At 51.6% G+C, this 52,283-nt stretch carries 41 protein-coding genes and 1 pseudogene (1 of these 42 cut by a window edge); 10 read left to right on the top strand and 32 right to left on the bottom strand.

Features of this window, described 5'->3' with window-relative positions; all coding sequences use genetic code 11:
• Positions 1–2,812: S-layer homology domain-containing protein (locus EYB31_RS29440; RefSeq protein WP_131017058.1), on the bottom strand; the 2,812-nt coding region annotated here is incomplete at its 3' end.
• Positions 2,813–3,591: 779 nt separating this feature from the next.
• Here EYB31_RS29440 and EYB31_RS29435 point away from each other — a divergent pair.
• Positions 3,592–4,296, top strand: coding sequence for a cysteine hydrolase family protein (locus EYB31_RS29435; protein ID WP_131017057.1), 705 nt, complete (start codon positions 3,592–3,594; stop codon positions 4,294–4,296).
• A 65-nt stretch (positions 4,297–4,361) separates the two neighbouring features.
• On the opposite strand, the gene EYB31_RS29430 is transcribed toward EYB31_RS29435, so the two are convergent.
• The 9 genes from EYB31_RS29430 to EYB31_RS29390 form a co-directional block, all read right to left on the bottom strand.
• Positions 4,362–5,630: an alpha-L-fucosidase gene (locus EYB31_RS29430; protein WP_131017056.1), complete on the bottom strand. Its 1,269-nt coding sequence runs from the start codon at positions 5,628–5,630 to the stop codon at positions 4,362–4,364.
• Positions 5,631–5,768: 138 nt separating this feature from the next.
• The gene (locus tag EYB31_RS29425) at positions 5,769–7,232 is read right to left on the bottom strand and encodes a sulfatase family protein (RefSeq protein ID WP_131017070.1); all 1,464 of its coding nucleotides are present in this window, start codon (positions 7,230–7,232) and stop codon (positions 5,769–5,771) included.
• Between the two features lie 44 nt (positions 7,233–7,276).
• Positions 7,277–8,104: a carbohydrate ABC transporter permease gene (locus EYB31_RS29420; RefSeq protein WP_131017055.1), complete on the bottom strand. Its 828-nt coding sequence runs from the start codon at positions 8,102–8,104 to the stop codon at positions 7,277–7,279.
• Positions 8,105–8,118: 14 nt separating this feature from the next.
• Positions 8,119–9,048 (bottom strand): carbohydrate ABC transporter permease, encoded by a 930-nt coding sequence (locus EYB31_RS29415; RefSeq protein WP_165452681.1) that lies wholly within the window; start codon positions 9,046–9,048, stop codon positions 8,119–8,121.
• 11 nt (positions 9,049–9,059) lie between these two features.
• Entirely contained in the window at positions 9,060–10,382 is a 1,323-nt protein-coding gene (locus EYB31_RS29410) for an ABC transporter substrate-binding protein (protein WP_131017053.1), read from the bottom strand.
• A gap of 79 nt (positions 10,383–10,461) precedes the next feature.
• Positions 10,462–12,096 (bottom strand): response regulator transcription factor, encoded by a 1,635-nt coding sequence (locus EYB31_RS29405; protein ID WP_131017052.1) that lies wholly within the window; start codon positions 12,094–12,096, stop codon positions 10,462–10,464.
• A gap of 34 nt (positions 12,097–12,130) precedes the next feature.
• The gene (locus EYB31_RS29400; RefSeq protein WP_131017051.1) at positions 12,131–13,915 is read right to left on the bottom strand and encodes a sensor histidine kinase; all 1,785 of its coding nucleotides are present in this window, start codon (positions 13,913–13,915) and stop codon (positions 12,131–12,133) included.
• Between the two features lie 164 nt (positions 13,916–14,079).
• Positions 14,080–14,364, bottom strand: a complete 285-nt coding sequence (locus EYB31_RS29395) for a YciI family protein (RefSeq protein WP_131017050.1) — start codon at positions 14,362–14,364, stop codon at positions 14,080–14,082.
• 38 nt (positions 14,365–14,402) lie between these two features.
• The gene (locus EYB31_RS29390) at positions 14,403–15,293 is read right to left on the bottom strand and encodes a 2-hydroxy-3-oxopropionate reductase (RefSeq protein ID WP_276322103.1); all 891 of its coding nucleotides are present in this window, start codon (positions 15,291–15,293) and stop codon (positions 14,403–14,405) included.
• A gap of 284 nt (positions 15,294–15,577) precedes the next feature.
• Here EYB31_RS29390 and EYB31_RS29385 point away from each other — a divergent pair, with 284 nt between their 5' ends.
• Together EYB31_RS29385 and EYB31_RS29380 are read left to right on the top strand one after the other, a co-directional pair.
• Positions 15,578–16,270 (top strand): response regulator transcription factor, encoded by a 693-nt coding sequence (locus EYB31_RS29385; RefSeq protein ID WP_131017048.1) that lies wholly within the window; start codon positions 15,578–15,580, stop codon positions 16,268–16,270.
• Positions 16,248–18,449, top strand: a complete 2,202-nt coding sequence (locus EYB31_RS29380; RefSeq protein ID WP_131017047.1) for a sensor histidine kinase — start codon at positions 16,248–16,250, stop codon at positions 18,447–18,449. The genes EYB31_RS29385 and EYB31_RS29380 overlap by 23 nt, the downstream gene beginning before the upstream one ends.
• Before the next feature lie 239 nt (positions 18,450–18,688).
• Here the strand turns inward: EYB31_RS29380 and EYB31_RS29375 are convergent, their stop codons facing one another.
• The 11 genes from EYB31_RS29375 to EYB31_RS29325 form a co-directional block, all read right to left on the bottom strand.
• A complete protein-coding gene (locus EYB31_RS29375; protein WP_131017046.1) occupies positions 18,689–21,163 on the bottom strand; it encodes a WG repeat-containing protein in 2,475 nt (824 codons plus the stop codon).
• A gap of 270 nt (positions 21,164–21,433) precedes the next feature.
• On the bottom strand, positions 21,434–23,188 hold the full coding sequence (locus tag EYB31_RS29370) for an alpha-L-fucosidase (protein ID WP_131017045.1): 1,755 nt from the start codon (positions 23,186–23,188) through the stop codon (positions 21,434–21,436).
• A gap of 12 nt (positions 23,189–23,200) precedes the next feature.
• Positions 23,201–24,904 carry an ABC transporter substrate-binding protein gene (locus EYB31_RS29365; protein ID WP_240762991.1) on the bottom strand — a complete coding sequence of 568 codons (1,704 nt, stop codon included), beginning with the start codon at positions 24,902–24,904 and terminating at the stop codon, positions 23,201–23,203.
• A 34-nt stretch (positions 24,905–24,938) separates the two neighbouring features.
• A complete protein-coding gene (locus EYB31_RS29360; RefSeq protein WP_131017044.1) occupies positions 24,939–25,835 on the bottom strand; it encodes a carbohydrate ABC transporter permease in 897 nt (298 codons plus the stop codon).
• 27 nt (positions 25,836–25,862) lie between these two features.
• On the bottom strand, positions 25,863–26,753 hold the full coding sequence (locus EYB31_RS29355; protein WP_131017068.1) for an ABC transporter permease: 891 nt from the start codon (positions 26,751–26,753) through the stop codon (positions 25,863–25,865).
• A gap of 252 nt (positions 26,754–27,005) precedes the next feature.
• Positions 27,006–29,318, bottom strand: coding sequence for a helix-turn-helix domain-containing protein (locus EYB31_RS29350; RefSeq protein WP_131017043.1), 2,313 nt, complete (start codon positions 29,316–29,318; stop codon positions 27,006–27,008).
• Positions 29,319–29,416: 98 nt separating this feature from the next.
• Positions 29,417–30,181 (bottom strand): sulfite exporter TauE/SafE family protein, encoded by a 765-nt coding sequence (locus EYB31_RS29345; RefSeq protein WP_240762987.1) that lies wholly within the window; start codon positions 30,179–30,181, stop codon positions 29,417–29,419.
• Between the two features lie 292 nt (positions 30,182–30,473).
• Positions 30,474–31,937 carry an MDR family MFS transporter gene (locus tag EYB31_RS29340; protein WP_131017042.1) on the bottom strand — a complete coding sequence of 488 codons (1,464 nt, stop codon included), beginning with the start codon at positions 31,935–31,937 and terminating at the stop codon, positions 30,474–30,476.
• Positions 31,938–32,094: 157 nt separating this feature from the next.
• A complete protein-coding gene (locus EYB31_RS29335; RefSeq protein ID WP_131017041.1) occupies positions 32,095–32,703 on the bottom strand; it encodes a DedA family protein in 609 nt (202 codons plus the stop codon).
• 167 nt (positions 32,704–32,870) lie between these two features.
• The gene (locus EYB31_RS29330; protein WP_131017040.1) at positions 32,871–34,670 is read right to left on the bottom strand and encodes an ATP-binding cassette domain-containing protein; all 1,800 of its coding nucleotides are present in this window, start codon (positions 34,668–34,670) and stop codon (positions 32,871–32,873) included.
• Entirely contained in the window at positions 34,667–35,494 is an 828-nt protein-coding gene (locus EYB31_RS29325; RefSeq protein WP_131017039.1) for an energy-coupling factor ABC transporter ATP-binding protein, read from the bottom strand. Before EYB31_RS29325 ends, EYB31_RS29330 begins: the two co-directional genes overlap by 4 nt.
• 84 nt (positions 35,495–35,578) lie before the next feature.
• Here EYB31_RS29325 and EYB31_RS29320 point away from each other — a divergent pair, with 84 nt between their 5' ends.
• Positions 35,579–36,148, top strand: coding sequence for a biotin transporter BioY (locus EYB31_RS29320; protein WP_131017038.1), 570 nt, complete (start codon positions 35,579–35,581; stop codon positions 36,146–36,148).
• A gap of 152 nt (positions 36,149–36,300) precedes the next feature.
• Here EYB31_RS29320 and fumC read toward each other — a convergent pair whose 3' ends face one another.
• Complete coding sequence (gene fumC, locus EYB31_RS29315) at positions 36,301–37,701, bottom strand: class II fumarate hydratase (protein WP_131017037.1); 1,401 nt, start codon at positions 37,699–37,701, stop codon at positions 36,301–36,303.
• A 166-nt stretch (positions 37,702–37,867) separates the two neighbouring features.
• Here fumC and EYB31_RS29310 point away from each other — a divergent pair, with 166 nt between their 5' ends.
• Together EYB31_RS29310 and EYB31_RS29305 are read left to right on the top strand one after the other, a co-directional pair.
• Complete coding sequence (locus tag EYB31_RS29310) at positions 37,868–38,203, top strand: ArsR/SmtB family transcription factor (RefSeq protein WP_131017036.1); 336 nt, start codon at positions 37,868–37,870, stop codon at positions 38,201–38,203.
• Positions 38,204–38,307: 104 nt separating this feature from the next.
• Positions 38,308–38,841, top strand: coding sequence for an SRPBCC family protein (locus EYB31_RS29305; RefSeq protein WP_131017035.1), 534 nt, complete (start codon positions 38,308–38,310; stop codon positions 38,839–38,841).
• Positions 38,842–39,180: 339 nt separating this feature from the next.
• On the opposite strand, the gene EYB31_RS29300 is transcribed toward EYB31_RS29305, so the two are convergent.
• The 3 genes from EYB31_RS29300 to EYB31_RS29290 are packed head-to-tail and all read right to left on the bottom strand — an operon-like array spanning position 39,181 to position 42,491.
• Positions 39,181–40,044 (bottom strand): transglutaminase family protein, encoded by an 864-nt coding sequence (locus EYB31_RS29300; RefSeq protein WP_131017034.1) that lies wholly within the window; start codon positions 40,042–40,044, stop codon positions 39,181–39,183.
• Positions 40,041–40,988 carry an alpha-E domain-containing protein gene (locus EYB31_RS29295; RefSeq protein ID WP_131017033.1) on the bottom strand — a complete coding sequence of 316 codons (948 nt, stop codon included), beginning with the start codon at positions 40,986–40,988 and terminating at the stop codon, positions 40,041–40,043. Before EYB31_RS29295 ends, EYB31_RS29300 begins: the two co-directional genes overlap by 4 nt.
• Before the next feature lie 42 nt (positions 40,989–41,030).
• On the bottom strand, positions 41,031–42,491 hold the full coding sequence (locus tag EYB31_RS29290) for a circularly permuted type 2 ATP-grasp protein (RefSeq protein ID WP_131017032.1): 1,461 nt from the start codon (positions 42,489–42,491) through the stop codon (positions 41,031–41,033).
• Between the two features lie 331 nt (positions 42,492–42,822).
• Between EYB31_RS29290 and EYB31_RS29285 the strand changes: the two genes are divergently transcribed.
• The gene (locus tag EYB31_RS29285) at positions 42,823–44,181 is read left to right on the top strand and encodes an MFS transporter (protein ID WP_131017031.1); all 1,359 of its coding nucleotides are present in this window, start codon (positions 42,823–42,825) and stop codon (positions 44,179–44,181) included.
• 372 nt (positions 44,182–44,553) lie between these two features.
• Here EYB31_RS29285 and infC read toward each other — a convergent pair whose 3' ends face one another.
• Positions 44,554–45,021 (bottom strand): translation initiation factor IF-3, encoded by a 468-nt coding sequence (gene infC, locus EYB31_RS29280; protein ID WP_131017030.1) that lies wholly within the window; start codon positions 45,019–45,021, stop codon positions 44,554–44,556.
• 99 nt (positions 45,022–45,120) lie between these two features.
• Between infC and EYB31_RS29275 the strand changes: the two genes are divergently transcribed.
• Positions 45,121–45,708, top strand: a complete 588-nt coding sequence (locus EYB31_RS29275; RefSeq protein ID WP_131017029.1) for a GNAT family N-acetyltransferase — start codon at positions 45,121–45,123, stop codon at positions 45,706–45,708.
• Between the two features lie 56 nt (positions 45,709–45,764).
• Here the strand turns inward: EYB31_RS29275 and EYB31_RS29270 are convergent, their stop codons facing one another.
• On the bottom strand, positions 45,765–45,962 hold the full coding sequence (locus EYB31_RS29270; protein WP_131017028.1) for a hypothetical protein: 198 nt from the start codon (positions 45,960–45,962) through the stop codon (positions 45,765–45,767).
• A gap of 241 nt (positions 45,963–46,203) precedes the next feature.
• Between EYB31_RS29270 and EYB31_RS29265 the strand changes: the two genes are divergently transcribed.
• Positions 46,204–46,521 (top strand): hypothetical protein, encoded by a 318-nt coding sequence (locus EYB31_RS29265; protein WP_131017027.1) that lies wholly within the window; start codon positions 46,204–46,206, stop codon positions 46,519–46,521.
• Between the two features lie 189 nt (positions 46,522–46,710).
• Here EYB31_RS29265 and EYB31_RS29260 read toward each other — a convergent pair whose 3' ends face one another.
• Entirely contained in the window at positions 46,711–47,037 is a 327-nt protein-coding gene (locus EYB31_RS29260) for a winged helix-turn-helix transcriptional regulator (RefSeq protein WP_131017026.1), read from the bottom strand.
• A gap of 126 nt (positions 47,038–47,163) precedes the next feature.
• Here EYB31_RS29260 and EYB31_RS29255 point away from each other — a divergent pair, with 126 nt between their 5' ends.
• Positions 47,164–47,802 (top strand): NADPH-dependent F420 reductase, encoded by a 639-nt coding sequence (locus EYB31_RS29255; RefSeq protein WP_131017025.1) that lies wholly within the window; start codon positions 47,164–47,166, stop codon positions 47,800–47,802.
• A 184-nt stretch (positions 47,803–47,986) separates the two neighbouring features.
• Here EYB31_RS29255 and EYB31_RS29250 read toward each other — a convergent pair whose 3' ends face one another.
• The 4 genes and pseudogenes from EYB31_RS29250 to EYB31_RS29235 form a co-directional block, all read right to left on the bottom strand.
• A complete protein-coding gene (locus EYB31_RS29250) occupies positions 47,987–48,739 on the bottom strand; it encodes a glycerophosphodiester phosphodiesterase (RefSeq protein WP_131017024.1) in 753 nt (250 codons plus the stop codon).
• A 108-nt stretch (positions 48,740–48,847) separates the two neighbouring features.
• Positions 48,848–50,042, bottom strand: a pseudogene (locus EYB31_RS29245) (MFS transporter).
• Between the two features lie 111 nt (positions 50,043–50,153).
• Complete coding sequence (locus EYB31_RS29240; RefSeq protein ID WP_240762985.1) at positions 50,154–51,488, bottom strand: MFS transporter; 1,335 nt, start codon at positions 51,486–51,488, stop codon at positions 50,154–50,156.
• On the bottom strand, positions 51,475–52,283 hold the final stretch of the coding sequence (locus tag EYB31_RS29235) for a PEP-utilizing enzyme (protein ID WP_131017023.1). The gene runs 820 nt beyond the window's last position; only the last 809 of its 1,629 coding nucleotides appear in the window; the start codon falls outside the window, past its right edge; its stop codon occupies positions 51,475–51,477. Before EYB31_RS29235 ends, EYB31_RS29240 begins: the two co-directional genes overlap by 14 nt.

Raw genomic sequence — 52,283 nt, 5'->3', positions numbered from 1 at the left:
TTTTCAATGCGATGCTCTTCACAACAGGTCCTTCTTTTTTCGACGTTACATCCAGCGAGCTGCTGATCATGTTTTGTTTGCCGTCCATGAACACTGTTGTAATTTTCGATGTGCCGTCTTTGACGCCGACTACCCAGTTGCCCGCTACGTCAGCTGCTTGGGTATCGCTCGAAGAAACGGACACGATGTTTGACGGTACCGCTACTTCTTCGCCGCTGCTGTTTTTCGCTTTTACTTTTACTTCTTTGGCAAATCCTTTGTAGTTATCGTACACGTTCTTCGCCGCTCCGCCCGCTGCGTCCCCGGCTTTGAAGTAATCGTCGGTGGCCAGCAAGGTGTTGTTGGATTTATCCAAGTACGCTTCGTAGGAAATTTTGTTGTTCACGTTGTTTGGATCCAAAACTTCCATCGTTGTCGACAGGTTGTTCACTTCGACGTATTTCTTATCGGCGATTGTAGCTGTTCCCGCCGCATCTTGTTTGTACAAGGTTGCTTTAAACGTGTAAGATGCCGATTTAGCCAAATCCGTCGTGTAGAATTTGAACGATTTGTCAAAGATGCTGTCTACGCTATCCGACGAGTTTTTCGCCAATGTGAAGTCTTTCGTGAGTGCTGTGCCGATCGCGTTTGGCTGCATCACGTATTTACGAGCCGATGTGGCGTCGTTTTGGTCCACTCTTTGTTTGCTCGCCAGGCTGGTTGCGCCCAAGCTTGCTGCGTCGCCGCTGTTAGCGGTCAAGGAGTAACGAACCAGGAATTGGCCGTTGGTGTCGTATTTCATTTCGCTGCCGAATTGATCATACACCTTCAGCTTCATTTCATTGTCAGTGCCGGCGATCATATATTTTTTCGGTGTTGTGGAGAACTTAATACCGTCGGCTTTGCGTTCGTCATAGACGTTCATATCCAATTTTGTGCTTGCCGATGGGTTGTCCTTCAGTTGCACGGTGATCGACGCGGCGCCTTTGTTATCTGCGCTTTGGATCGCAATCATACCTTTGTGTGCGCCGGAGTTCGAGATCGGCTGGTCAGCGAGCTTGATGCCGCCGCTGGCGAAAATCGTAAATTTGTCTTTGTTGTCATAGATGTCTTGACCGGTCAGCACGTTGCCCGCTTGGTCTTTCACAACCATCGGCACGTACATTTTGCCGTCGACTTCATCGTCGCCTGTCGGTACGTCGCCTTTAGCCAAGTTGTAGTTGTAGGCGCCGAATTCAAGTGTGTTGGGTACGCGAGTTGCGCCGATGGCAATTTTCTTCGTTACGGATTCGCCAGTGCCGTTGGCATAAACGCTGATCGTAATTTCTTTAGCTTTATCCGATACGGAGCGCAGTTTCAAGTCCGCTGCGTCGTCGCCGATTGCGTTGTCCACGTAAGCGCCGCTGTCGCCTTCGTTGCCTTTGGCCAAGTCACCGTCAGGAATGGTAACGGTGACACCTTGGTTGAGTTCGTCTTTGTTTTCGATACGCAAGCCGTATTGGTCATATACTTTCGTATCCAAGTACGCATAACCGTTGGCGTCGATCGACTCGACTTTATTGCCGGAGCTGTTCAACAGGTCGCCGACTTCCACTTTGGACACGATACTCTTGTCGCCCAACGTAAACGATTTGTTCACTTGTTTGTTGCTGTCTTGGTGGATGATCGTCAGAGCAATCACGCTGTTACGGTCCAAACCTTCAGGAAGCGTCAGGTAAAAAGCTTGTTCGCCGCCGATTGGCGTGATCGTGCCGTTGCTTGTGAACACGTCGAATTCGCTGGCCGGCATTTGTGTTTTTACGCCGTATTGGTTGGTGGCTTTGAAGTCAACGCGCAATTTTTTGCCAGGGTTGTTTGGCAGTGTGTCGCTCGAAGTCAAAAACTCGATTTTTTCGATTTTTTCTTTGTTTGTTGCTACTTTAGCGGTTTTGTTTGCTTCGTCGATGTTTTTCAGGCCGCTCAATGTGACAGTCCAGTTCGAGTCGTCAAACTTGCTGTCGAACACCAAGGTAGCTGTCATTTTCTTATCGTCCCATTTCACTTCGTAGCCACCGTTTACCGCCGCGCCGTTCTTTTGAACGTCGAAGTGAACCAAGGAAGTATCTTCCACCGCGCCGTTTAATTTCACGGTCATTTGGTTGGCGTCGGTTGCTTTCAAGGATGCAATCGCGTATTGGCCGTTAAAATGCGGCACGTATTGCTGTTTAGCTTCGTAAGAAGAAAGCACCAGCAGGTCGCGTGTTGCCGCCGTAGTACCGCCGAATTTGCCGTCTTTGCCGTTTTCCAGCAGTTTATCTTGCAAAGCTACAGTTACGTAACCTTTCGCCCAGTCGGACACGGTGTCGTCTTTGACGCCTTCGGCTTTTTTCGCCGCTTCTTCTTGGCCCAAGCCGCGAACTAGGAAGGTAGCCAGTTGTTCTCTGGTCACTTCGCCGGCCGGGTCGTATTTGTCCGCTGCCACGCCGTCCGTCAGGCCTGCTTTGACGATCGCTTCGATGTAAGGCAATGCGTAGCCGTTAGCCGGGTCGGTTGCTTTCACGTCAGCGAAGCTGGATGTTTTTAATGTGTTGTCCACCGGCAGTTCGAACACCAGCGCGGCCACTTTCGCAAATTGCGCACGGTTCATTTTGTCGGTGAGGCCAAACGTGCCTTCTTTCACACCGTCAAAAATGCCGGCGGAAATCATCGTATCGAATTTTGCCTTCGTTGCTGTGTCCAGGTCTTTCAAGTCCGTGAAATCGCCGGTCGATTTCGGTGCCGCTGCAAGGGCCATCGAAGAAAACATCGAAAAGGCAACAGCCAAGGACAAAATCGTGGATAGGCTCTTTTTCATATGTGAAGTACCTCCATGTAGTGGGATTTTTTTGATTTGGGCAAAACAAAAAGCAAGCACGAATTGTACGAGTGATGCAACCTGTCAACCTGTCGGTGGGGCATCGGATCTATCAGCTCGTCTATCACTATCGCGTCTCGCTTGCTACATGAATGAGTATACTATGATTTTATCCGCCGAGTCATCGCAAAGAATCTCCCATGGAAGGAATGTCATTGGCAGCCGACCATTTGTGGTGCTAATCCGCGAAAATCGATTGGTGCCTCGTGCGGTTATTGGTTGCGGCGGGCGCTAGACTGACCCAAATTCACCACGGTTTTTGTACGTGCTGGGCGATATAGCGGTTCGGTGCTTTAAGATACTTCAGGCGCGTTGGATGGGAATGAGCCTTGGGTTCCAACCGCCAATTAAAATCATGGCCCTTGAATTGAAAATTAGAAAAGGTCGGGCCATGATTTTAAACGCGGCCGCTTCGCTTTTCCACCCCAGGCTCATTCCTTGGCTCTACTGTCGAGTTGGCCCCAAGCTTAAAGTATGAACCCAACTGACGCTGCGCGCGGCCGGATCGGCCGGACTTGGCGTCTTAATGTGTGGCCGGTGCTGCCCAGTGTGCCTGCAAGTTTTCGCTACAATTTTATTATAGAAATAACTCAAATAACCTTAGAAATAACCTTAAAGAGAAGCTCGTTATAATTAAAGAAAAGCTCGTGCACTTAACAGGAATTGTTCAGGACACAACGAATGATTACATGAATCTATCTATTTGGGAGGCTTGATCGATGAAGAGAAACAAACCTTGTTTGCTGCTTGCTTTGCTGCTCGCATCATCGCTTGTTTTATTTGCATTTGATTCGCCGGAAACGCCAGCGAGTCAGGTACACTCCGAAGAAACAACGCTAAATGAACCTGCGGAAGAACCAACGATCATCGATGAATGGAACAGCATAGAACCGCCTTCGGCCCCCGAGCTGAAACCTTACATAATAGAAGATACAAAAACGACGGCGCTTTTGATTCTCGACATCCAGAAAAACTCTTGTACCGCGGAGGTGCGTCCACGTTGCGCAGCCTCGATTCCCAAAGTGAAGCAGCTGCTCGAATTGGCCAGGGCAAACGGAATGCCGGTCGTATACAGTTTAACCTCAACGGCTAAACCCGAAGACATCGTGGACGAGCTTGCTCCGACAGCTAGCGATCCCATCGTAAAATCAAGCGTCGATAAATTTTACAACACGGATTTGGACAACATATTAAAGGACAAGGGGATCAAAAACGTGATCGTCACAGGGACCGTAGCTCAGGGAGCCGTGCTGCATACAGCAGTCGCTGCCGCCATCCGGGGTTACAACATTGCCGTACCCGTAGACGGCATGTCCTCCGACAGTTTGTTCGCCGAGCAGTATACGGCTTGGCACATGCTGAACAGCCCGGGGACAAGAAACCGCGCCACACTGACCAAAGCTTCTTTAATAGAAGTTAAATAACATTAACGCGCAAAAACCCCTTTCTCCAACACGATACATTCGAGAGAGGGGTTTTTAATTATTTATCATTCACAAATCGCTTCATCGAACTCCAGCTTGATAACCATCACAGTTCCCGTCGATTCATTGACCGGCAGCCCGCGAACCCGCAAATACGGCCGTTCCGTCCAATACCACGGAATCATGTCGACGGTCGCTTCCAGCTCCCGTCCGTCATTCAGCAGCACGGAGCGTTTTGGCAGTGTATCTAGCGGTTTCAACACGATCGAGTTGCTTTGCGGGTCGCGGTACAAGTGGATGTATACCGTGTTTCCTTTTCTTGTGACCAGCACTTGGTCCCGCTCGACCTTATGCTGGGAGCCTGCGATCATAATTTCGTCCTTGTGCACCATGTAGGATGCGGGAATCGCACCGTCAAACGCTTCTTTCACTTTGCCGTACCAGGCACCGATAGCCTGCAGAGCCTCCACATTTTCGGACGCAATCGTTCCGTCCGGTTTCGGACCGACATTAAGCAAATAATTGCCGCCCATCGCTAATATTTTGTCGATACTTTGCATGATGAACTTGTTCGAATAATAATCTTCGTCGTTCTTGAAACCCCAGCTTTCCCGGCCTAACGCCTGACACGCCTCGGTCGGTTTGCTGAACCCGCTGCCTTCCGGCACATGCCGTTCCGGCGTGCTGTAATCTCCCGGGCCTGGACCGCGGTCGTTGATGAGAATACCCGGCTGCATTGACCGCACCCAATCATTGATACCCGGCTCCCAATATTCCGCGACATTCACGTCCCAGAACAGCTGATAAATTGGGCCGTAGTTCGTGCACAACTCCTCAATCTGATTTTTAACAAAAGCATAATAACGCTCAATATCCGGCTCATCGCCGGCGCGCGGCCCGAACATTTCATGATGTCGGCCTTCGTTTGGGTAATTCGGATGGTGCCAGTCCGGGCACGAATAATACAAGCTAAGCGGGAAGTTGCGCCGGCGGCAAGCCTCGGCCAGCATGCCCAAAATATCTTTGCCGTACGGCGTGTTCATTACATTGTAATCGGTATGCCGGGTATCCCACATGCAGAAACCGTCATGATGTTTGGTCGTGAAACAAATGTACTGCATCCCCGCTTCTTCGGCCAAATCCAGCCACGCATCCGGATCAAATTCCGTAGGGTTAAACTGATGAATCAGCTTCTCATATTCGCTGCGCTTCATTTTGCCCCGCCACAGCAGTTGCTCGTGCCAAGCCGGTACAGCATAGAGGCCCCAATGAACAAACATGCCGAACCGTCTTTCAAAAAACACATCTCGCGCATCTTTAAACCTGGGAATCATATCCGTTTAACACTCCTTTACTCCGTTAATGAAATCCATCATAAGAAGTATAGGCGTATTGTCCCGGCAAGAAAATGTCTAATCCTCTCCGTTCTTTGCACAATCGTAAGGTCATTGCGGCGAATCCATCCCCACTGCCTATTTGGCAAATTCCCCCGGATGCCGCCGCTTCAATTCCTCTACAGCGCCGCCGCGCTCCGATTGCTCCAGCCGCTCCGCATAAGCCTGAAGATGGCCTTTGGCATGAAACGGTCCTCCCTCTTTCATGACGGTCCATAACGGATCGGTCGCATACGGCATCGCGTTCATTCTCGCATCGTGCCATTCGTTCAAATAATAAACCCCGTCCTTACAAACACCGAAATTCGCAGCCGCCACGTCGTTTTGCTCGAACGGATCGTCTTTGAGATTAAACAACATTTCTTTCGGGAACATGTGGTAACCATCGTGATAGGTGCGCATGTACATCCAATCGCCAAACCGTACGCTTCTTTGACAGACGTGAGCGCATTGGGATACAACCACATAATCGCGCCCGCAGTCCGCTCCTTCCGTCAAAGCTGCGGCATAACTTTGCCCGTCCCAGCGTGGCGACGCGTCTTGCTGCAGCAGCTCGGCCAACGTGGGCGCCAAATCGAGATGATAATGCAGCCCCTTGTCCACATGCGGGCGTGTTACTCCCGGCCAGCGCACAATCATCGGGATGTGGCATGTGCCTTGATCGGCTGTGCCGTGCTCTCCGTAGATGCCCAGCTGTCCCATATTTTCGCCGTGATCGGCGGTGATGACGATAACAAGATCGTCCATGACGCCTTGGCGCTGAAACGCTTCGAACAGCCGGCCGATATGTTCGTCCATGTACCGGATGCCGCAGTCGTAACCGTCAATCATTCGCCGCATGCCGTCCATGTCGAGAATTTCGCCGGGATGGCGCGGATATTGCGGGTTTGTGCGGTTATCGTACATATTGATGTCGCGGGCGCTGTGTGGTCCGACTTTCTGCTTATGCCGCTCCAGCACCTCTTCCGTAATCCATTCCGGCAGCGGTTCTTCCGCAAACGGATTCCCGAACTCCTCAGGGGCCCGGTATGGCGTATGGGGGTCCCAATAGTTGACGTACAGAAACCAGTCGTCCTGCGCCGCATTGCGTTCAATCCAGTCGAGCACATGCGGGGTCACCTCTTCGGCCGACTCCATTCCCCCGTTGCCGGTGTTGTGCATTTCCGAAAAACCGGCATAAAACGTCCATTGGGAATGCCTTTCACCAAACGGGCTGAACAGCACCGTTTTAAGTCCCGCCGCACGCAGCAGCGCAGGCAGGCTTTCACGCGCCAGCGCATCCCGAAAACCGCGCGAAGCGCCTTCATGCCGCATATCCCCCGCCGTGCCGCCGTGGCCGACGATGCCGTTGTTGATTCCGAACCGCCCGGACATCAGCGCCGCCCGAGACGGCGAGCAAGGAGCGTCGGAAGTGTAGTAGTTCTCGAAGCGGACCGCTTGCTGCGCGATCCGGTCGATATTCGGCGAAGTATTGCGATGGTATCCGTAACAGCCCAGATGATCGGGGCTTAAAGAATCAAGGTCAAGCAGCAGCATTCTCATCCGTTTGTCTTCCTCCTGAATCACCTTATATTTTTGCAGAAAAATCAGCCTTTGACTGCGCCGTTGGTCAAACCTTGCACAACCTGCTTCTGGAACAGCAAAATCACAAGCACGAGCGGCACGACCGATACGACGATAGCCGCCGAAATCGTAGCCCACGGGAACTCAAACTCTCCGGGGAACATCATAATGCCGACCGGAAGCGTGCGTTTGGCCGCTTCAGACATCATAGTAAACGAGAACAAAAATTCATTCCAGCTGTTGACAAAAACAAGAATCGCCGCGGTCGCCATAGCCGGAGCGGCCAGCGGCAGCATGATATTCAGGAACGCCTGCAGCCGATTATAACCGTCGATCAACGCGGCGTCCTCCAACTCTGCCGGAACCTCCTTGAATAGCGCGGAGAGCAGCCAGACAACCATCGGCAGCGAAAACGCCGCATGGGTCAAGCCCAACCCCACATAAGAGTTCAGCAGCCCGATATCGCGCAGCGCGGTGAAAATCGGCAGCACCATTGTCATCGCCGGAAACATCGAGGTTGCCGCGACAAGCATCAGCACCACGGATTTGCCGCGAAACTTCAGCCGGGCTACCGGGTAAGCGATCATGCAGCCAAACACAAGCGAGATCAGCAGCGTAATCACTGCAACAATCGTGCTGTTCCGATAATAAAGCCCCAAGGGCTGCGTCTTAAACGCCGCGATGTAATGTTTCAGCGTCGGCGTCAGCGTATACCATTTCGGCGGCATGTCGAACAATTGGTCAGCCGGCTTCAGCGAGGATACAAACAGCCAATACAACGGGAAGAAAGACAATACGACGAGAAAAAGGACAGTCAGCGTAAATATCGTTTTTTTCACGGAAGCAGCCATGTTTCTCCCCTCCTTTAGTCCGGATCATACAGAAATTTAAGATAAATCATCGAAATCGCAAAAATCAGCACAAACAGCAGTACGCCCAGCGCGGAGCCGTAACCCCATTCCATATCGACAAAAGCTTTCGTATGAATGTACATCGGCAGCGATTCCGTCGAATTGCCCGGCCCCCCTTGGGTTAACGCATACATCAGGTCAAACGCCTGCAGCGAATGCATCGTACGCAGTACCAAAGCGACAAGGAACACGTTTTTGAGCAAGGGCAGCGTAATCAGAAAAAACGCCTGCACCCGGCTCGCCCCGTCGATATGGGAGGCTTCATAAATGTCGCTGGAGATCGACTGCAGTCCGCCGAGCAAAATGATCGCCATAAACGACGATGTTTTCCAGATGGCGACGATACAGATTGCGGTAAAAGCAAAGCCGGTACTGCCGAGCCATTGGATTTTTTGATCGATCCAGCCGAACTGCAGCAGCATGCCGTTAAACAAGCCGTAATCGGCGTTAAACATCCATCTCCAAGTCAGCGCGTTGGTCACGGCCGGAAGCGCCCAAGGAAACAAAATCGCCGCACGCACGAACCCGCGAAACCGGAACGTTTTGTTGGCGACCATCGCCAGCAGCAGGCCAAAGACAATTTCGAAGACAACCGTAATCAGGGAAAAAGCAAGCGTAAACCACGTGGACTGCCAAAACCGGCTGTCCTTCAGCGCCTCCGCATAATTGTCGAGCCCGATAAAAGGAGTGCCCAGCCAAGGCTGGGTCACCGAGATTTGATGCAGCGACATCCAAAACACACGAGCGATCGGATACAGCGTAAAAGCGAGCAGAAACAGCAGCGGCGGGGCGATCAGCGCCATGGCCAGCGCCTTATCGCTTAAGCGCCTGCTTTTTTTCCGCCCGGGAGCATGCAAGTTTGCAGACACAGTTGGAGTAGACACCGGCATGCCCCCTATTCTTTGATTTTATCGATTTCTTTCTGCGCGTCTTTGATCGCCTGCTCGGGATCCTTCTGGCCGTTCAGCACCAGATTAATTTCCGTTTGCATCGCGCGGCTGAACTGCTCGTAAGCGCGCAGCGCCGGACGGCTCTTGGCGTTTTCCATAAAGGCCTGGATTTTCTGAATGACCGGCTCTTTAGAAATAACTTCAGGATCTGTAAGCGCTTTACGATTTGTCGGAATGGAGCCGGCGTTCAGCAGCAGCGATTTCTGCTCGGCGTCGGACATGAAAAACTTCATCACTTCGGCAGCTTCCTTCTTGTGCTCCGAGCTGCTGTTGATCGCATACACCCAGCCGCCCGTGCTGCCGTGGCTTTCGCCGCCCTCGAATTTAGGCATCGATGTAACGTCGTATTTACCCGCCGCCTTGGTCTCTTTCAGTCCGGCATAAGCGTTAGGCCATGCTCTCATAAAGATTGAGTTTCCGTTGCCAAAAACAATTTGATTGTCGTTCGGATTGGATGTAGCGACGCTGACCGGCGATACTTTGGACTGGTGGACAAGGGAATGCATTTGCTTCATCGCCGTTGTGCCTTGCGGCGTATCGACCTTGATTTTTTTCGAAGCGTCAAATACGTCTCCGCCCGCTCCCCATAAATATTCCAGCCAGTTGATCGTGGCGCCTTCGATTTTGGCCCCTTGGAACACATAACCGGTCAAGTTCGGGTCTTTCTCCTGTTTCAAAATTTCCGAAGCTACCTTCTCCAGCTCGCTCCACGTGGTCGGCACCTTCTGGTTGTATTTGTCCAGCAAATCCTTGCGGTAATAAAGCATGCCGACGTCCATCCAGCCTTGGATGCCGTATTGCTTCCCGTCGATTTTGGCGACGTCAACGGCGGCAGGATAAAACTGCTTTAAATAATCGGCGTTTACGTATTCGTCGATCGGCGCAATCCAACCGGCTGAGGCAAACATTTTCGGCCAGGTCACGTCCATCAGCAGCAGATCCGGCGTTTTGCTTTTGCTGTTAAACCATGTTGTGTAGCGGGTCAGCTGTTCGTTGGGAACGGACGGCAGCTCCACGTATTTTACCTGTATATCCGTATGGGATTTGTTAAACCGTTCGATCGATTTAACGACCTCTCCGCTGGTATCGGTTCCTCTGGCAAATTCGATCGTCACCGGGCCCTTTGATGCGCTTTGCGCAGCCGGAGCCGCGCCGGATGCGGCCGGAGCGGAACCTGTCGCCGCGGGAGCAGTTCCCCCGCCGCCGGAACATGCCGGAAGCACCAGCACCGCGCTTAACACCGCCAAATGAAAACGATTGCTTTTCATCGTAATATCTCCCCTTTTTTTCGTTAGTTACGATTTTCATTCTGCGCTTTTTCAGGAAGATTAGGGATGATGATTTTTGTCATTTGTTTGATGATTTTTGTTGTTCCAGCTTTTCGCGGTATTGGGCCGGACTCAGTCCGGTTTCTTTTTTGAACACCCTGCTGAAATGCTCCGGGTTCGGATACCCGACGCTTTCGGAAATTTCGTAAAGCTTCTTATCGGTTTTCATCAGCTCAATCGCTTTCCTGATCCGCAGCCGGGTCATATAATCGATAAATTTTTCTCCCGACTCCTTCACAAAAAGCTTACTTAAATGGCTTTCGCTCACCCCGACCCACTCGCTGACCAGCGTCAGCGTGATGCCGTCCTGGTAATGCCTGTCGATATACGTTTTCGCTTGGCGCAGCACGCCTCCGGACGACATGGGAGTCTCGTGAATTTTCATATGGGCGGCTTCCAATAGCTGCCTGAAATGCTGCCACAGCTGTTCAAGCGTTGCGCAGTTGTCCAAATACACAAACGGCTGGTTATACGGCCCGGCCAACTGCTCCCACTTGCAGTTCCGGCTCAGCAGCAGGGCCCCAAGCTTCCAGAGCGAATCGGCAAACATGCCGCGCGCCTTCTGCTCGTCCAAGGCAGGCAAACCCAAACCCGACCATTCGCTGAATTTCCGCTTCCACATTTCAGGATCCGGCTCGTGCAAGCTTTCCAAGGTAACGCTCATATGCTCGGCAAACACCGCTTCCGGCATCAGCTTATGGGCTTGCGTATACTCCCAGGAAGTGCGCGAATCGGGATAAAACAGCTTGCCTCCGCCGCAAAAAAAGCGAAGCTGCGCCGCCGTCACCGCCTCCAGATACAGCTCCCTCCACGGCCTGAAGCCGGAGCCGCTCACGCCGACGGTTACGCTTTTGTTGGCATATTGCATCAAACGCCGCTGAACGACCGTAAACAGCTCGCTGAGCTGATTGCGCAAATACAGAAAGCTGCGTGTTTCCGTGCGGTGCATAAGCAGCACATGCTCGGACCCCAGCCGGGCAATTTCCGCTTGCATTCCCTTGGACTGCAGCGCTTGTTCCAGCACGGAGCGAAGCGTATCTTCTCCGGCATCGGAGGCCGAATTGGCGTCCTGCCGGTCAAACGAAATGACGGCGACAAGACGGTCGTTTGTCCGCATCAGATCCGCAAACGGCTCGCCCGGGTCAAGCGCAACGCCGGATTCTGCGCCGGGCTGGCTCAGCAGCGCTTTTAAAAACTGCTCTTTTTTCGCGGTTTCTCCGGCCCAATCCGCGGGTTTGCGTTTGCGCTGCTCCAATTGGGCCGCGGCTTTCTGCAGCATCGGCACGACGTGCTGCTCGTCCATATCCACCTTGACGATGTAATCAAGCGCGCCCAGCAGAAAAGCCTCGCGGACAAAGACGTAGTCCTGGTAGGAGCTAAGCGCGATGACAATCGGCATCGTTTCCGATTCGGAAGTGCGTTCCTTCCATTTTCGGATCAATTCCACACCGTTCAAACGGGGCATCTTCATATCGACAATAACAAGGTCCAGCGGTGCAAGCTTCTCCTTCATCTGCAGCGCTTCCTCGCCATCCGACGCCTCTGCAACGATCTCGAACGGCTGGCCGCTTTCCTTCAACAGCGTGCGCAGCGCAAGTCTGAACAGCGGCTCGTCGTCGACAATGAGCACTCGGTAATATACATGTTGTTCCACGCTCGCCACTCCTTGTCCCGTTTTTTTGATGATGTTATTGCGGCTCGTGCAAATTGGGTAAAATCACTTCGACGCGGGTTCCTCCCCCTTCGCGTTCGAGCAGCGCGATCCCGTAACCGTCCCCGTAATGCAGGCGGATGCGTTCCTGCACATTGCTGATGCCCATGCTGCTGAAACTGCCGCTGCCGCTTGGGGCCAGCAGCTCGGCCATATCCTTGGAATCGATGCCCTCGCCGTCGTCTTCGACGGCAATGATCATTTTATCGTCCCGCAAGCTGCCTTTAAGCCAAATCCTGCCTTCGCCCTCCTTATGCTGCAAACCATGCACAATGGCATTCTCCACGATCGGCTGGATCAGCTGCTTCAGAATAAAGCGGTTGCATATCGCCTCGTCAAAATCGCAGTGAACCTGGAAACTGCCGTATCGAAACTCCATGATATATAAATATTGCTCCAAATAATCCAGTTCTTCCGCTACGGTGTGCATCGTGCCGCCTCTGTTGAAGGTCGAAGAAAGCAGGCGGATAAAAGCGTCGGTCATTTTCTGAATGTTCGGCACCCGGTTGATGACCGCCATCAGCTTGATCGCGTTTAATGTGTTAAGCAGAAAATGCGGATTGATTTGCGATTGCAGCGCCCTCAGCTCGGCCATCGCCTTGGCCCGCTGCTGTTCTTCTTTTTCCTTGATCAAATGGTCCATTTCCTTGACCATCGCATGGAACTTATGCCCCAGCATATATACCTCGGAAGGTCCCGACGGCGTAAAACCCGGCTGCAGCGAGCCCGTCTGCACGCGGTACATAGCGCGGACAAGCCTGCTGATCGGTCCCGTAATCGTGCGGACAAAAAACCACGAAGCCAGCAAAAACAGCGCCGTGCTGGCTGCGCCGATCCACAACGTGGTGGCGAACACTTTTTGCAGCGGAGCGGTTAACGTAGCGTAAGGGATAATATGAATGACCTTAAACTTGGTGACCGGCGCCGTATAATACGTAACAAAGGCCTTTTCGCCGTTCATCGTCTCCGTATATTCGCCCGAAGCGCCCCAGCCTGTTTTGTATAAGTAAGCAGGCTGATCGAGCCAACTCTGGATATAGGTTTCGCGGTTTGCCGCAATCGCCCTGCTTTCGTAGTCGAGGATGAGGAAGTCCCCTTGCTCTTTGGTCGACGATTCGAACAAATGCTGGAACAAGCTGCCTTTAAAAATAAAATAAATGACCTCCAGCCGGGTATGGTCCGCCAGCTCCGGCGGTATAGCAACAGCTGCGGTGTTGATGTATTTTTCCGTGATGTGCGGCATATCGTTTGGCTGCACGCCAAACAGCTTGATTTGGCCTGCTGCGGCAAGGGATTTGTTATACCACAGCGACGTGCGCAGCGCCCGTTCGTTGATCGTCACGAGATTGTTGGTCGTGTACGCTCCGCCTCCGCGGTAAAAAAAGACGGCTCCGATCAGCTCGTCCGTATATGGAAAATAACTGCGTACCAAGCTGTTAAGACGAGCCTTCTGCGCAGCGCCGACGTCCGGCGATACGTTCTCCCGCGCGTGGTCGGCAACGTCCAGCAAATTCTCGTCTTTGATCAGGTTGCCGACCGTATTCATAATTTGGCTGGCTTCGCGGTCGATGCCCACCGACACCTGCTCCAACGTTCTCAGCGTTTGCTGGGTGGACTGCTCTGTTACGATCGATTGGTAACTTTGATACGAAACGATCACCATCGTCAGCAGCGGAATCATAACCATCAACAGGAACGAGCCGTGCATCACGGTGCGGATGCCCCAGCGGTTTAAGTTCATCATCTTTTGCAGCCAGTTCACTGTATCCCCCTCTTTTCTCCAAGCTAGATCTGCCGATGCCGGCTTTGCTGCGCAAAGCTTCCGGGGAAACTTAATACTCCTAACTTTAGACCCGCTTCTTATAATCTACCACATAACGAAAAAACCGGGGAGCATAAGCTCCCCGGCTGCGTACAGACAAACATTTACTTTTTATCCGGAAGCACCGCTTCGGTCACGATATCCCACTCGTGAATTTCGTAGCCACGCGCGCCTTTGACAACGTACGGGTCCTGCTGCACGATGTCCAGTACTTCCGCTTCGGATTCGGCCATATAAATGACCAAACCGCCCGCTCCGTCCACAAAACGGCCGTTAGCGAAAATTTTCCCTTCGCTGCGGCGCTGAGCCAAGTAATCCAAATGCTCGGCGCGGAAATCCACGCTTTTTTGGGCGTCCTTCATCGGTAAAAATGTCGCAAAAAATTTCATATGTACTCCACTCCTCTTTCGTATTTAATGTAGTTTGGTTATTCCGATTTGGAAAAATAACGGTACAATGCGCTGTGATCTTCCTTACCGAAGCCCATCTCTTCCAGCTTCTCAAAAATGTCAAGCAGCTGCGTCGTAAACGGAATGTTCGCTCCCACTTCCTGACCGGCCGCTACGGCATTGCGCAAATCCTTGGCGTGCAGCTCGATGCGGAAGCCGGGCTTGAACTCTTCCTTGGCGATATTCGCCGTCTTCAGCTCCATCACACGGCTGCCGGCAAGTCCGCCGCGGATCGCTTCGAACACCAGCTCGGGCTCGATTCCCGCTTTGCGGCCAAGCGCCATGCCTTCCGACAAGGCGGCGATATTCATCGCAACGATCATCTGATTGATGACCTTCACCGTATTGCCGGAACCGACTTCCCCGACGCGGGTAATCGATGTGCCCATCGCTTCAAGAATCGGCTTCACTTGCTCGAATGCGCTTGCAGGTCCGCCCACCATGATGGCGAGTTTCGCTTCGATCGCTCCGATTTCCCCGCCGCTGACCGGCGCATCCAGCAGATGAGTGCCTTTGGCTTCCAGCCCGGAGGCGATTTTTTGCGAAGAAACGGGGTTAATGGAACTCATATCGACCACGATTTTGCCTGCCGATATCCCTTCAGCCACGCCGTTTGCTCCCAGTACCACTTCTTCAACCTGGGGAGAATCCGGCAGCATCGTAATGATGACGTCCGCTGCTTCGGCCACCTGACGCGGAGATGAAGCGGTTTCTGCGCCAAGCGCGGAAAGCTCGTCCACTGCAGCTTGACTGCGGTTGGAAACGATGAGGGAAAATCCGGCCTTAAGCAAATTTTTGGCCATCGGCTTTCCCATAATGCCTAATCCGATAAATCCGATTTTCATGACGGCTACCTCCGACGAATGAATTCGATGAACGCAACTACATTGTACATCAATACGATGATAAAATTAATAGAAACGCAAAAATTGTCCAGTTGATGCCGGTCTTTTTTACAAAATCGGCCGCTTTGTGCGGCGTTAAATACGCGCCGCCCATGTTTGGGAAGCCCGCTGCATTCTTTTAAACCGCGAATCTTAATAAATTTGTAAGTATTTTATGATGCGAATCGTTAAAAACATCCACTATGATGTAATTATGCTTTCGGCCAAAGCGCTGTAAAATTATGAACCCAGGGTGATCCATCATACAGATGCAAATGTACAATGTGCTGGTTGTCGACGACGAAAAAGAAATCCAGGACGCAATCGAAATTTATTTAAAACATGAAAATATTAACGTCTTCAAGGCAAATGACGGCATGGAAGCGCTGGAGCTGCTGAAAGCGGAGGATATCCATCTGATCGTGCTGGACGTGATGATGCCCCGTCTGGACGGCATCAAAACGACGTATCAAATCAGGCAGGAGCGCAACATCCCGATTCTGATGTTATCCGCCAAAAGTGAAGATACCGACAAAATCGTCGGCTTGAACGTCGGGGCGGACGACTATATGTGCAAGCCGTTTAATCCGCTGGAGCTGGTGGCAAGGGTAAAGTCGCAGCTCAGACGTTACACGATGTTCGGTAATTATAAGCCGTCTGAAAACGAGCTCCGGGTGAGGGGGCTTGTGCTTGATAAGATCACCAAGACCGTTTCCGTCGATCGTGAGGAAGTCCGGCTGACCGCTACCGAATACCGGATTCTCGAGCTGCTGATGGAGAACAAAGGCAGGGTGTTTTCAATTGAGGAGATCTATGAGCTCGTGTGGAAGGAACCGGGATTCAACGCGGAAAACACGGTGGCCGTGCACGTCCGGCGCATCCGTGAAAAAATCGAAATTAATCCGAAGGATCCGCAATATTTGAAGGTGGTGTGGGGAATTGGCTACAAAATCGAAAAATAAAACAAAACAAGCGGCCGTATTTGTCCTGATGAGCTGTTTGTCGCTTGTGACGCTCATTTTAGGCGCGGATATTGTAAGGCATGCCGGCTTCCTCGACAAAAACTATTATTTTACGAGCAGTCCGTTTTACGAGCAGCTCAATATACATATGAATTTGTTTAAATACGTTTACGTGGAGCATCGAAACTATCCCGGTCTGCCGCTTCAGGAGAAATTGTCCACGCCGCATGTCAACGCAATAAGAGACGATTATTTTGACCGCAAACGCAGCAAGCAACATGAAATCCGCAATCTCTACAGCTCCAAGTTAGGCGATCTGCAGCGCCAAGGTTTAAACGAGGAATTCTCCCGGCTGCAAGCGGAGCAGCAGATCGCGGACGCGGATGCCCGTGCGGACAAGCTGATGGAACAAGAAATCAACAACTTCATCCAGTTTCAGACCAACCAATACAATCAAGTGGCAAAAAGCTTGGACAGCCGCAGCAACACCTTCCGGTTCAGCGTCAAAAACTTGCGGACCGACGAATGGTATTCGAATCTGGGCGGGGATCAGGAAATGCAGGAACTTCGCAATCAAGCCTTGTATGCCCTATCGTTGCCGGTCAATGATGCGAGCTCCTATTCCCCTTTTATCCGCGACTTAAGCCGATATTTTCAGCAAAACCGGCTTGAAGGCGAATTTATTATCCCGGCGCAAGTAAGCGGGTTCAGCCAATTTCACATCGACTATCAATATTACTTGGCGATCCGCGAGCGCGTGCTTAAAGAAACCGCGCTGATCGCCGCCGCCATTGCCGTTTCATGCGCCCTGTTGGTGTATATGAAAAAATTCCCGGCCGTCGCGGATGAATGGTTCCGCCGTCTTACAAAGTTAACCCGCCGGATTCCGCTCGACTTGCGTATCGCACTGGCGGTTGTGTCCGCTGCGCTGCTGGTAGAATTAACCCGCACCAACGCCATTGTTCAGCTCCCCTTGCAGCTCGAAACCATCGGCGGCATCGTTGTTGCAGCAGCTCTTGCCATGTTGATCACGCTTATCGTGTGGGACGTGAGAGTGCTCTGCGCCAATCGCGAAGAGCTGGCGGCCCAATGGAAATCCGCTTTTTCGAAAAAGCTGCTGGAGCTGGTAAAAACCAAGCTCGCAAGCAGGCAAATTATCGTTAAAGCCGCGCTGCTCTTCATTTCCACCGCGCTGCTTGGCATTATGATGTTTGGAATCATGGTCGGCATTGCGGAGGGAGCCGGGGGACTCGTGTTATTATGCGGCGTTTATCTCGTTTTGTACCTGCTTATTGCCGGGCCTTACATCGTGAGCCGTATCCGCGCGCTTCGCTCCGTCATAGCGGGCGCGGAAGCACTCGCCGCCGGCAATTTCAACTGCACCGTGCTGGAAACGGGACAAGGCCATTTATTCCGCTTGGCCCGCGATTTGAACAACACGAAGCTGGGCCTGATGAAATCGCTCGAAAGCCAGATCAAAAGCGAAAGGCTGAAATCGGAGCTGATCACCAACGTCTCGCACGATCTGAAAACACCGCTTACGTCGATTGTCAACTATGTCGGCCTGCTTAAAGACAAAGAGCTGCCGCGCGAAACGCTGGACAGCTATATCGAGGTGCTGGAACGGAAGACGGACAGGCTGAAGCTGCTGATTGACGATTTGTTCGAGGCATCCAAGTTGACCAGCGGCGAGGTGGAGCTTGCACTCGACAACGTCAACGTCTCCGCGCTCCTGAATCAAGCGTTGGCCGAATACGACGAACAGTTGAAAGCCTCCTCCTGCACATGCAAGGTGGACATTCCGAATCCGAAAATATACGCCTTGCTTGACGGCAAAAAAACGTGGAGAGTGTTCGAAAACCTGATCGGCAATGCGCTCAAATATGCCATGCCCGGCACGCGCATCCATGTTTCGCTTGATGAAACGGATAAAGACGTTTTGTTTACGATCAAAAACGTCTCCGCTTACGCCATCGATTTTAATGCCGAAGAGCTGTTCGAACGGTTTAAAAGAGCCGACCCCTCCCGCCATACCGAAGGTTCGGGACTGGGCCTCTCGATCGCCAGAAGCATCGCGCAACTTCAAGGCGGCAGGCTCGATATCGACATTGACGGCGATTATTTCAAAGCGATCGCCGTATTCCGCAAATCCGCTCCCATTTCCCCCAGCGCTTTCTAGGGGCAGTGCGCTCAACGCAAAAAGGCAGCCTCCCATTCGGAGGCCGCTGAAAAAGCAGCGGAGTGAGCGAAATCATGCTGGAGAAGCGCCAGCGTTCGCCTTTGCCCCCGAATTTCGCCTGCCTCAAGCAGGTATTATTCAAGAAATTTGGGGGCAATCAGCGATCGTAAGTATGATTCGCACATGCAGCGTTTACTTTTTAGCAGCCTCCCATTCGGGCTGCCTTTTTGCTTCTAAATTTAATGAAACGACCTCCAAAACTCCCCATCCGTCGCGATAATATTCATGATCTCTTGGAACGGGATCGTAAACGTCGGGAAACCCGCGGCATACGGCGCGATTTCATAAGGCTCGAAGTAGATGTGCAGCGCGTGCTCCGTCACGAAAAACGGCTGATTCGGCGTAATTCCTTTGTACGTGTCCGGGAATACGTAATCGTATTGCGGATCCTCCTTGATCTGTCTACCGATGATATCGCTGAGCACCTTCACATAATCGCTGCCCGGCTTAAACAAATCCTTCAACTGATACATGTGTCCGTTGGTCAGATTGATGTGCACGTATTTTTTGCTCGGCATGCCGTGTGCCGCTCCAAACGGAAAGTTGTACCCGGTCAACTGCAGCACAAGCAGGTCCTTCTGGAAAAAAGCAACTTCAAAGTCGCCGGTATAAGAATACTCTAGCTGCGTTTTGGCCGGGACCGGTTTGACCCCCGACAGCTCTTTCAGCTGCTCGTTCACTTTGGCTTGCGCTTTCGTATCCTGCATGCCGGCCACCTGCGGATAATAAACGAGGTAGTCTTTATTCGGGTTATATTTATGCTCTTCCACGCGGTAAGGCGGGCGGAGCGGAATCACCGTATTTTGCATCCAGATCAGTTTGCCGTCAGGAGTAAGATACGACAACCGCTGATCGATATTGGCTTGAATGACCGACTTGTCAACCAGCTTTAAGCTGCCCGTGCCTTGCAGTGTCGGATAACCCGGCGCCGCCTTGCCGCTGCGGTCGATAAAAAACGTATGTTGCCTATCATGTACCGAAGCAAGCCCGTTGTGAAAATCGGAAACATCATAATAACGGTGGGCGGTCAGCAAATGTCCGTTTGTGTCTGCGATGGCAAAAACCGAGCCGATAAAGGGCTGCTTCGGATCAATCGCTTTGCCAAGAGCGATTCGCTGCTCGCCGAGCATCCGGATGTCGTTGTATTCCGGTTTGACGATAAACCGGCCCTGCTTATCGATCAGCCCGTAGATGAAATTATAATCCTCCGCCGTGTTGACAACCGCCCGGCCTTCTTGGAAAGGCTGTGCTCCCGAATAAGCCGGTTGAATCACAACCGCGCCTTTCTCGTCGATATATCCGTATTTGCCGTTTGCCACCTGCTGGAAAGGAAGCAGCCCGTCGCCAAGCCCGCCCACAAACGCAAAAGGATACGTGGCCAGCCGCCGGCCGTTTCGATCGATCAGCGCATATTCGTTATCTTTGATTTTCACAACCGCCTTGCCGTTGCTGAAATCGCCCGCTTCCAGAAATCGCGCCGGAATCACCTCGTGCCCATCGGCGTCCAAGTACCCGTAATGGCTGACGTTATCGCTGCCCATCACGTAAAACATCGCTCTGCCGTCGCTGAGCGGCGCGATATAAGAATAGGCTTTGCCGGTCACAATCCGGCCGGCTTCGTCCATCAGCTTAAACCCTTGACGGTCAATCACGACCGCGCGGCCTTCCGAGAAAGGACTGATCGAAGCGTAAACCGGCTGAACCGCAAAATGTCCGTTGGTATCAATTAAGCCGCTATGGCCCCCGATTTGCACGACGGCAAGACCGTTATTTTGAAAATCAAACGCATAATCAAACCGTGCCGGAATCGCCATCTTTCCGGAGCTGTCGATAAATCCCCATTTCACACCGTCCGTTGTTCTGAGCGACGCGGGAAATAACGCTATGCTGCGGTGCATCGTTTCGATCTGCCGCTGCAATTCCAGCAGCGCCTCACGTGACGGATAAGGCTGATCGAAGCTGAGCGCTTTTTTGACCGACCACAACGCCCCCTTCTTCTGTCCCGCCTTGAATTGGGCATCGGCCAGGTAATACCAGTAGAACGGATAATCCGGATGCTGGCGGGTCATTCGCTCGTAATACCGGGCGACTTTCTGAAAATAATACGGATACACGTCCGGCGCAGGCACAAACCCGCCGTTCTGCCAACGGATCACTTCGACCTTGTACGCTTCCCCCGTATCGTGAATCCACAGCGCGATCTCCGACGTCCCTCTCTTCGCGCCGCCCGGCATATGTTCAACTTCCATAAAGCTGTAATACAAATCAGAAGGAGCTATGTCCTTGAGTCCGTCTCTTGTCCATTCATACACGGACAACTTCGACCAAATAGCGCCGACCTGCCAACCGACGATCAGGTTGTTGAGGCCGGGATATACGATCGGGGCGGCCGTCAAATCCGTCACTGCGTAACCTTGACCTTTCGCCGTTGCTGCAGGCATCCAGGCATTCCAGCCTTTTTTCAAAATCGTTACGTACATCTCTCCGTTCAGCTTATATACCGCAGCAAGCTCCATCGCGCCGTCCCTGTCCAAATCAGCAGCATATACGGCGGGACGAGGCTGGGTCCGTCCGACCGTCATAAGCTCTGCGCCAGGAGGCAGATTCGCCTGAACAATCTGTGCCGCAGTTGTTTCGTTCGCCACAATGGCCATATTCGCAACACCTCAAATGGTTAGTCGCCTATAGCATATGGCAAACGCCCGGGTTTGGTTACTGAAGCGAAAAAAAAGAGCCCCCTTGCGGGGGCTAATGGAAAGGAGGCGCCCACGTTCAACCGGACCGCGGGACACACAATATACAATGCAAAAGAGCAAGCTTTTGTTTGGACGAACGCTGCGGAAGATTCGTCCATTCTTACAAGGTGTGAAGGTCGACTACCATCATGCGACGCCCGACATCGAGACGCGCGCTTTGGAATCACCCTACACCGGCTGCAAGTTAACCGAAACCAGCTTTAATCCCAGCCCTTGCTCCGTATTCAGCTTCACCGGAACGATCTCAAGGTTGTACTCCCCGGGCGCATCAATTTCGATCACGCCGGCGCTGGAGCGGACGCGGTGAAAATACAGCGAACGCGAAGTGACGATCCGCTCCTGCTCCTCCACGGTAAAACTCAGCTGCTGGCCGGCAGCTTCGATCCGCAGTTCATGTCCGCCTTCCCAGCGACCTACGTGTTCTCCGAGTGAATCGCGCGCTTTCTCCGCCATGCTGATCAGATCGACCCGGAACTGTCCGGGTGTCACTGCCTTAAACGTCCAGCTTAGCCGGTCGCTGGGTTGAAACCATCCGGTAATGACGCCGGCGCGGGACAAAGCCAATTTGGAGCCGTCTTCCTTGCGGATGTCGGCGCGGTGCGCTTCCAGCACGACGGAGCCATCGGCCCGCTGAGCAAGTGAATTGTCCGCCGCTGCCGTGAGGCCGTCGATATCCAGCGCCAGTACCGCCACCGGATGATCCGGCGCTTCCGACGGCAAAGTCACGTTTAGCGTATAAGCTCCCGCCTCCGCGTCGTAAGCTTGTTCGAATTCCAGCTCCCGGTCCGGCATGGCCAGCAGCGAAGCTTTATGCACGACGTTTTTCAAACCGCGCAGCGAAAATATTTCTCCCGGCCACGAGAAGAAATGAACAAACACCTTGCCCGGCTTGAGCGTAACCGTACCCCACTCATATTCCGTTTGAAACGGATTAGCCGTTGTGCCGCGAATCGCCGCTTCATTCCGGGATAACCACTGCCCGACCTCCTGCAAAATATTGACGCTTGGCTCGGGAATCACTCCTTCGGCCGTTGGTCCGACGTTCAGCAAATACGTGCCGTTTTTGCTGACGATGTCGCTGAGCAGCCGGATGATCGTCTCCGGCGACTTCCAGTCATGGTCGTTTGTTTTGAAGCCCCATGTATGGTTAAGCGTGGCGCAGGTTTCCCAATCGGCCGTCAGCGAGGTGGCCGGGGTCTCATTGTCCCCCAGGCAGACATAATCGCCGAAACCGTTGCCGACACGCCCGTTAACGATACAGTCGGGCTGAATGCTGCGTACGTATTCCGCCAGCTCGATGCTTTGTTCCGAAGTCATCATCATCGGCGTATCAAACCAGATGAGGCCAATCGGGCCGTATTGCGTCAGCAGCTCCTTCACCTGCGGTTTCACTTTCTCTTCGAGGTAACGCTCAAACTGCTTCTCCTCCGCGTTTGGAAAGTCCCAATCGTTGCCGACCGCATCTTTCTCGTACCAGTCCTGGGTTTGCGAGTAATAAAAACATAATCGCAGACCGGCTTCGGCGCATGCTTCCGCCAATTCCTTCATCGGATCACGCCCGAACGGCGTGGCGTCCACGATGTTGTACTTCGATACCTTGGAGTGGTACATGCAGAAGCCGTCATGATGTTTGGCGGTGATGACGATATATTTCATACCCGCGTTTTTAGCGACTTCCACCCACTCCCGGGAGTTAAACCGCACCGGATTAAACTGTTCGGCCAGTTTTGCGTATTCTGCAATCGGCACTTGGGCCCGTTTCATAATCCACTCGCCGATGCCGGGAATTTCCTTCCCGTTCCATACCCCTGCCGGTATCGCGTACAATCCCCAGTGGATAAACATGCCAAATTTCGCTTCTCTCCACCAGGCCATTTTGTTCGTTTGACTTACCGCCTCTTGCCCGATCGTTTCGCCGCTCATACGTGTTCCCCCTTATTTCTTCTTAAAGCCAACGTCGTAAGCTTGTTGATACAGTTCCAAGTACCGCTTCAAGTTCATGTTATCGAGGTTTTTCAAATAAGCGTCCCAGTTTTTATCGATATCGGAGTCCCCGATAATAAAGCGGGCCATCATTTCTTTCACATGATCAAGTATCGTTTTCTCCAAATCCGCGACTTCACTGGCCTGCTCGGCCGTAAAAAATACCGGAGGCATGACCTTCTCGATCGGCATTTGGTAAGGCTCCATCCGTTCCTTCGTTTGGGTATACAGCATAACCTCAAGCGGCTGCTCCGGATTTTGCGCTTCGCCCAAACGGAAATCGTTGGAACGGTAGTTCGGACCCGTTTGGCCCCAGTTTACGTTTTGCACGCCGCCCCAAGGGGTCAACTGCTTCCAGATCGCCGGTTTGCCATTGATGCCGATTTCGGTTTTTTCCGCGTAACGCCATTCTGTTCCTTCACGTCCAGCGTACCAGTGAAGCGTCGTGTCTGGGGAGTTAAACAGGAAGTCGGCAAGCCGGAAAGCGACTTCCGGGTTTTTGGCATTTTTCGTAATGATGTATTGGCCGTTGGCTACGACATACGGGTGATAAGCAGCCGTGCGGAAACCGCTTGGTCCTTTCAACGGCGGAACGGCCACATAATCTTTCCATCTTCCGCTGGTGGAGCCCAGCGTCGTTAAGGAGCCCATGTTATGCCCGGACGATGCGCCAAGAATGACCGTATCGGGATTTTCGCCCAGCTTCTTCAGCTGGTTGTTGTCTTGAGTGAGGGCCTGCGGATCAATCAGTCCGTCGGCGTACAACTTATGAATGTATTTCAAGCCTTCCTTCCACTCCGGCTTATTGTAGGGCACCGTCACCTTGCCGTTCTCCAAATACAGCTTTTTGTCCCCGTGATCATAAGTAAAAGCATTCATCAGGAACGAATCGAGCATTTGCGTTTCGAACAAATAGCTGGCGGCCGCTTGAATCGAACCGGACAGCGGGATTTCGTCCGCTTTGCCGTTGCCGTTCGGGTCGCGTGTTTTAAACGCTTTCAGCATATCCGCGAATTCATCGGTGGTAGTCGGCATATTGAGACCCAGCTTATCGAGCCATGGTTTGTATACCCACATTCTTTGCTTGTACATACAGTGGTAACATTCATTAACCTGGGGCAGCGCATAAATCTTACCGTCCGGAGCCGTGATCAAGTCTTTGTAGAAGGCGCTGGCGGCGAACATCTTTTTAATTTCTACTCCGTATTTCTCAATCAAGTCGTTCAGCGGCAAAAATACGCCTTGGCTGCCGTAAATCATCATCTGTGTCGGCGAAACGCCAAAACCCATGATGACATCGGGATAATCGCCGCTCGACAAGACGAGGTTGAGCTTTTCCGTCGCCGATTTTTCCGGTGCGACTTCCCAATCGATATGCACGTTTGTTTTTTGCTCAAGCCATTTCGTAAATTCGTTGGTGGCAAAATCCTCAACCGATGCTGCGCCCTTCACCAATATTTTGACCGTCGACTTCTCGTTTGTAATCGGCAGCTGTCCGGCCGGATTGATTGCCGCAGCTGCGGGCTTTTTCGCCGTGTCATCAGGTTTCTTCTCGGCGGTTTCCCCGCCGGATCCCCCGCCTCCGCCCGAGCAAGCACTAAGCGCCAAGCTCAGACTAAGTACCGTCGCCATCATGCCAAACTTGATCTTTTTCAATACAATACCCTCCCTTTGTTCATATACAGTTCATTTATCCCTTTAGGGAACCGATCATGATCCCTTTCACAAAATACTTCTGCACAAAAGGATACACGATCAGCAGGGGAACGGATGCCACAACGATCAGCGAATATTTCAGCAGCTCCCGCAAGCCTTCTCTTTTGGCCTGCTCTTGCACGTCCATCAGCATGTTCATGGCGACGTCGTTTTGCACCAGAATATCCCGAAGCACAAGCTGAAGCGGGAACAAGGATTGCGTTTTCAAATAAATCAAGGCGTTAAAATACGAATTCCAATGGCCTACCGCATAAAACAGCGTAATGACGGCGATGATCGGACCGGACAGCGGGAGCACGATTTTCCATACGAATTGAAAGTCCGTGCAGCCGTCCAACTGCGACGCCTCCAGCAGCTCGTCGGGAATCGTCGTTTGAAAGTACGTCCGCGTAATAATCATGTTCCATACACCAAGCGCGCCGGGCAGCAGCATCGACCAGGTTGTATTCAGCAGCCCAAGATCCTTGACCAGCAAATAAGTCGGGATCAGCCCGCCGGAGAACATCATCGTGAATACAAACAGAAACATAAACACGTTTTTGCCGTAAAAATCTCGCCTGGACAGCGGATAAGCCGCAAGAATCGTCATAATCACATTAATCAGCGTTCCGGCAACCGTGTAATATAAGGAGTTGCTGAAGCCGCTCCAGATCAGCTTGTGCTTGAACACGGCGGCATACCCGTCCAGCGTCGGAGAAACGGGCCACAACCACACTCTGCCGGAGATGACCGCTTCGGAGCTGCTGATCGAAGAACTCGCCACGTAAATGAGCGGATACAAAATCGTAATGAGGAACAGCGACAAAATCACATAGTTGATGATCGTAAACCAGCGGTCGCTTTTTATTTCCTTAATGCTGGAATGCTCCATCCGTTAAACCTCCTTTCCGTTCCGCATTTACCATAAGCTCGCCTGCTTTGTTTTTTGGGCGATTTTGTTGACGGCAAGCAGAAGAATCAGATTGATCACCGATTTAAACAGCCCGATTGCCGACGAGTAAGAATAGTTTAATGCGGCCGATGCCAAGCCCACCTTGTACACATAGGTGTCTATGACCTCGGACGTTCTGATGTTCAGCGGATTTTGCATCAGCAGCACTTTTTCGAAACCGATATCCAGCATATGCCCTGTGTTCATAATGAGCATGATGATGGCGATTGGCATAATGCCGGGTAAATCGATATGCCACATACGCTGTATTTTGGACGCGCCGTCCACAACCGCGGCTTCATGCAAGGACGGGTCGATACTTGAAAGCGCTGCCAAATAGATGATGCAGGAGAATCCGACGCTTTGCCAAATACCCGACCAGACGTAAATCGATTTGAAATACTCGGGCACACCCATAAAATTAATTGCCGGGAAACCGAGCAATTTCATGACGGAGTTGACGATCCCGGTTCTTGGATCCAGCATCTCGAAAATAATGCCCACCATGACCACCACGGAAATAAAGTGAGGCGCGTAGGTAATGAGCTGCACGGACTTTTTGAACAATTTGTTTTTCACGTAGTTGAGGCTGAGCGCAAGAATAATCGGGAACGGGAACCCTGCAACCAAGCTGTACACGCTTAGCACAATGGTGTTGATCAGCAGCCGCCAAAACTCGTACGAGTTAAAAAAGCGGATAAAATGCCTGAAGCCCACCCATTCGCTGCCCCATATTCCTTTGGTGACGATAAAGTTTTTGAAGGCGATCTGCGAACCGTACATAGGAACGTATTTAAAAATGATGATGTACACAAGAGGAAGCGCAATCAGCGCATACAAGCGCCACACTTTCCGCATCTTCTTCACCGGCGCCGGCAGTCGGCCGACCGCCTTGGCCCCTTCCGCTTTGAGCGCGGATACCTGGTTAAGCGTTTCCAACAAATCACCCCCTGAAAGTCGAATCGCGAAAATTGTTTTCACAGTTGTCTGAATTAACGATAATCTTGGAACCCGCGAAAGTAAATGTGAAAGCCTGCATATCGATATGCAGGCTTTCAGAATGACCATGTGCAATTGTACTGAGCATATGCAATCCTAAAGAATGCGCTTTCAAAATGCCTTTAGATCGCGGAACGCCGTCGTGCTGACCCCATTAATACGCTTAAAAGCACGGCAAAACGTATTGGATGAGCTATACCCTACCTGCTGGGCAATTTCATAAACCGGCATATCCGTTTTGGCTAACAGCTCTTTGGCTTGAGACATCCGCAATTGCTCCAAATAATCGGAGAAATTGACTCCCGTCTGTTCCTTGAAAAATTGCGATAAATACCCTTTGGAAATATCCATTCTCTCCGCCACCGAATCGAGGCATAACCCGGCATCCGTGTACGACAGATGCAGCAGCTCGACGATATTGTTCAACAGCTGCACATTTTGGCTCTTTTTGTGCTCGTTAACTATGGCGCACATGTTACGGTATGCGGCAACCAGCGACTTGTAGTTTTTCTCCAAGTGGGCATAAGAACTCATTTCGCCATGGAACGGCTTAATATGCTCCAACACGCCTTCGTCAGCGGTCAACTGCGGCATCAATTTCACGAGCGTACCCCACATTTCGTTCATAAAAAGCTGCAGCATCGGCACCGATAAGCTTCGTTCCTCGAAATTGACCCTGTACAATTCGTTCAGCAGCGTTTCCACCGCTTCGATCTCACCGGCTTTAGCCAGGTTGCTGAGCCTCAGTTCAAGATCCGACGGATAATAATAACCGTTATGCCCTTTGGGCAGCTCGTCAAACCGCATCATGCCGTCCTTGTTTCGCCACTGCAAATACTCCAGCGTCTGCTTGGATTCCTCGTAGGAACGCGATACGTTCGGAAGTCCCTCATACATGCCCCCGACGGCAAAACGGACCGAAATATTCAAGCGGCTGTAGATGCTGCCGTCAATCCGGCCGAGCATATCCTGCAAATAAGCCTCATGCTCCTGCCGCGCGGCGGCGTCAGCGCTGAACAATAACGCAATCTGATCCTGAGCCACATCGTGCAAGTAGCAGCTTCCTTCCAGTTCCTCGCGCAATATATCTTTAACCATAATACGCTTGACGTCCAGTTCCTCCAGCAAGATCAGGTCAAATCCGTCGCCGTACGTTCTTAGTTGCAAAATCACGACGACAAACATATCCCCTTGCGCTTCAATGCCCGCATGCTGCAGCAGAATAGGAACGTCCTTCTGCGGCATGTATTCGCCTTTCAGCAGCCGCTCGATCAGGGCGGCCTGCAGCAGCGGAGCTTGTTTCTTCACTTTATCCTGGAGCTCCCGGTTATTGTCGATCAGCCGGGCCACCGAATCGCGAATAAAACGATACACATCCGAAGCCGGATAAGGGCTTCCTTCGGTGCGCTCAACAATCGTTTCCATAATCGTACGGATCGGACGGCTGTTCCGATAAGCGATGAAATACACGATGACAAGACTTAAGGCGAGGAAAATAAATGCCATGGTAAAGGTTACTTTTTTGATATACAGCACCTTGCCAAGCACGACATGCTCCGGCTGGGCCACCAGGAACGTCCATCCGTTGTAGCTGGAAGTCGTGTAGGTCACCATCATGTTCATCTTCCCGATTTGCTGCATCTGGCTGCCCTGCTTGCCGCGCAGCCGGCTGAGGTCAATCCAATCGGAAAGAGCGCCCTCCACGGAGGAACTGATGATGGTTCCCGTTTCATCGATGATATAAGCCCATCCGCCGCCGGATAGATCGAGTCCGCCAAGCAGTTTTTGAATTTCCCGGTTATCTACCGTAATAACGACAGCCCCTTGGGGGTAACCCGGGAATCCAAGCGATTGAATATACGTAAGCAGCGTCATCTTGCCACCCTTCGCCGTCACTTCTTCGGCAGGCAGCACCATCCGGTGATAAAAATCGCCGATCAGCAAGCTTTTCAGGCTTTGCGTATCCCGCGTCTTATACTTGAACCCGGAAAAAAAATCGGCGAACTTATACGTGGAATCTTCCGTAAATACAAGTTCGCTGTTTTTATAAAAAAGAAAATAGTTGTATATAAAATTGTTCGTCAAGCTGTAGTTGTGGATGCTTTTGCGGGTTTCCAGCACCCGGTACGTATTGGTCCCGACAAACGGCTCCGTAATGTTCTGGAACTGCATAATCCGCGTATCGTTAACGAGCTGCATCGCCATGGACGATACTTCCGCAAACCTGCGGTCGAGAATGTCCCGGGTCTGCTGCAGCAAATTCATGTTGTTTGACGTCACTTCCCGCTCCACTTCATGCAGCGTCATATAATAAAGAACCCCTCCAACAAGAAGGGGGAACAGCAGAAACAACACGTTAGGGATCAGCAACCGCAAAAAAACACGGTGGCTGTTCGTCATGCTTCGCGAGACGACTCTCCACATACGGCTCCCTCCCAGCCCAATCTTGATTTCATTGTAAATGAGAACAATCAGGCAGACAAGGGAAAATATGGTCGAATCTTGTCAAACACGAAGCGAATTTAGATAAGCTTAAAACCGCTGATGAGGATTAAGCTGGCAATGACGGAACGAAGCAGTTTGGTCGGCGCCTTCGACGACAACATGCTGCCGAGCAGCACGCCGGGAATGGAGCCGAGCAGCAGATTCAGCGCAAGCATGTAATCGACATTGCCAAGTCCGGCGTGGAGCAGTCCGGCTACCGTCGCCAGCAAAAAAGCGTGAGCGATATCCGTGCCGACGAGTTTTGAAGCGCTCATCTGAAACAAATACATCAGTGCGATCGCAAATAACGATCCGGAACCGATGGATGTTAGCCCAACGATAAATCCGAGAACGGCACCGATGGCGATGGTCAGCCCCTTTTTTTGCTCAAGCGGCTTTGCTTGCCAGCGGTTTCCGCTCAGCTTGTGGTCGAAAAACACCTTTACGATTGTAGCAATCGCCACTAATATCAGTACATAACCAAGCGCATGTTTAATCAGTGTTTCTTGATTGTGATAGTAGGAATTAAAAGTATGCAAAAGCGCAATGGAAACAACAACCCCCGGCAAGCTGCCCATGGCCAAATACTTCGTTAACTTGAAGTCGATTGTTTTTTGCCGCCAATGCTGAATGGTTCCGAAAAATTTGGTCACTGAATTGTACAGAAGATCCGTCCCAACTGCAATCGAAGGATTGATGCCGGCCAAAACGAGGATTGGCGTCAGCAGCGAAGCGCCCCCAACACCCGTCAAACCGACCATAAAACCGACAAATAAACCCATGGCTGCTATTCCTAAGCTCACCGTTAACCACACCTGTCATTTTTAATTCATATTAATTCAATCGGATTTATAAATTTTAAATCATATCCAGGCTTTTTGTAAAGTCAATTTTTTTCAAATTCAACTAGAACCGGCTTCTTGCTTGGTGCTCCATACATATGCAAAAAAGCGCGCGCTGTTGCTTGACGGGATTCCATCGTCGGGTAAAACAAAAAGAGGCGGAACCTGCTCCGCCTCAATATGTGTTGTTCTTGCAGCGCTCACTTTTTCAGTAGCCACGCTGTGACCGAGACAAGGTTTATACCGAGATTTCTTAAGACGTCGGTTTCGCTTGCCCTTGGGATCGTTTAATGAAAAACGCCAGAACAAGCGCCAGCACCGCAAAGCCAAGTCCATAAAGAAAGGCGTTGTGGACGCCGGATACCATCGCTTTGGCCATTTCCACCGGCGCTTTCGGATCGGACGATTGCGCCAAATATTTGCTTTGTCCCGTTGTCATGATGCCAATGAAGAAGGCCACGCCAATCGCTCCCGCCACCTGCTGCAGCGTGTTCAAAATCGCCGTGCCGTGAGGATAATAGCGCTGCGGGAGCTGGTTTAAGCCGTTTGTTTGCGTTGGCATCATAATCATCGAGATGGCGATCATAATGCAGATATGCAGCACAAGAAACGTTGCTTTTGAAGTATCCAGGTTCACCCGCGTAAAAAACCACATAATGACGACCAGAAACACCGTTCCCGGAATGACCAGCGCACGCGGGCCGAATTTATCGAACAGCTTGCCCGTCAGCGGGGAAATCAGTCCGTTAAGCAGACTTCCCGGCAGCATCAGCAGCCCGGACGCAAAAACGGTCATGCCTAAAGCGCCTTGGAACAGAAACGGAAGCAGCGACATCGTGGAGAACAATGTCATCATCATGATGATAAGCAGAATGGCGGTCACCGTGAACATCGGATAAGCAAACGCCCTCAGATCCATCAGCGGTTCTTTGACGCGGAGCTGGCGCATCACAAACAGCAGAAGCGCGATTGCTCCGATTAAGATGGTGCCGTATACCCGGAATCCCCCGTCAGCCCCGCCGGAGCTGCTGAAGCCGTAAACGATGCCTCCGAACCCGATCGTCGACAGAACGATCGATACGACATCCACTTTGGGCTTGGTCGGCTGGGAAACGTTTTTTAAATAAATAGAAGCAAACACGATCGAAAAAACCGCAAACGGCAGCACGAGATAAAACAGCCAACGCCACTGCAGCGACTGCAAAATAAGTCCCGATAACGTCGGTCCGATGGCCGGCGCAAACATAATGACAAGACCGATCGTGCCCATGGCACCGCCGCGCTTTTCCGGCGGGTACAACACAAGAATCGTGTTCATCATGACCGGCAGCATCAGGCCCGTACCGGCCGCTTGCAGCAAACGTCCAAGCAGCAGAAAAGCAAAATGCGGCGCAGTTCCGCAAACCAGCGTTCCCAGGGTAAACAAGATCATCGCGCCTAGAAACATCTGCCGGGTCGTAAACCATTGAACGAGCAGCGCGGATGACGGCACAAGCACGCCAACAACCAGCATATAACCGGTAGCCAGCCATTGCAGCGTCGGCGCCGTAACGCCCAATTCGATCATCAGTTCCGGGAATGCCACGTTCAGCAGCGTTTCGTTAAGTATCGAGAAAAAAGCGCCGATCATCAGCGAAATCAAAATCGGCATCCGCTTTACATGTTCCAAAGATTCCGTTCCGCCTCCGGCTGCTGCAGCATGTTCGTTAACAGTCATCAAGTTCCTCCTAAGAGCTTTCCGTAGGAAAGCTCACTTCGTAAGGGCGACGGCACGTTTGCCTACAGAAAACCTTGTCCGTCCCGCGGCTCCTAACTAGCATCTGCATGCCGATGATTTTTTAACCATGTTTGCGTCCCAAATCCCTTTGCAGGATTCACGAGGAACGCGGGCGGATCAGCCATCTAACGAGAAATAAACCGACGAGCACACATCCCAGGCCGATAAACAAATATTTTAAATAGGTTTCCACAAGCAGAAAAACCGACTGCCATTGTTCCCCGAATACGTACCCGATGGCAAAAAACGCGGTCACCCAAATCAACGTACCCAAATAAGCGTAAATGACAACCGCGCGGAACGGCACACGAATCATGCCGATGAAATAACCGATAAATTGCCGAATCCCCGGGATAAAAAAACTGAACAGCAGCATCGTGTTGCCGTATTTATCGTAGTACCGCCGCACTTTTTGAACATGTTCAGGCTTAATCGAAAGCCATTTGCCGTATTTCTCCACCAGCGGCATCCCGATTTGATAGCCGATAGCGTAGGTGATCGTCACCCCAAGCAGCGCTCCCGTCAGGGCAGCCAGAAAGGCGGGCAGCAGTAACAACACGCCTTTGTAGGACAAGTAACCGGTATATGTCAAAGTGCTGTTGCCCGGAGGGATAGGCAGCGCAATGAAATCAAGCGGCAACCCGATCAATAACACCAAATATCCGAATTTGGCAAACAACTGCTCGACCACATGCAATAGATTCATAGTTTCTCCTTTCGAGATCAACCGCGCTCATGCCCATTATTTTTGAAGCAACACTTCTTTTCTTTAACGTATTTCCCGGCTTTTGGTTACATGAATCAAGACAGAAAATAACACCGATTCGCTAGAAACCGGTGTTATCGATAGTTTGTATGCACAAGCGAAGCGATTTATATTGGGATGCGGGACATAAAAAGCAAAATAACAAAAAGGATCAGCGCCGCGGCGATGGCATATCCGTCCGATATTGTGAATTTCAGCCGGAATGATAGGGTCCGGCTTGTTTCCTGACGGGCCACGCCTTTTGCTTCCAGCGCCGCCGTCATCCGTTCGCCGATCCGCAATAACGACAATAGAAACGGGACCGCCGTGGCGCGAAGCAGCCGCAACGGTACCGTGCCCTCGCGCACCGGGAGCTTGGCCCGAACAGCGGCCAGCTTTGCGAAGCGCCGCCATTCATTATGCAGCAGCGGGATAAAGCGGACGATCAGCGCCGCGGTCAAAGCAAACGCTTCGACTGGAAAGCCGATTCGCTTCAGCGGCTGCAGCATTTGCTCCAGCGCGCGCTGCAGCTTAAGCGGACTTCCGAGACGCAGCAGCGCCAGGCCAAGCAGCATCGCCATCACCAGCAGGCTGAGCTGAAAAAAAGTCGTTGCCGCTTGGTTCCAATTGAAACCGAGCCGCCCCTGATCGTAGGCGAATCCGGAAACAACAAACGCAAGCGCAATCATAAACGCAAAACCTTTGAGCGGTTGAAGCCAGACGGCCAGCGCCGTGCGCGAAACGATCAGCAGCAGCGCCGTTAGAGCGGCTCCAAGCAGCCAGCCGAGCCAATGGTTTTGAAGCAGCAGGCCAGCGGAGATCAGCGCATAAGACACCCACAGCGCACGCGGATCGCGGTACGACAACCACTGGGCGAAAGGCGCGGCTTTTGCAGTCGGGCCAGCCGAATTCGCTGTGGGCTCGGACTGAGCCATTGCGAGCGGCGCTGGGCTAGGCCTCGGCTCGGGCGACTCGCTGACCCTCTTCCCCGCCAGTTCGGCAACCTCGGGCTGAACCGCTGCGAGCGACACCCGGTTGTGCCCCGGTTCGGGCGACTCGGCGCCGCTCACCACAGCCACGCCGCCTGGCGCTAGCGTTGGCGACTGTGCCAGCAGCGCAAGGGCAACCTGACGCGGGTCGGTCTCCGCTTCGGCCAGCGCCCATCCCTTGCTTTGCAGCAGTCGGGCGGTCCGGCAGCTTTCGGGCATCTCCAGCCCTGCGGCGCAGGTTGGCTCCGGATGAGCATACCAATCGCCCAGCGTGCCACTCCACGCGATCGTCCGATTCGCGATCAGCGCGATTCGATCCGCTACGGAAAGCAGCAGCTCCGGGTCGTGCGTAACAACGACCACTCCTTTGCCGCGCTGCTTTTGCGCCGACAGCATGGCGCACAAAAGCTTTACACCTTCGGCATCGAGCCCCGCCGTCGGTTCGTCCAGCAGCAGCCAGTCAGGATTAGCGGCGGCGAGCAGCGCCGAAGCGATTCTGCGCTTTTGCCCGCCGCTGAATTGATACGGATCACGGATCAGCCAATCCGCATGTCCTCCCGCCGTCTCAAGCGCCTGAACCGCTTTTGGCTCGATCTCATCCGCTCTAAAGCGATAAGGCCGCAGCGTATATTGAAATTCTTCTCTCACCGTGGCCGCAAAAAATTGTTCTTCAGGAAACTGGAATGCGGTACCGCTTTGCAACAACACACGCACATCGGGTTTTCTTCCCGGCCACAGCGGCTCAGTTCCATATAACACTTGACCCGCCGCAGGCTTGCGCAGGCCGGAAAGCGCCTCAAGCAGAGTCGATTTGCCCGAGCCGTTGCGCCCCAGTACCAGCGTAATCTCGCCTGCGGCAAAGCGGTGTTCTACCGAAGAAAGCACCGGCTTGCTCCCCATATTTACGCTTAAGCCGGATACAATTATATCTTTAGTCATGATCCACTAACCGCCTCCGCCAGTTGCTCTTTCGTCAGCGGAAGCGTCGGAAGCTGTGCGCCAAGGTTCAGCAGTTCCTGCGCAACGCGCACCGGATAAGGCGGCTCGAAACCAAGCAATCGGCATGGGGTGTCTCCGCTGCTTCTCCCATCGGAGGACCCATAGAAAAATATCTCAGGCGGGCCGTCAAACACAATCGTTCCCGCCTGAAGTCCGATAATCCGGCTGCACTGCGTTACTTCCTCCATGTGCTGTGTCGACCAAACCACCGTTTTCCCGCTCTGGTGCTCACGCCGCGCCGCTTCCAGAACTTGCCGCCGCGACTCAGGATCCAGCATCGAGCAAGCTTCGTCGAACAACATGACCGGCGCATCTATAGCAAGACATCCGGCGACGGCGGCAAGCTGCTTTTGCCCTCCCGACAAACTCTCTATCCGGGCATGCATTGCATCGGCTAAACCAACCCGCCCCAGCATTTGCGCGGCGAGCCCAACAATCCGTTGCGGATCTTCGCCCTGCTGCTCCAAAGCAAAGACGACATCTTCCCACGGCGTTTCGCCAAAAAGCTGTTCCCCCGGATGCTGCATCACATAGGGCAGCGGCTTGCTGCCGAAAAAGCCCCGCCGGCAAATGTCCCGGTTTACCGTAAGCAGCCCCGCCAGGACGCGGATCAGCGTTGATTTACCGCTGCCGTTAGGACCGACAATGCCGATATATTCGCCTGGCGATATACTTAAGGAAAGATGCTGCAAAGCGGGAACCGCATTTTCCCCGCCAATATGTACTGTCAGTTCGGACAACTGCAAATCATTCGTAAAAACCATTTACTTTCACCCATAGTATGTTATAATGCCAATTGTTAACCTACATCGACAATATCAGGTTAACATTTGAACGGAGATGAGTCAATGACTTCTTATCGATTGCGTGGTATCGTATATTCCGCCCTTTTTGCCGCTTTGTTTATTGTATTGAGTTTTGTAAAAATTACATTGGGTTTCTCGCCTGTACCGGTGACGCTGGAAGGGTTCGCGTTGATGCTTGCGGGAGGCATGCTGGGAGCGCGCTACGGTTTTTACAGCATTGCCGCCGTTGTTGTTTTAACGCTGATCGGTCTGCCGCTGCTGCACGGCCAAGGAGGAATTCCGCTTGTGTTTGGCGCTACCGGCGGTTTTATTTGGATGTTTCCCGTGATGAGCTTTGTGATCGGCTTCGCTGCGGAGCGGATTAAAGGCGGCAAAGCGTTTACCTTTATCGCGATGTTTCTTGTCATGGAGATTGCTTCCCTGCTGCTCTACGTTACCGGTGTGCCGTGGCTTGCGCATGTGCTGCACATTTCCATGGAAAAGGCGCTTGCTTCCGGCTGCTACCCATACTTGATTCCCGATGCAATCAAAGCGCTGGCCGCAGCCGCTATCGTCACTTCTTTGCGCAAATACGCGCCGTCTTTCAAAAAAGAAACCAACGCATCCGCTTAAGATTGTGTCTTGGCCACAATGGTCATGGTACTTTTTTGAGAAAAGGACCGCAGTCTCCACTTTGCCGTGGAATCTGCGGTCCTTTCATTTGAAAATCGGAGCGTTTCTTAACGCGGCAAGCGCGCACTGAATCGCTCGGTAAACCGTTTGGATCAAGCGCGGGGAGCGATCATGTCCTCCGGTTTGACGAAAGCGTCGAATTGCTCGGCGGTAAGCAGCCCGGTGCGCAGCGCCGCCTCTTTTAAGGTAATGCCTTCCTTATGCGCCAGCTTGGCGATTTTCGCCGCATTTTCGTAACCGATGTGCGGATTCAGCGCCGTGACCAGCATCAACGATTGCTCCACATTGCGCCGAATCACGGCGAAATTCGGTTCGATCCCTTGGGCGCAGTGCCGATCGAACGAATCCATCGCATCCGCAAGCAGCCGGACGGAGTGCAAGAAGTTGTAAATAATGACGGGTTTGAATACGTTCAGCTGAAAGTTGCCTTGGCTCGCGGCAAAACCAATCGCCGCATCCGCGCCAAACACCTGGCAAGCGACCATCGTCAGCGCTTCGGATTGCGTAGGATTCACCTTACCCGGCATAATCGAGCTGCCCGGTTCATTTTCAGGAATTGTAATTTCGCCGATGCCGCTGCGTGGTCCGCTCGCCAAAAAACGCACGTCGTTGGCGATTTTCATCAGGTCGGCGGCCAGCGCCTTAAGTGCGCCGTGCGCAAAGACAAGCTGGTCGTGGCTGGTCAGCGCGTGGAACTTATTTTCAGCGGTAACAAAAGATTTGCCTGTCGCTTGGCTGATTTCTTCCGCCGTTCTGGCGCCAAATTCGGGATGAGCGTTTAATCCTGTGCCGACGGCCGTGCCGCCTACGGCAAGCTCGCGCAGCTTCTCGACCGTCTGCCTAATCATTCCCTCGGTCATCTCCAGCATGGCGCGCCAGCCGCCGATCTCTTGTCCCAGCGTTAACGGCGTCGCATCCTGCAGATGGGTTCTTCCGACTTTGACAATATCGGCAAACGCCTGCTCTTTGGCACGCAACGTCATCGTCAAATGCTCCAATGGAGGCAGCAGCCGATCCTCCAGCATCGTAACGGCGGCGATATGCATCGCGGTCGGGAATGTATCGTTGGAGCTTTGCGACTTATTAACGTCATCGTTCGGATGAACGCGCAGCTCGCTGCCTCCCGCTTCCAACAATTGATTGGCGCGGCGGGCAATCACCTCGTTGACGTTCATGTTTGTTTGCGTGCCGCTGCCGGTCTGCCATACGACAAGCGGAAAATGCTCGTCCCATGTGCCCTGCAGCACTTCGTCCGCTGCCGCTTCGATCGCTTCCGCTTTGGTCTTGTCGATTTTTCCAAGTCCCAGATTGGCCAGAGCCGCACACTTTTTCAGCAGCGCCAGCGCATGCACTACCTCAATTGGCATTTTGTCGCCGCTGATTTTGAAATGCTCCAAACTGCGCTGAGTCTGAGCACCCCACATTTTATCTGCGGACACTTTGATTTCACCCATCGAATCACGTTCGATCCGTTCATTGGATTCGTTAATCATCCTAACACCTCCATCATGTATTGGTTTCCTTTTTCACCATAAATTACACATGCCGCCGCGACATATTTCGAACTTTCATACACCCCTGGAATATTCCTTGACAGGAATATTCCATATGTAGTATATTTCGATTATGGGGTTAATTTAACTTGGAGTAGATACAGATATGAACGTGATGACATTAAGCGCTCTGGCGGAGCCAAACCGGCTGGATATAGTCGAGCTGCTGCGCGACGGCCCTTTGCCCGTCGGCGAGATCGCCTTCAAGCTTGAACTGGGCCAGCCTCAAACTTCCAAACATCTGAAGGTATTAAACGACGCCGGACTTGTCGAGATGCAGCCCGCCGCCAATAAACGCATTTACAAATTGCGGACAGAGCCGCTTCAGGAACTCGACCAATGGCTTCATTCCTTCCGCCTCATTTGGGAGGAAAAATTCGATAATCTCGAGGCCTATCTCTACAAGCTTCAGCAGCAGGAGAACGACAAAACCGGAAAGTAATGCGGAGTTCCCGGCAACATTCCCGCGGCTCACCGGCACACTCTGCTCTAAACCGCTTAATTTTATGATTCACTACAATTTCAAATATTGATCGGAGGATCAACATGACCGAAGCAAATGCAGCAAATCATCAAGCAGCAGATGCAGAAGCTGGCAAATTCGTATATACCAGAGTGCTGAACGCGCCGCGGGACCTCGTGTTTAAGGTATGGTCTGAAGTCGAACATTTAAAGCAATGGTGGGGTCCGACAGGTTTGGAAATCAGCTACGCGAAGCTCGACTTTCGGCCGGGCGGCTTTTTCCATTATAACATGCGATCTCCCGAAGGATTCGAAATGTGGGGCCGTTTCGAATATAAAGAAATTACGCCGCCTGAAAAAATCGTATTCGTCAACTCCTTCGCGAATGCTGAAGGCAATATTATCCGCGCGCCTTTCAGCACCGAGTTCCCGTTAGAGGTGCAAAATGTGCTGACCTTTACGGAGGATAACGGCAAAACGATCCTCACTTTGCGCGGAGGTCCAATCAACGCTTCCGAGGAAGAACACAACTTCTTCAAAGGCATGTTCGATTCGATGCAGCAAGGGTTTGGCGGCACATTCGATCAGCTTGCCGGTTATCTGGCACGTCTGCAATAAGCTGCATCCCGTATAAACAACCGTCAATATACAGCATATTTGCCATCCCGCTTGTCCGACAGCGTTTCCTACCCGGACTTATTGCGGGATGGTTTGCTTATGCCCAAACTCAAACGGGCGTTCATCCCACCCGTGTGCGAATTTCCGCAATTGCCGCCAAACGGCAGCGTCGCAAGCCGGACTAACGTAATAAACAGCCGCTGAACCGCCAAAACGAAAAAAGAGAACATCCCCAGTGCACAAAATGCACGGTTTTGCTCTCCTGTTCCGTTTTTATACCCTATGAGACTGCCTCCAATATCCGCCGTTTTCCCACCCTTCGTCATCGCCGGCGGACCACTATTCTTCCAGCCTGCGCACATCGACCTTGACTTCGAGCCGCTGCTTGCTCGTCCCACGGTATACGCCTTTTACCGGGACGATGTCGCGGTAATCTCTGCCGTGCCCCAACTTAACGTATCGCCAGCCGATTTCGGCTTTGTTCGTCGGATCGAAGCCAAGCCATCCCGTCCCGGGGATATGCACTTCCACCCATGCGTGCGAAGCTTGCTCAAAGTCGGCGCTGCCGCCCTGCAAATCGCCTACAAAATGGTACCCGCTCACATAACGTGCCGGAATGCCTTTGCTGCGGCATACGGCGATCATCAGATGCGCGTAATCCTGACAAACGCCGCGCCGCAGCCGCAGCGTCTCGCCTACCGTCGTATGAACGTCGGTAGCCGACGGATCGTACGTAAAATCGCCGTGTATGCCTTCGGACAGCAGTTTCGTCCATTCGTAAATGCCGTCCCCGCCAAAAGGATACTGCGAGGCATATTCGCGCACCACCAAGGAATTGTCCGTATACGGCGTCGGCAGCAAATATTCGATGTAACGGTTTTGCAGCTTTTCGTCCTCCAGCATTTCCAATTGACGCTCCAGCGATACGCGGGGCAGCTTGGCAATGTTGCTGTCCTGCGTAACGACAACCGCACTTGTCTTGATGACAAGTTCACGATGCTCGCGATTGATGGAGAATGAATGTACCCGGTTGCCGAAAAAATCTTCGTAAGTAAACATCGATGCGGCCGGCTCGATCAGCACTTCGGAATGGTAGCAGGATTGCCGGTAGTTGGTCCGCGGAGTCAAACGTATTTCATTGACACTGTCCCCCGCCGGTTCTTCGTATAAGTAACGCGTCGAATGCTGAATCTCGAGTTTCATGCGGTAGCCCCTTCCAGCTGAAAAAAGTTGGCCGCCATCGTCCTCCCCAGCTTGCCGCAATCGCTCAGCAAACCTTCGAGCAGTGTACTCACCTGCGGAATGGACATATCATCTCGTTCCAGGCAGGCCAGCTCAGCTTTAATTTTACCCGCTTGACGGCACACCTTCTCCTTGCGGGACGGAGGCGATGCCGAATCGATTTCTTCGAGATGACGGGCAAGGTGCGTAAACGAGTAATGAATCGAACGGGGGAACAGCGAGTTACCGATCAAAAACTCAAATATGTGCTCAACCGAAACGCCATCGGCATAATATTTCCGGAACGCCTGGTAACTGCTGACCGATTTCAGCACCGCCACCAAATAAGGATACGGCGTCGCCTGATCTTCATCGATCGCATTCATAACCGACTGCAAGATGCGGACCGTATTCTCCGACCGTTCCAAATATTTGCCGCTTTCCATAAAGTGCCATTCGCTTTCCCTCAGCATGACGGACTGCTGAATACCGTTAAACATCGCCGTCCGTTCCTTGATCTGCTTGTAGAACAAATTCGGCGATTCGGTTAATATATCGTCCACCTGTTTCTCCCCAAGCCACAAATAAAAAGCATTAAGCGACTCCCATAGCTCGCTCGGCAGCTTTTCGCGTAACGTCCGCAAGTTCGTGCGCGCTTGACTGACGCAGGAAAACAGCGAGTTGGGATACCCGCGGTCGAGCGTTATAAACGACAATACGTCTTTTTGCGTGAAACATTCGAATTGCGCCTCGTATTCCGCGCGCGCTCCAAGTGCATCGATCAACCTGGCCCATTTGAACTCCGCATTGTCGAAGTCGAGCTCATGCTGAATATGGTAATGGACATTAATCAGTCTTGCGTGGTTTTCGGCCCGCTCCATATATCGGCCAACCCAAAACAACGCCTCCGCATTCCGATTTAACATGGTCACCACAGCCCCTTTCCATGATAAAAACAATGTTCACCATCAAGCAAGCACCCACGTATCCTTGCATCCGCCGCCTTGCGAAGAGTTGACGATAAGCGAGCCTTCTCTCATCGCCACCCGGGTCAATCCGCCCGGAATCACGTGAATCGACTCGTCAGCTCCCATCAGAACAAATGCTCTTAAATCGATGTGCCGGGGCTGCATCTTCCCCTGCTGCATAATTGGGGCCCTGGAAAGCTGCACCGTCGGCTGCGCGATATAACGGTCCGGATACTGTAAAATCTGCTGCTTGAAGGCGGCAATTTCCTCATCGGTTGCAGTTGGCCCGATCAACATGCCGTAGCCGCCGGAGAGCGACGTCTCTTTAACTACCATTTCCGGCAATCTGCCCAGCACATACTCTCTTTCTTCCGGCCGGGAAAGCAGGTAAGTCGGCACATTTTTTAATATCGGCTCTTCGCCAAGATAGTAACGAATCATATCCGGAACGTAAATATACATTGCTTTGTCGTCGGAAACGCCGGTTCCCGGAGCATTGGCGATCGCCAGGTTACCTGCGCGGTAGGCATTCATAATCCCTGCGACACCAAGCAGCGAATTGGGGTCAAATGCCAGCGGATCGAGAAAATCGTCATCAATCCGGCGGTATAAAACGTCGATTTGTTTCAATCCGGTTAAGCTGCGCATATAAATCTTGTGATTCATCGCCACAAGATCGCGTCCCTCTACCAGATGAATACCCATTTGCTGTGCGAGAAAAGCATGTTCGTAATAAGCGGAATTGTATTCTCCCGGCGTCAGCAGCGCGATCACCGGCTCGGATTTACCGGAGGGCGATAAACTGCGGAGCGTAGTAAGAAACCGGTTCAAGCTGTGGTCGACGTCGCGAATGGAGTTGGTCAGGCTCAATTCCGGAAACAGCTCATTCATAATGGTCCTGCCCTTAAATAAATAAGAAAAGCCGGATGGAGAGCGCAAATTATCCTCCAATACATAATATTCACCGGAAACGTCACGTATTAAATCAATGCCTGAAGTCGTAATATAGGCATTGCCCGGCACTTGAACCCGCACCATCTCCGGTCTGAAATAACAGTTGGCCACAATCATCCGTCTAGGCACGATACCGTCCCTCACGATATTCTGATCGTGATACACATCGTGTACGAACCGGTTCAGCGCCTTCACTCTTTGCTCAAGCCCCTTTTCGAGATAAGCCCATTCGTCACTGGAGATGACGCGCGGAATCAGATCAAACGGAATGGTTCGCTCCAGCGGATACATCTGCTCCGGCTTATACAATGTAAAGGTGATGCCTTCCTCCATCATGCGGCGTTCCATCGATTTCTGCTTCGCGGCAAGCTCCGTGTCCCCCATACCGGAAAACCGCGAGTAGACGGATTCGTAATGCGGCCTGACAGACTGGCTTCCTCCGAACATCTCATCGAAGAAAGCATCCAATGAATAAGGCGCGCACGGTGTTTGTTTCATATTGCCCATACCCGAATCCCCTTTCTGCCACTTACATTAATGTAAGTATATATAACACAAAAACGAACAATCCAGCCAAATTTCACTTAATCTTTCGGTTATTTATATTGTTATCATATGCTTTTTGGATATTAGTGTCAATAATTATGTTTTTAATGTAATGTTAATGTTATATTATCTTCGAAATTTATGTGACCACCAATAGAACTCACTTTCTGCTCCCCATTCGCCGACTAAAGCTTTCCGTTATCGCAAAATACCGCTTGGAGAGAACAGCCGCATACGCTACAATATAGTCGTTAGGGAAAAATCTGGGCACAGCCATCAGGGTGAACATCCAATGAAAACCGAATACAAGTATCTCCGTGAAAATATCCGGAACAGTTTGTGGAACGGTATTGCCTGGTCGATCGGGTTTAACTTTGTCAATCCGTTCATCGGCGTGCTTGCCGCCCAATTGGGCGCTACCAACAGCGATTACGCATTGCTTTCCTCCATCCCGGCACTGCTGACCATTCTGCTTACGCTGCCCGCTTCTTTGGTGCTGGCCCGGTTTCGGAGACAAAAACGCATTGTCGGCGTCACGATTTTGGTGTGCCGGTTTTTTTATTTCTTATTAGTATTCGTTCCCTGGCTTGGATTTTCACAAGTGTCGGCATTAATTCTGCTCGTCGGTTTGTACAGCGCGACAAATATGATCATATCCGTCGCTTGGCAGGCCATGATGGGCGAAATCATCCCCGGCGAGTTCCGAAACCAGGTATTTTCCGGCAGAAATCTGTGGACGGGTTTTACCGGCATGGTGGTCGCATTTATCGCAGGCTGGGGCATAGACCGCTTTCCTTACCCTTTTGGGTATCAGCTTGCTTTTAGTATCGGTTTCCTCGCAGCGCTGGTCGAGGTATGGTATTTCCTCAAGCTGCGCATTCCCAGCGAAGAACAACAAGAAGATCAGCAAACAAACTCCATTACAGCGAACGGTCAAACCGAACCAAGTCGAGCCGGAACACATCGTTCCCAACCTGACAGGGGCAATTCCCCTCTTCGTTCGCTATGGAAGGGATTTATCTCGACATACAAACTAAATGTCAACGCCCCGTATTATCTTTTCTGTATCGCCGCCATCGTTTTTACTTTTACTTGGCAGGCGGCTTGGCCCGTATATTTAAAGGTCAAAGTGGATTTGCTGCACGCGACCAATACGATGATCAGCATCAATACAATTGCCGGCGCTATCGGCGCCTTGATCGGTTACCGGCTGTGGGCGCGCATCGCCGACCGCAAAGGAACGGCGTGGACCGTATTTTATTCGTCGTTTTCGCTGGCGCTCACCCCTTTTTGCTGGATTTTTGCGCCAAATATGATTTGGGTGAATTTATACGATTTTATCGGAGGTGTAGCTACCGCCGGTTTTCAGCAAGCCGTGTTTAACCGGCTGTTGGAGGTGACCCCGTCCGAGGGCAGGCAGAAGGCTTTGGCGGCCTATACGACGCTTTCCCAGGTTTCGGCCGTTTTCGCCCCCATTGCGGGCATGCAGCTTTTTTCCACTGTATCCTACGATCTTTGCATGTTTTTGATCGGGGGAGCGCGTATTCTTGGTTCCGTATGTTTCCTTGTGATTTTATCCCGGTTTATTGCCAAGCGGATAGCGGCCAATCATAGAAACCGTACCGCCCAGAACCCGCACGCCAATGTTTGAGGGCAATGTAAAGATGCGGCCCAGCAAGGGGACTTTGCGATAAAATAAGAGAAAGTGTCATGTGTGTAAGAAGGGATGGAATTTCGGCTTTTGTAACGAAGGGCCATGCAGTTGAAGCCTGCATGGCGTGGCGGTGTAGTATGGCGGCATACAAAAAGGGGCCGAACAAGCAGCAGGCGCGGCTTCTTGTTGTCGGATTTCCAATCGCTCTAATCAAGCCCGGGTATTTGAATGCGTTTGCATTAGGTTGTACCTAGACCTGGCCCCATTTGCAATTATCGCCAGATCCGGTTCATGAAAAGGAACCGACAGATGTGCCTGCTGACAACCACGGTAGCCTAGCAGAAGCTGCGCGGCTAACTCGAGATATGTTTACAGCGGGTCAAGCTGCACTGCGGCTTGTTTACCGCTCAACTGAATGCCGGTTTTCGGACGTCCACTTCCGCCCAATTGTTTAACGAGCGATTCCAGCAGCTCTTTCGCCCGCGCTCCCTCCTTGCCTTGGACGCGCACGACAAGCAGAACCGCATCGCCGGATTTTAAAATCCGCTCGGCCATCTGTTTCTTCGTATCCAGATCATGCTCTTCGATCTGCGGGGTGAGCCTGATTTCTTTCACCTTCGCCTCGCGTTGGCGGGTTTGCTGCGCTTCTTGCTTGGCTGCGCCTGCTCCGATCAATCTGCACGGCGGCGGGCTGCTCAACAGCGACATGCATACAAGGTCGACCTTCAGCTTTCTGGCCATGGCCAGCGCATCGGCCGTTTTGACGATTCCCAGCTCCTCTCCGTCGATTCCGGTTAAAAGCACCTCGGACGCTTTAATTTTCTCGTTGATTATCATTGTGAATACACCTGATCTTTCGTTATAGTTGAACCAATGTTTTGGAAGCCCGCTCCACTCCGGGTTTTCCTTGATGTTTTTTAGAGGAGGGAATGTACTATGGGCGATTGTCCCGTTTCAGAAAAAGTCATTTTCACGATTGACTGTAAGGATGTGATTCTAAGAGAATTCATCATGGCTGATTTAAATAGTTTTCATTCACTCACTTGGCAACCGGAAATCCATGAATATTTGCCCGGCTGGAACGTATCGAAAGAGCAACGAAAAGATTGGTTTATCAACTATGAAATTCCAGAGAACAAACGGTTTCTGGATGCTGTATCAAAAGGTAAAGATATGGGCGATCTCCGCCTTCGATTGGGAATTATTTTGAAAGAGACAGGAGAATTTATCGGTTGGTGTTGCTCAGGGCTGAAGGACGAATTACCATCGCCGAACCGGGAAATCATGTATGCAATCTCAAAAGATCATAGAGGAAAAGGCTATACAACCCAAGCCTCACAAGGAATGATTACTTATTTATTTGAGAATACGAATGTTGAGACGCTTAGTGCTATTGCTCTGTTAAACAACACTCCTTCAAATAGGGTAATACAAAAATGCGGTTTTAACTTTCAAGCCATCATCGAGATTGATAACAAACAATATAATTATTATAAACTTGATAAGAAGGATTGGATTAGGTAACCGCTAGAAAATCGTCGGGCGTACCTAAATACTACCATTATGACAATAATAAAAGGTTAATTAGCCGAATCCTTTAGCTCTGGATATTCTGCTTTTAGCTCATCCAACGAATCAAAGGTTTGTGTTTCAAACACAAACTTGGCAGGTTTCTTATCCGTCTTATTTTTAATGATATGACCGTAATACTTGCCGCTTTTCTCAAAGACAAACATTGTTTTATCGGGTTCCTTAAGAAGTGGGTATTTGCCTACCATAACTGCACCACCTGCAAGTTATATTTTACAATCCATATTCGCCAAGCCCCTCTATTCTCCTCCAAAGTAAATGAAAGTTTATGTTAGTGACGGCATCAAATTGTACTTTTCCCATTTCCCATGATGTTTGCTGGAGAAAAAAGACCCAAGGTTTTATACCCCTGGGTTCTACGTGAATGGACTTCAATAAAAGTTTTTCATATAATAAACCCATCTTACCGCAGCAGAAAGGGATATTTCAATGAGCAGAAAAGAAATGGAACAGCAAATTGTAGGAGGTTACGAACGGGACGAGCATATGATGATTCTTGTGTTCGCCCAGTGGTGCGTCAATCACGACCTCGATCCGCTCGAGCTGTACCGCCGGGCATATCCGGATCAGGATACAAATGAAGCTTTAATGCAAACGCTGGAACTCACGGTTCCGAAAGAAGAAGCTGGGACAATTCCCAACCAGACTTTGCTGGGCGTTTTATCATTGTTCGGCAACGAGGACCTCGCAATTGTCGTGACCGAAGAAATAAGCAAAAGCGCTGCGGCCAAACGCCAGAAAGGTTGATGGCGTTGCTTTTTCCCCGCAACGCCACGATGACTTCATCCATCTGTGCAGGTTCCAGTAAAAATGAACTCAGAAACCCGATTTAACGGGTTATGCGTACGAATCAGCGGCGGCCAGGCTTGGCAAATAAAGCCTTGGTCCGCCGCTGTTTTCTATTGAATAAACATGTCCCGTTAGAAAGCATTAATCTTATTTATCCGATAAGATGTATTTTTCGCCCCATTCGCTTATCTTATCGAGGAATACAATCATGGATCTCCCTGATGGCGTCAACATATATTCCACTTTTGGCCGAGGCTCTGGATACGATGTTCTGTTAATAATCCCGTCATGCTCAAGCTCTCGAAGCTGTTCCGTCAACATTTTTTTGGATATAGCAGGCAGATGCTGCAGCAAACCGCTGTAACGCACAGGTTTGTTATTTTTATACAAGTACCGGTATATCGGAATTTTCCATCTCCCGCTCAGCATCGATAATACAAGCTCTACCGGGCACTCATTGAGTCGGACAGGCATTCTCTCACCCCATTTTCACCAACCATGTCACTCCACATTATAAACGCATGTGCGGATACGAAAAAGTGCCTTATTGTTCGCAAACCGTGAAGATCATATAATCACTTTCGAGAGGAGAAGATGTAAATGAAAATCGGAATTCTTGGAGCGGGAAACGTCGGTAAAATTTTAGGAAAAGGATTAGTCAAGGCAGGTTATCGTGTTTTAATCAGCAGCCAGGACCCCCATCATCCGAAACACTTTTCCTGGAAACAAGAGATCGGCGAGTCAGGAGACGTTACCTCATTTGATGAAGCCGCACAGTTTGGCGAAATAATGATTGCCGCACTCCCGTGGTCCTGTTTGAAAGATGTGCTTGAAAGCATTCATCCCGCCTATCTGAAAAACAAAACGGTCGTTGATGTAAGCAATGCCGTACATTTCGACAACGGACTACGTTTGCTCCTTGACAATACATCAGCAGGGGAAATCGTCCAAGAACTCCTGCCGGAAAGCCAGGTTGTAAAAACACTCAATACGGTCAGCGACAAGATCATGATTCATCCGAATTTTAAAGAAGGTTCACCGGTCATGTTTATATCCGGGAACGATCATACATCCAAAGTTCATGTCAGATCGTTGCTTAAAGATCTTGGCTGGTCTACGATTGTTGACTTGGGTGACATCAGACAAAGCCGCCTGCAAGAATCAATCATGCTTGCGTGTGTGATTAGTGAGAATCAACTGCAATCACCGGGATCCGCCTTTGCTTTGTTAAGAAATTGAATTATTATTTCATAAGAGACAACTTTATGTTCCGAGTCCGATGATTTACGTTCATTTGCCCGTCAATTATGCTCCCTGCGAAAAAATGCTGCCGCACCTCGGTGCGGCAGCATTTCCTTATAAGTCGTGCAAACACAGGCGGTCTGCTTAACCATTTTTTCCACGCAAGCCCCAACCCGCCGAATTATTCCGGTACGCGGCTTTTCAAAATTTCGGCTAACGCAGGCACATTTTTGGTCGTGATGGAAGCGACGCCAAGCTCCATCATACGTTTCATCTCATCGGCGTCATTAACGGTCCATACATACACCGGAAGTCCGAGCGATGCGGCATGGGCGATCAATTCAGGCCGGCACAATGTGTATTTGATGTTGATGCCAAAGCAGCATGAAGCCAGCGCGTCTTCACAGGTTACTCGTACAGCTTCCATATAATCGCTTTCGTGCAACAAAAACAGCTGCTCGCTGGCGTTCAGCAGTTTTTTCAGCTGAGGGTAATGTTGCTGCAAATAAGCGGCACGCCGCGACTCAGCTCCGGAACAAAACACCTGGTCCAGCATATCCTCGCTTATCACCAGCTCAAATGTCGGAGCAATGCAGGCATCGTCCTTCAAATCGAGGTTTAACAGCTTGCCGCTTCTTTTGACTATCGGCAAAATTTCGGCCAGCGGCGTTATTCGGCTGACGCCACCGCCGTGAGAATCGATGATGTCGCAATTTTTGAGTTCCTCAAATCCGATCTCCGTCAGCTTGAAGCGTCCGCGGTCCGCCAATTCAACAACCAAATCGTGCTGCAGCACGGCAACCGGTTCCTTTGTTGCAGCGACGTCCACTTCCAGAACGTCCGCTCCGGCAGCAATCCCTGCTTCCAATGACACTAGAGAGTTCGCCGGCGTATTCATGCACCCTGTATGTGCGGTAATTAGTGGAAAAGTCATGATATAAGTCCCCTGTCTCGCTAAAATAGAAGCGCTCCGCGCTGTACCGTGAAGCCCCGTTGAAGTAAGCGCTTAACCTCTATTTTACCGCCAAAACAGGATATTGGTCTATTCCGAAATTGCGACATGCTCTCGCGAAAATAAACGGCGTGAAACGTAAGCAACTGCCATAGTGGCAAGCAGCAGCAATCCGGTCATCCAAAACACAGCGTGAATCGAAAATATCCCGCTTACCGCGCCTCCGATCAAAGGGCCGGCCATGCCGCCAATTTGATTGGCGGTCTGATTTAAGCCAAACGCGGTGCCGCGCTGCTCCTGCGGTGTCGAGCGAACGACCAGGCCGTTTAATGCGGGAAATACCGCACAAAAAAACGCTCCGTAAATAAACCGGACGATGGAAAATCCCCAGATGTTATGAAACGGAATTTGCGCCAAATTGCCGAGGCCGCCAACCAATAGGCCGATGATTAATATTTTCTCAAAACCTAATCGATCCGCCAGTCTTCCCCATCTCGGCGCAAACAAAATGCCGGAAATTCCGACTAGCGAAAAGACAATTCCGGCTAGCAGCGATGCGTTTTTGACCGAACCGCCAAGCTCGACGATATAAAGCGGCAGCACCGGTTCGATCGTCATCACCGACAGCTGGGTAAGCAGCGTGATTACAAGCACAAGCAGCAGCGGCCGATTTTTCGCAGCAACACCAAAGGAACCGACTAACGAAATGCGTCCCTTGCGCGGCACGAATTTTTCTTCGGTCACCCAAAACAGCACAAGCAGCGTGCTGAGCAGCACAAAAACGCCGGCACTGGCAAATGCAATCCGGTTGTCGAATAGTTTGGCGATCACACCGCCAAGCAGCGGACCTATGATGCTGCCGGTCGCCGTTGAGGTGGACATCATCGACATCGCGTAACCTACTCTATGCTCCGGCGTATTGGTGCCGATCAACGCAATCGAGCCTGGGATAAACCCGCTGAGCAAGCCCTGCACGCAGCACAAGCAGCTGATACGGGCTTGTCACAAGCGATGTCAGCAAATAAATAACACACAAGACAAAGCCGGCGCGCACAATCATCGGCTTGCGCCCGTACTTGTCTCCCATTGCGCCCCAAAACGGCGAAGAAATGGCCCCGGCAAAAAACGCGGAGCTGAACAGCAATCCCGACCACATCTCGATATTTTTGTCGACTCCGATATGAAGCAGAAACAGCGGTAAAAAAGGAATAACCATCGAGAAGCTAGCCGAAGTAATAAAACAGCCGATCCATAAGAGCAATAAGTTTCGTTTCCAAGATTCCATAAGTCTGTTGCCATCCATATTTTCCTTAATATTCACACATGCAATTCCATGTATTCCATACCATACTAGCACATTTGAGCGTAATTACAATGGAATAGGACGGACTTTCTTTTATGCAGACGGTTTTTCTGCGCTTGCAGCTCTGCCGGCAGCAGTCCCGGCACCGCTTGCTGCAGGGAACCCGAGTACGGCCAAAATAAGCAATGAGTAAAACAGCGAGTGCGAATCGGCGAGCAAACTGACAAGTACGGATGCGATCATACCGCCAATATATCTTGATGTCGAAAAAATGCCCGAAGCGACACCCGACATCGTTTTCGGCACTGACTGCAGCGAGGCTGTTTGCATCGACGGCATACCGATTCCTCCGCCAATTCCCCCGATCAGCAGTACGGCCGCAATATAAGGCTGCACCGGATAGCGGTAGATTCCCAAATAACCTAGCAGGGCAACCGCCGAAACAAGGAAGGACAGCAGGATGAGCCGCCTTGATCCCAGCTTTTGCGTAAGCAAGCCGCCCAGCCAAGAGCTGGCCGACATAGCCGCCGAGAACAAAAAAAGCAGCACTCCTACATTTTGAACGGAGAAATGGTACATCTTCTGCAGCCATACCGGCATAACCAGAATCGTACTGTACATCACGGCATTGCTGAGCAGGATGGAAGCATTGGCGCTGCTGAATTCCATATTTTTGAACAAGCTGAATTGTATGACCGGCTCTTTGCATCGCAGCTCCTGCCGGATAAATAAACCAACTGTCGCTGCAAACAGGATAGCGGTCCAAACATTCATGAATTCCGGATGCGTAATCGCCAAAATGAGTACCGTCAAACTTGCAGTCAAGTACACAGAACCCTTAATATCCAGCGACGCACCGGCGTTTATTCGGCTTGCCGGCAAATACCAGTAGGCAGCGAGCAGACTAAAAACGGCAAAAGGAATATTGATCCAGAATATCGAGGTCCATCCCCATAAGCCGATCAAAAGCGACCCTACCAGCGGCCCGATAGCCGCGCCAAGTCCCATCAGCAAGCCGAAGGTCCCGAATACGGGGCCGAGCTTTTCCTTCGGAACGACTTCCCGGATCAGCGCACTTGCGTTTGGCGACGCCACAGCCCCTCCAATCGCCTGCAGGGCGCGAAACAGGACAAGCGTAAGCAAATTGCGTGAAAACATGCAGGCAACCGAAGCCGCCAAAAAAAACGAAATACCAAGCAGAAACATCGTCTTTCTGCCAAAAAGATCGCCCATTTTGCCTGCGATCGGCTGCACGGCGGCCATTACGATGAGGTAGATCGTAACGACCCACGAGGCATGTGTCAACGGAACGCCGATGGTTTCGGCAATGGTCGGCAATCCGACGGCGATCATCGTAGAATTGACGGGGACCAGAAAGGTCCCCGTCAATATCGAAGCGATGACCAGCCGGTAGCTAGCGCTCGCCAAAATGCACCACTCCTTGCGTCCCGTCCACCGTCACCTTATCGCCATCCTGCAAGACGGTCGTCGCTACCTTGCATCCCACAACCGCAGGCAGCTTATACTCCCTCGCCACGGTTCCCGCGTGCGATAAGATGCCTCCCGCGTCGGTAACGATGGCGCCTACAACGGAAAATAAAACCGTCCATGGCGGTGTTGTCGTTTTGCAGACCAACACATCGCCCTGCTTTACCTTCACAAAATCTTCAGGACCACGCACAACCTTAACTGTCCCCGTATAGATGCCCTGTGAAGCGGCGTAACCTTTAAACGTCATTTCCTTCTCTTCGATTTCCGGAGGTTTCCCTCCAAAAATACGTTCCAGCGCCGGGTCCAACCCGCCTTGCGGCGGCGTTCCGTAGAATGGCGGCACCTGCTTGCGTTTATTCTCCTCATACTCCGCTTTACGTTGGTCGACAATGCTCTGCAGCGAAGACGGCGAAACGATCGCCTCGAGCAGTTCATCCAAATATAAATAGCAAATGTCTTCCCGCGACGAAAACACGCCTTGCTCAACCAACGATTCGCCGACGCTGAGCAGAAAATGCCGAGATTTGGCCGGCAGCATCGCATCGATATAAAAATGATGATCTTCATCCAGCCCCCAGCAGTCGAGCGCCCATTCATGCATCATGACAAACGTTTGCTTCAGCTCGCCATCGGGCAATTTGGCGTACGCTTCTGCCGTTCTCTCCTTACGCTTCTCAACCGTTTGCGCAAACTCACCGTCAAAATCATAGTCCTTTCCCATATAGGAGGTGA

The organism is Paenibacillus thalictri, assembly GCF_004307995.1.
Classification (GTDB): domain Bacteria; phylum Bacillota; class Bacilli; order Paenibacillales; family NBRC-103111; genus Paenibacillus_AF; species Paenibacillus_AF thalictri.
Note: the sequence above shows the minus strand (reverse complement) of the source record. Positions and strands in the feature narration are given on the sequence as shown.

Bases quoted from the DNA above. Each gene is read 5' to 3' on its own strand.
- EYB31_RS29410 (WP_131017053.1), bottom strand. From the start codon at position 10,382: ATGAAAAGCAATCGTTTTCATTTGGCGGTGTTAAGCGCGGTGCTGGTG.
- EYB31_RS29300 (WP_131017034.1), bottom strand. From the start codon at position 40,044: ATGAAACTCGAGATTCAGCATTCGACGCGTTACTTATACGAAGAACCG.
- EYB31_RS29295 (WP_131017033.1), bottom strand. From the start codon at position 40,988: ATGTTAAATCGGAATGCGGAGGCGTTGTTTTGGGTTGGCCGATATATG.
- EYB31_RS29255 (WP_131017025.1), top strand. From the start codon at position 47,164: ATGAAAATCGGAATTCTTGGAGCGGGAAACGTCGGTAAAATTTTAGGA.
- EYB31_RS29340 (WP_131017042.1), bottom strand. From the start codon at position 31,937: ATGACTGTTAACGAACATGCTGCAGCAGCCGGAGGCGGAACGGAATCT.
- EYB31_RS29430 (WP_131017056.1), bottom strand. From the start codon at position 5,630: ATGATTCCCAGGTTTAAAGATGCGCGAGATGTGTTTTTTGAAAGACGG.
- EYB31_RS29395 (WP_131017050.1), bottom strand. From the start codon at position 14,364: ATGAAATTTTTTGCGACATTTTTACCGATGAAGGACGCCCAAAAAAGC.
- EYB31_RS29305 (WP_131017035.1), top strand. From the start codon at position 38,308: ATGACCGAAGCAAATGCAGCAAATCATCAAGCAGCAGATGCAGAAGCT.
- EYB31_RS29385 (WP_131017048.1), top strand. From the start codon at position 15,578: ATGCAAATGTACAATGTGCTGGTTGTCGACGACGAAAAAGAAATCCAG.
- EYB31_RS29320 (WP_131017038.1), top strand. From the start codon at position 35,579: ATGACTTCTTATCGATTGCGTGGTATCGTATATTCCGCCCTTTTTGCC.
- EYB31_RS29290 (WP_131017032.1), bottom strand. From the start codon at position 42,491: ATGGGCAATATGAAACAAACACCGTGCGCGCCTTATTCATTGGATGCT.
- EYB31_RS29360 (WP_131017044.1), bottom strand. From the start codon at position 25,835: ATGGAGCATTCCAGCATTAAGGAAATAAAAAGCGACCGCTGGTTTACG.
- EYB31_RS29375 (WP_131017046.1), bottom strand. From the start codon at position 21,163: ATGGCCATTGTGGCGAACGAAACAACTGCGGCACAGATTGTTCAGGCG.
- EYB31_RS29420 (WP_131017055.1), bottom strand. From the start codon at position 8,104: ATGGCTGCTTCCGTGAAAAAAACGATATTTACGCTGACTGTCCTTTTT.
- EYB31_RS29355 (WP_131017068.1), bottom strand. From the start codon at position 26,753: ATGCGGAAAGTGTGGCGCTTGTATGCGCTGATTGCGCTTCCTCTTGTG.
- EYB31_RS29265 (WP_131017027.1), top strand. From the start codon at position 46,204: ATGAGCAGAAAAGAAATGGAACAGCAAATTGTAGGAGGTTACGAACGG.
- EYB31_RS29250 (WP_131017024.1), bottom strand. From the start codon at position 48,739: ATGACTTTTCCACTAATTACCGCACATACAGGGTGCATGAATACGCCG.
- EYB31_RS29335 (WP_131017041.1), bottom strand. From the start codon at position 32,703: ATGAATCTATTGCATGTGGTCGAGCAGTTGTTTGCCAAATTCGGATAT.
- EYB31_RS29275 (WP_131017029.1), top strand. From the start codon at position 45,121: ATGGGCGATTGTCCCGTTTCAGAAAAAGTCATTTTCACGATTGACTGT.
- EYB31_RS29330 (WP_131017040.1), bottom strand. From the start codon at position 34,670: ATGACTAAAGATATAATTGTATCCGGCTTAAGCGTAAATATGGGGAGC.
- EYB31_RS29425 (WP_131017070.1), bottom strand. From the start codon at position 7,232: ATGAGAATGCTGCTGCTTGACCTTGATTCTTTAAGCCCCGATCATCTG.
- EYB31_RS29310 (WP_131017036.1), top strand. From the start codon at position 37,868: ATGAACGTGATGACATTAAGCGCTCTGGCGGAGCCAAACCGGCTGGAT.
- infC (WP_131017030.1), bottom strand. From the start codon at position 45,021: ATGATAATCAACGAGAAAATTAAAGCGTCCGAGGTGCTTTTAACCGGA.
- EYB31_RS29325 (WP_131017039.1), bottom strand. From the start codon at position 35,494: ATGGTTTTTACGAATGATTTGCAGTTGTCCGAACTGACAGTACATATT.
- EYB31_RS29370 (WP_131017045.1), bottom strand. From the start codon at position 23,188: ATGAGCGGCGAAACGATCGGGCAAGAGGCGGTAAGTCAAACGAACAAA.
- EYB31_RS29350 (WP_131017043.1), bottom strand. From the start codon at position 29,318: ATGTGGAGAGTCGTCTCGCGAAGCATGACGAACAGCCACCGTGTTTTT.
- EYB31_RS29270 (WP_131017028.1), bottom strand. From the start codon at position 45,962: ATGGTAGGCAAATACCCACTTCTTAAGGAACCCGATAAAACAATGTTT.
- EYB31_RS29285 (WP_131017031.1), top strand. From the start codon at position 42,823: ATGAAAACCGAATACAAGTATCTCCGTGAAAATATCCGGAACAGTTTG.
- EYB31_RS29435 (WP_131017057.1), top strand. From the start codon at position 3,592: ATGAAGAGAAACAAACCTTGTTTGCTGCTTGCTTTGCTGCTCGCATCA.
- EYB31_RS29260 (WP_131017026.1), bottom strand. From the start codon at position 47,037: ATGCCTGTCCGACTCAATGAGTGCCCGGTAGAGCTTGTATTATCGATG.
- fumC (WP_131017037.1), bottom strand. From the start codon at position 37,701: ATGATTAACGAATCCAATGAACGGATCGAACGTGATTCGATGGGTGAA.